Annotated in this window: 41 protein-coding genes; 15 read left to right on the forward strand and 26 right to left on the reverse strand. The window is 69.4% G+C overall.

What is annotated here, in order from left to right; translation table 11 throughout:
- A partial coding sequence (locus RMP06_RS18980; RefSeq protein ID WP_310463360.1) for a peptidoglycan-binding domain-containing protein occupies window positions 1–469 on the forward strand: 469 nt, incomplete at its 5' end.
- Here RMP06_RS18980 and RMP06_RS18985 read toward each other — a convergent pair.
- Window positions 429–599 (reverse strand): hypothetical protein, encoded by a 171-nt coding sequence (locus tag RMP06_RS18985; RefSeq protein ID WP_310463398.1) that lies wholly within the window; start codon window positions 597–599, stop codon window positions 429–431. The two genes, RMP06_RS18980 and RMP06_RS18985, sit on opposite strands and share 41 nt — an antisense overlap.
- Before the next feature lie 41 nt (window positions 600–640).
- Here RMP06_RS18985 and RMP06_RS18990 point away from each other — a divergent pair, with 41 nt between their 5' ends.
- Together RMP06_RS18990 and RMP06_RS18995 are read left to right on the forward strand one after the other, a co-directional pair.
- Entirely contained in the window at window positions 641–1009 is a 369-nt protein-coding gene (locus tag RMP06_RS18990; protein WP_310463361.1) for a hypothetical protein, read from the forward strand.
- Window positions 1006–1854, forward strand: coding sequence for a PA4780 family RIO1-like protein kinase (locus tag RMP06_RS18995; protein ID WP_310463362.1), 849 nt, complete (start codon window positions 1006–1008; stop codon window positions 1852–1854). The genes RMP06_RS18990 and RMP06_RS18995 overlap by 4 nt, the downstream gene beginning before the upstream one ends.
- Here RMP06_RS18995 and RMP06_RS19000 read toward each other — a convergent pair whose 3' ends face one another.
- The 3 genes from RMP06_RS19000 to RMP06_RS19010 are packed head-to-tail and all read right to left on the reverse strand — an operon-like array spanning window position 1855 to window position 5182.
- Window positions 1855–3132 carry a DEAD/DEAH box helicase gene (locus RMP06_RS19000; RefSeq protein WP_310463363.1) on the reverse strand — a complete coding sequence of 426 codons (1278 nt, stop codon included), beginning with the start codon at window positions 3130–3132 and terminating at the stop codon, window positions 1855–1857. It abuts the gene before it with no gap.
- Between the two features lie 30 nt (window positions 3133–3162).
- Window positions 3163–4119 carry a BMP family ABC transporter substrate-binding protein gene (locus tag RMP06_RS19005; RefSeq protein ID WP_310463364.1) on the reverse strand — a complete coding sequence of 319 codons (957 nt, stop codon included), beginning with the start codon at window positions 4117–4119 and terminating at the stop codon, window positions 3163–3165.
- A gap of 16 nt (window positions 4120–4135) precedes the next feature.
- Window positions 4136–5182: an adenosine deaminase gene (locus RMP06_RS19010; RefSeq protein ID WP_409050208.1), complete on the reverse strand. Its 1047-nt coding sequence runs from the start codon at window positions 5180–5182 to the stop codon at window positions 4136–4138.
- Between the two features lie 134 nt (window positions 5183–5316).
- Between RMP06_RS19010 and RMP06_RS19015 the strand changes: the two genes are divergently transcribed.
- From RMP06_RS19015 to RMP06_RS19030, 4 genes are all read left to right on the forward strand, one after another.
- Window positions 5317–6378: an efflux RND transporter periplasmic adaptor subunit gene (locus tag RMP06_RS19015; protein ID WP_310463366.1), complete on the forward strand. Its 1062-nt coding sequence runs from the start codon at window positions 5317–5319 to the stop codon at window positions 6376–6378.
- Between the two features lie 53 nt (window positions 6379–6431).
- The gene (locus tag RMP06_RS19020) at window positions 6432–9668 is read left to right on the forward strand and encodes an efflux RND transporter permease subunit (protein ID WP_310463395.1); all 3237 of its coding nucleotides are present in this window, start codon (window positions 6432–6434) and stop codon (window positions 9666–9668) included.
- Window positions 9665–9889, forward strand: coding sequence for a YgaP family membrane protein (locus tag RMP06_RS19025; RefSeq protein ID WP_310463367.1), 225 nt, complete (start codon window positions 9665–9667; stop codon window positions 9887–9889). Before RMP06_RS19020 ends, RMP06_RS19025 begins: the two co-directional genes overlap by 4 nt.
- Before the next feature lie 61 nt (window positions 9890–9950).
- Window positions 9951–10241: a metal-sensing transcriptional repressor gene (locus tag RMP06_RS19030; protein ID WP_310463368.1), complete on the forward strand. Its 291-nt coding sequence runs from the start codon at window positions 9951–9953 to the stop codon at window positions 10239–10241.
- Window positions 10242–10257: 16 nt separating this feature from the next.
- Here RMP06_RS19030 and RMP06_RS19035 read toward each other — a convergent pair whose 3' ends face one another.
- The 3 genes from RMP06_RS19035 to RMP06_RS19045 all read right to left on the reverse strand — a co-directional run bounded on the left by RMP06_RS19035 (window position 10258) and on the right by RMP06_RS19045 (window position 12965).
- The gene (locus tag RMP06_RS19035; protein WP_310463369.1) at window positions 10258–10623 is read right to left on the reverse strand and encodes an ArsR/SmtB family transcription factor; all 366 of its coding nucleotides are present in this window, start codon (window positions 10621–10623) and stop codon (window positions 10258–10260) included.
- 77 nt (window positions 10624–10700) lie between these two features.
- Window positions 10701–12482 carry a CotH kinase family protein gene (locus RMP06_RS19040; RefSeq protein ID WP_310463370.1) on the reverse strand — a complete coding sequence of 594 codons (1782 nt, stop codon included), beginning with the start codon at window positions 12480–12482 and terminating at the stop codon, window positions 10701–10703.
- 81 nt (window positions 12483–12563) lie between these two features.
- A complete protein-coding gene (locus tag RMP06_RS19045; RefSeq protein WP_310463371.1) occupies window positions 12564–12965 on the reverse strand; it encodes a TlpA disulfide reductase family protein in 402 nt (133 codons plus the stop codon).
- 239 nt (window positions 12966–13204) lie between these two features.
- Here RMP06_RS19045 and RMP06_RS19050 point away from each other — a divergent pair, with 239 nt between their 5' ends.
- The 4 genes from RMP06_RS19050 to RMP06_RS19065 all read left to right on the forward strand — a co-directional run bounded on the left by RMP06_RS19050 (window position 13205) and on the right by RMP06_RS19065 (window position 17610).
- Window positions 13205–13540, forward strand: coding sequence for a c-type cytochrome (locus RMP06_RS19050; RefSeq protein ID WP_310463372.1), 336 nt, complete (start codon window positions 13205–13207; stop codon window positions 13538–13540).
- 18 nt (window positions 13541–13558) lie between these two features.
- A complete protein-coding gene (locus RMP06_RS19055) occupies window positions 13559–14839 on the forward strand; it encodes an NAD(P)/FAD-dependent oxidoreductase (RefSeq protein WP_310463373.1) in 1281 nt (426 codons plus the stop codon).
- Window positions 14840–14846: 7 nt separating this feature from the next.
- Entirely contained in the window at window positions 14847–15968 is a 1122-nt protein-coding gene (locus RMP06_RS19060; RefSeq protein ID WP_310463374.1) for a YeeE/YedE family protein, read from the forward strand.
- A gap of 88 nt (window positions 15969–16056) precedes the next feature.
- The gene (locus RMP06_RS19065; RefSeq protein WP_310463375.1) at window positions 16057–17610 is read left to right on the forward strand and encodes a methyl-accepting chemotaxis protein; all 1554 of its coding nucleotides are present in this window, start codon (window positions 16057–16059) and stop codon (window positions 17608–17610) included.
- Between the two features lie 27 nt (window positions 17611–17637).
- Here RMP06_RS19065 and soxB read toward each other — a convergent pair whose 3' ends face one another.
- From soxB to RMP06_RS19160, 19 genes are all read right to left on the reverse strand, one after another.
- Entirely contained in the window at window positions 17638–19371 is a 1734-nt protein-coding gene (gene soxB / locus RMP06_RS19070) for a thiosulfohydrolase SoxB (protein WP_310463376.1), read from the reverse strand.
- A gap of 76 nt (window positions 19372–19447) precedes the next feature.
- Entirely contained in the window at window positions 19448–20101 is a 654-nt protein-coding gene (gene soxX, locus RMP06_RS19075; protein WP_310463377.1) for a sulfur oxidation c-type cytochrome SoxX, read from the reverse strand.
- A 16-nt stretch (window positions 20102–20117) separates the two neighbouring features.
- Window positions 20118–20915, reverse strand: coding sequence for a sulfur oxidation c-type cytochrome SoxA (soxA, locus tag RMP06_RS19080; protein WP_310463378.1), 798 nt, complete (start codon window positions 20913–20915; stop codon window positions 20118–20120).
- Between the two features lie 101 nt (window positions 20916–21016).
- Window positions 21017–21328, reverse strand: a complete 312-nt coding sequence (gene soxZ / locus RMP06_RS19085; RefSeq protein ID WP_310463379.1) for a thiosulfate oxidation carrier complex protein SoxZ — start codon at window positions 21326–21328, stop codon at window positions 21017–21019.
- A 36-nt stretch (window positions 21329–21364) separates the two neighbouring features.
- The gene (soxY, locus tag RMP06_RS19090; RefSeq protein ID WP_310463380.1) at window positions 21365–21823 is read right to left on the reverse strand and encodes a thiosulfate oxidation carrier protein SoxY; all 459 of its coding nucleotides are present in this window, start codon (window positions 21821–21823) and stop codon (window positions 21365–21367) included.
- A gap of 20 nt (window positions 21824–21843) precedes the next feature.
- Complete coding sequence (locus tag RMP06_RS19095; protein ID WP_409050207.1) at window positions 21844–22938, reverse strand: c-type cytochrome; 1095 nt, start codon at window positions 22936–22938, stop codon at window positions 21844–21846.
- Window positions 22922–24313: a sulfite dehydrogenase gene (soxC, locus tag RMP06_RS19100; RefSeq protein WP_310463381.1), complete on the reverse strand. Its 1392-nt coding sequence runs from the start codon at window positions 24311–24313 to the stop codon at window positions 22922–22924. Before soxC ends, RMP06_RS19095 begins: the two co-directional genes overlap by 17 nt.
- Window positions 24314–24327: 14 nt before the next feature.
- Window positions 24328–24639: an ArsR/SmtB family transcription factor gene (locus RMP06_RS19105; RefSeq protein WP_310463382.1), complete on the reverse strand. Its 312-nt coding sequence runs from the start codon at window positions 24637–24639 to the stop codon at window positions 24328–24330.
- Window positions 24640–24813: 174 nt separating this feature from the next.
- A complete protein-coding gene (locus RMP06_RS19110) occupies window positions 24814–25848 on the reverse strand; it encodes an MBL fold metallo-hydrolase (protein ID WP_310463383.1) in 1035 nt (344 codons plus the stop codon).
- A gap of 58 nt (window positions 25849–25906) precedes the next feature.
- Complete coding sequence (locus tag RMP06_RS19115; protein WP_310463384.1) at window positions 25907–27688, reverse strand: putative bifunctional diguanylate cyclase/phosphodiesterase; 1782 nt, start codon at window positions 27686–27688, stop codon at window positions 25907–25909.
- A 10-nt stretch (window positions 27689–27698) separates the two neighbouring features.
- Window positions 27699–30230: a hybrid sensor histidine kinase/response regulator gene (locus tag RMP06_RS19120; RefSeq protein ID WP_310463385.1), complete on the reverse strand. Its 2532-nt coding sequence runs from the start codon at window positions 30228–30230 to the stop codon at window positions 27699–27701.
- The gene (locus tag RMP06_RS19125; RefSeq protein ID WP_310463386.1) at window positions 30227–39127 is read right to left on the reverse strand and encodes a cadherin domain-containing protein; all 8901 of its coding nucleotides are present in this window, start codon (window positions 39125–39127) and stop codon (window positions 30227–30229) included. Before RMP06_RS19125 ends, RMP06_RS19120 begins: the two co-directional genes overlap by 4 nt.
- Window positions 39128–39147: 20 nt before the next feature.
- The gene (locus tag RMP06_RS19130; protein ID WP_310463387.1) at window positions 39148–40104 is read right to left on the reverse strand and encodes an efflux RND transporter periplasmic adaptor subunit; all 957 of its coding nucleotides are present in this window, start codon (window positions 40102–40104) and stop codon (window positions 39148–39150) included.
- Window positions 40065–42032 (reverse strand): preprotein translocase subunit SecA, encoded by a 1968-nt coding sequence (locus tag RMP06_RS19135; protein ID WP_310463388.1) that lies wholly within the window; start codon window positions 42030–42032, stop codon window positions 40065–40067. Before RMP06_RS19135 ends, RMP06_RS19130 begins: the two co-directional genes overlap by 40 nt.
- Window positions 42029–44194 (reverse strand): hypothetical protein, encoded by a 2166-nt coding sequence (locus RMP06_RS19140; RefSeq protein WP_310463389.1) that lies wholly within the window; start codon window positions 44192–44194, stop codon window positions 42029–42031. Before RMP06_RS19140 ends, RMP06_RS19135 begins: the two co-directional genes overlap by 4 nt.
- Window positions 44194–45615 (reverse strand): GAF domain-containing protein, encoded by a 1422-nt coding sequence (locus RMP06_RS19145; protein ID WP_310463390.1) that lies wholly within the window; start codon window positions 45613–45615, stop codon window positions 44194–44196. Before RMP06_RS19145 ends, RMP06_RS19140 begins: the two co-directional genes overlap by 1 nt.
- Window positions 45616–45734: 119 nt before the next feature.
- Window positions 45735–46913 (reverse strand): alpha-hydroxy acid oxidase, encoded by a 1179-nt coding sequence (locus tag RMP06_RS19150; RefSeq protein ID WP_310463391.1) that lies wholly within the window; start codon window positions 46911–46913, stop codon window positions 45735–45737.
- Window positions 46914–47014: 101 nt separating this feature from the next.
- The gene (locus RMP06_RS19155; RefSeq protein WP_310463392.1) at window positions 47015–48166 is read right to left on the reverse strand and encodes an alpha-hydroxy acid oxidase; all 1152 of its coding nucleotides are present in this window, start codon (window positions 48164–48166) and stop codon (window positions 47015–47017) included.
- A gap of 73 nt (window positions 48167–48239) precedes the next feature.
- Window positions 48240–49169 carry a LysR substrate-binding domain-containing protein gene (locus RMP06_RS19160; RefSeq protein ID WP_310463393.1) on the reverse strand — a complete coding sequence of 310 codons (930 nt, stop codon included), beginning with the start codon at window positions 49167–49169 and terminating at the stop codon, window positions 48240–48242.
- A gap of 161 nt (window positions 49170–49330) precedes the next feature.
- Here RMP06_RS19160 and rpsL point away from each other — a divergent pair, with 161 nt between their 5' ends.
- From rpsL to RMP06_RS19180, 4 genes are all read left to right on the forward strand, one after another.
- Entirely contained in the window at window positions 49331–49717 is a 387-nt protein-coding gene (gene rpsL, locus RMP06_RS19165) for a 30S ribosomal protein S12 (RefSeq protein ID WP_179633901.1), read from the forward strand.
- Between the two features lie 172 nt (window positions 49718–49889).
- A complete protein-coding gene (rpsG, locus tag RMP06_RS19170) occupies window positions 49890–50360 on the forward strand; it encodes a 30S ribosomal protein S7 (protein ID WP_310463397.1) in 471 nt (156 codons plus the stop codon).
- Window positions 50361–50464: 104 nt separating this feature from the next.
- Window positions 50465–52567 carry an elongation factor G gene (gene fusA, locus RMP06_RS19175; RefSeq protein WP_310463394.1) on the forward strand — a complete coding sequence of 701 codons (2103 nt, stop codon included), beginning with the start codon at window positions 50465–50467 and terminating at the stop codon, window positions 52565–52567.
- A 174-nt stretch (window positions 52568–52741) separates the two neighbouring features.
- Window positions 52742–52948: GTP-binding protein (locus RMP06_RS19180; RefSeq protein WP_310462085.1), on the forward strand; the 207-nt coding region annotated here is incomplete at its 3' end.

The following is a 52948-nucleotide window of genomic DNA, read 5'->3' on the forward strand; positions in this document are numbered from 1 at the left end:
CGGACTGCGGCTGGCCGACGGCAGCGCGCTGCCGGCAGGGTCAGAAGCCGCGGGCCTGATGACCCCGGCCGGCGCCACCGGACCGGCCTTCCTCGTGGCCCGCAACTTCGACGCGCTCTACAGCTACAACGCCGCCGAGAGCTACGGCCTGGCGATCGCGCATCTGGCGGACCGGCTGCGCGGCGGTGGGCCGTTCGTGACCCCGTGGCCGACGGACGACGCCGGCCTGTCGCGCGCCGAGCGCCGCGAGGTGCAGACGCTGCTGTCGGCCCTCGGCCACGACATCGGCGAGGTGGACGGCATGCTCGGCGACCGCAGCAAGGCCGCAGTGCGCGCCGAGCAGAGCCGTCTCGGGCAGGAGGTCAATGGGCGGGCCGGTCAACGCCTGCTGAAGGCGCTGCGGGCCACCGCCACCCTCCCGCCCGTGGTCAAGCCTTCTTCTTCGAGCGGTCCGGCACCACGGTCGTGACCGTCGGACGCACCGGGTCCAGGGACATCGGCTTGGACGGCGATGTGTCCTTTTTCGGTTTCTTGACTTCCTTGCTGCTGCGCTGGCCTTTGGGCATGGTGATCTCCGATGGATACAGGGTGGGGTTCATGAACCGACGACATGCCGGTCACAGGGATATCCTACGCTGCCATGTCCTCCGAAGCACTCACCACCGCGCTCCATGAAGCCCGCCTCCTCGGCGCCGACCGTCCGTGGACCCAGCCCACGCCCGCCACGCAGGCCGAAGCCGAGCGCCTGCTCGCGCTGCTGGCCGCCGAACCCACGTGGCCACCCGCCGAGATCGAGGTCCAGCCCGACGGCGCCATCCAGTTCGGCTGGGAGGCCGGCGCGCGCGGCTGGGTCACGCTGTCGGTGGACGGCCATGCCCTGCTGACCCACAGCGCCGTGATCGACGGCGACGAGTACACGCTGGCCGAACCGTGGGACACCACCACGGGCGCCCTCACCGACTGGGCGGCCGAGGTGTTGCGGCGCTTGTGGCGCAAAATCAACCCATGAAAACACCCAAAAGACTGCAAACGCTGGTCGAGGAAGGACTCATCGACACGGTCGTGCGCCAGTTGATGAGCGGCAAGGAAGCCACCGTCTACGTCGTGCGCAGCGGCGAGGACACGCGCTGCGCCAAGGTCTACAAGGAAGCGACCAACCGCAGCTTCCGCCAGGCCGTGGACTACACCGAGAACCGCAAGGTCAAGAACACCCGCCAGGCCCGCGCCATGGCCAAGGGCACCCGCTTCGGCCGCGAAGCGACGGAAGCCGCATGGCAGAGCGCCGAGGTCGATGCGCTCTACCGCCTCGCCGCCGCCGGCGTGCGCGTACCGCAGCCGCACCTGTTCCTGGACGGCGTGCTGCTGATGGAACTGGTCACCGACGAACACGGTGACGCCGCCCCGCGCCTCAACGATGTCGAGTTCACGCCCGCGGACGCCCGCCGCCACCACGCCACGCTGATCGCCGAGGTGGTGCGCATGCTCTGCGGCGCGGGCGTGGTCCACGGCGATCTGTCGGAGTTCAACATCCTGCTCGGCGCGGACGGGCCAGTGATCATCGACCTGCCGCAGGCGGTGGACGCCGCGGGCAACAACCACGCCAAGCGCATGCTGCTGCGCGATGTGGAGAACCTGCGCAACTTCTTCGGGCAATTCGCCCCGGAATTGCTCCGCAGCGACTACGGGCACGAGCTGTGGGCCTTGTACGAACGCGGCCTGCTGCACACCGAGACGCCGCTGACGGGGCGCTTTGTCCACAAGCATGGCCCGGTGGACCTGGGCAGCGTCGTGCGCGAGATCGACGATGCACGGGACGAGGACGCTGCCCGGCGCCTGCGGCAGCAGACCGGCTGATCAGTCTGCGGACCCGTCCTCGTCGGACGGATTGGCGCGGGCCGCAACGGCGCGCAGCTTGTCCTTCTTGCTCATGCGGTGGCCCTTGATGCCACCGGCCGCCTGGTCAGGCGTGGCCGTCTCGACCTGCTCGTAGCCGGGAATCTGCTCGCGCGGAATGCGCCGCCCCTGGCGTTTCTCGATCAGCCGGAAATGCGCTTCGGTCGCCGCCGTGATGAAGCTCACCGCCGTGCCCGGCTCGCCCGCGCGACCGGTGCGGCCGACGCGGTGGGTGTAGTCGTCGGCCGAGCGCGGCAGGTCGAAATTGACCACCGCCGGCAGGCGCGGGATGTCGATGCCGCGTGCGGCCAGATCGGTCACCACCAGCACCTGCACCTGGCCGGCGCGGAAGGCGTTCAGCACCTCGGCGCGGGTGCCCTGGCTGAGTTCGCCGTGCAGCGGCGCGGCGTGCAGCCCCTCGCGGCCGAGCTTGTGCGCGAGCAGCTCGGTCGCGTAGCGGGTCGCCACGAACACCAGCACGCGGTCCCAGCCGCCTTCCTTGATCAGGTAACGCAGCACGCCCGTGCGCCGGCCCGCGTCCAGCGCAATCGCGCGCTCGATGATGTCGGGGTGGACCTCGTCGCCACCGCCCTCGGCCACCGCCGCGCTGATGTCGATGCGCGTCGGCGCGTGCAACAGCCCGTCGGCCAGCGCCTGCACCGCCTCGGGGAAGGTCGCCGAGAAGAACAGGTTCTGCCGCTTCGCCGGCAGCAGCGCCAGCACGCGGTTCAGCTCGTCCGAGAAGCCCAGATCAAGCAGCCGGTCGGCCTCGTCCAGCACCAGCAGGCGGATCGCGTCCAGCCGCAGCGCGTTGTGGTCCACCAGGTCGAGCAGCCGGCCGGGGGTGGCGACGACGATCTCCGTGCCGCCGCGCAGGCCCATCATCTGCGGGTTGATCGACACGCCACCGAACAGCACCGACACCCGCGGCGGGTCCGGCAGCATCCGGGCCAGATCGCGCAGCACCTCGCCCACCTGGATCGCCAGCTCGCGCGTCGGCACCAGCACCAGCCCGCGCGGCGAACGCGGCCACTCGCGGCGCACGGCCATGTCCGCCTGCAGCAGCGGCAGCACGAACGCCAGCGTCTTGCCCGACCCGGTCTGCGCAGCGCCCTGCACATCGGCGCCCGACAAGGCCACAGGGATGGCCTGCGCCTGGATGGGCGTCGGCGCGGTGAGGCCGAGTTCGCGGACAGCGCGCTGCAGCGCCGGGTTCAGGCCAAGGGAAGCGAATGACATGGAGATCCAGACAGTAAGAGGCGCATTGTCTCAGTGCGCAGGCCCACGCCCTGCAGCCATCGCCCGCTCGACCTCGTTGACCTGGCGCTGCACGTCACGCGGCACCTCGTCCGAGTACGGCGCGAGGCGCACCACCCGTTCACGCACCCCGCCGAGGAAGGGCCTGGGCTTCCACGTCCCGGCGATCACCGCCCGCGCCACCGCCGTGTAGCGGTCGCCCCAGTGGAGCGTGCTGCTGGTGAGCTGGGCCGTGGGCGCGAAGGGGCGCAGGTCGCTCTGGTCGCCGAGCAGGCGCACGCCCTGGCCCGCGTGGGCCTCGGCCACTTCGGCGACGGCGGACGTGCCGCGGTACTGCGTGAGGAGGTCGGCGCCTTCGCGGACCAGCCGCTCGGCGGCCTCGCGCTCCTTGGCCGGGTTGAACGGGGTGTTGAGCCAGACCGCCTGGACCTGGGCCTTCGGGTTCGCGGCGTGCAGGCCGCGGGTGAAGGCGTCGAGGGCTTGCACCGCCTCCGGGCTCCGGACACCCGCGACATGGCCCACCCGCCCGGTGCGGCTCATCTTGCCGGCCACGAGTCCGGCGAGGTAGCGGCCCTGGTCAGCGCGGACACGGTAAGGACTGACATTGGGGCGCAGCGCATCGCGGCTGTCGCCCATCGACTCGAAGGCGACCTGCGGAAACTCCGGTGCCACCCGCAACACGGCGGCCCGGTGTGCCTCGCTGGTGGCGAAGATGAGCCGGTGGCCCTGCGCTGCCAGCTCGCGCAGCACCCGCTCTGCCTCGGCGTCGTCGGCGACGTTCTCGACGAAGCGGGTCAGCACCGCGCTGCCCAGGTTCTTTTCCAGTCCGAGCCGGCCCATGTGGTGCTGGTAGGTCGAGCCGGCGGTGCCGATGGGCGTGGCGTAGACGAAGGCAACGTTCAGCGGGGGTTTGGCGGGCGCAGCGGCAGCGGCCGTGCCCAGCCACAGCGCGGCCCAGAAGGCAGCCATGGCCTGCAGCAGAAGGTCACGCACCGTTGAACACCGCATCCAGCTGCCGCACCCACGCCCGCTTCTGCCCCTCGCCGACAAAGCTCGCCTCGAAGCTGTTGCGCGCCAGCTGGTAGGCATGGCGTGCGTTCAGCTGCGGCAATGCAGCGAACAGTTCGACGAAGTTCTGGTTCAGATAGCCGCCGAAGTAGGCCGGATCGTCGGAGTTGACCATCGCGCACAGCCCGGCGTCGAGCAGCGCCGGCAGGTTGTGGTCCGCCATCGTCGGGAACACGCAGAGCTTGACGTTCGACAGCGGGCACACCGTCAGCGGGATGCGTTCGTCGGCCAACCGCTCCACCAGCGCAGCGTCTTCCAGGCAGCGCACGCCGTGGTCGATGCGCTCGCTGCCCAGCAGGTCCAGCGCCTCGTGGATGTAGGCCGGCGGCCCTTCCTCGCCGGCATGGGCGACGATGTGCAGCCCGAGTGCGCGGCAGCGGGCGAACACCCGCGCGAACTTGCTGGGTGGATGGCCGACCTCGCTGCTGTCCAGCCCCACGCCGATGAAGTGGTGGCGCCAGGGCAGTGCCTCCTCCAGCATCGCGAATGCCTCCTCCTCGCTCAGGTGGCGCAGGAAACACAGGATCAGCTTCGCGCTCACGCCCAGCCCCGTGTGCGCCCGGTGGACCGCGTGGTTCAGGCCCTTGATGACCGTCTCGAACGGCACGCCACGCGCGGTGTGGGTCTGCGGGTCAAAGAAGATTTCGGTGTGGACAACATTGTCGGCGGCGGCTTTTTCGAGGTAAGCCCATGCCATGTCAAAGAAGTCTTCTTCCTTGAGCAGCACGCTGGCCCCGGCGTAGTAGATGTCGAGAAAGCTCTGCAGGTCGGTGAAGGCATAGGCCGCGCGCAGGGCCTCGATGCCCGGATACGGCAGCGTGACGCCGTTGCGCTGCGCGAGCTTGAAGATCAGCTCCGGCTCCAGCGAGCCTTCGATGTGGATGTGCAGCTCGGCCTTGGGCATGCGGCGCAGGAGTGCAGGCAGCCGGGCCGGGTCGATCGCGTCGAGGTGGGCAGTGGTCATGCCGGTCAGGAGGGCAGCAGTCATGGGCGTCGGGCTCCGGGGGATGTGCAGACGGGAATTGTCCTGCAGCGGGCCACCAACTTGATACCCCACCCCCTATTGATATACCATGCAGGGTATCAAGGAGTCTGACCATGCGTTCCCCTGTGACCTCCCGCGTTCCTGCGCTGATGCTGCTGTTGCCGACGATGCTGATCGCCGGGGCAGCGACTGCGGCCGGAGTCACCGTGCCCACCGCCGCAGTGCAGACGCACCAGATCGGCCGCAGCCTGGACATGGATGGCGCGATCCAGCCTGCACGACAGGCCACGGTGTCGGCGCAGACGGCGGGCACTGTGCTCGCGCTCACCGTGAAGGCGGGCGATCGCGTGAAGGCGGGGCAGTTGCTCGCCCGGCTGGACGCCCGGGTGGCCGCTGCAGGGGTTGCCGAGAGCGATGCGGGTCTGGCCCAGGCCAACGCCAACCTGCACAACGCCCGCACCCAGCTCGACCGCACCCGCGAGCTGCGCGGCCAGGGCTACATCAGCCAGTCGGCGCTGGACAACACCGAGAACCAGTTCAAGGCCGCCGAAGCCGCGGTCGCCCAGGCCCGTGCCGGTCGCAGCCAGGCGACGCTGGCGCAAGGCTTCGCCAGCGTGAACGCGCCCTTCGACGGCACTGTGCTCGCCACCCACCTCGACACCGGCGACCTCGCCGCGCCGGGCCGGCCCATCGTCACCGTGTACGCGCCCGGCGCGCTGCGGGCGGTCGTGCAGGTGCCGGCTTCGCAGGCGGCCGTCGCCCGCGCGGCGCAGCACATCGAAGTGCAGCTGCCCGACCAGCGCTGGGTCACCCCGGTGAAGAAGACCGACCTGCCCACCACCGACCCCGTGTCGCAGACCGTGGAATGGCGGCTCGACCTGAGCGGCGCCGACAGCGCGTTGTTGATGCCGGGCCAGATGGTGCGGGTGCGTTTCGCGGAGGCCGCCGCCGGAGCGAACTCCAAGGCCGCGACGCTGAGCGTGCCCGATGCGGCCGTGCTGCGCCGCGGCGAGCTGACCGCGGTCTACGTGGTGCAGGAGCGGCAGTTCGTGCTGCGCGCCGTCCGCGCCGGCTCGGCACAGGGCGGCTCGACCGAAGTGCTGGCGGGGCTGAAGGCCGGTGACCGCATCGCCACCGACGCGGTCAAGGCCGGTCTCGCGGGAGCCCAGCCGTGAACGCCGACCGCACCGACCGCACCGACACGCCGGCGCTCGGCTTCGCGGGCCGCATGGCCGCGCAATTCCAGAACAACGCGATCACGCCGCTGCTGGCGATCGTCGCGCTGCTGCTGGGGCTGTTCGCCGTGCTGGTCACGCCCCGCGAGGAGGAGCCGCAGATCAACGTGACCATGGCCAACGTGCTGATCCCCTTCCCCGGGGCGAGCAGCGCGGACGTGCAGAACATGGTCGCCCGCCCCGCCGAGCAGGCGCTGAGCCAGATCGCCGGCATCGAGCACACCTATTCGGTGGCGCGACCCGGTGTGGCCGTGCTGACCGTGCAGTTCCAGGTCGGCGTGCCGCGCACCGAAGCGCTGGTGCGGCTCTACGACGTGCTCAACGCCAACCAGGACTGGCTGCCGCGTGACCTGGGCACCCTCCCCCCCATCGTCAAGCCCAAGGGCATCGACGACGTGCCCGTGCTCGGCGTGACGCTGTGGAGCCGGGACGAAAGCTCGGCACTGGAGATCGAGCGCGTGGCCCGCTCGCTGGAGACCGAACTCAAGCGCGTGCCCGGCACCCGCGAGGTGCAGACCATCGGCGGCCCCGGTCAGGCGGTGCAGGTGGTGCTCGACCCGAGCCGGCTGCGCGAGCGCGGCGTCGACGTGCTGCGCCTGAAGCAGACGATCAGCGCGGCCAATCTGGCGATGCCGGCCGGCACCGTGGTCAGCCGCGACACCGCCATGCCCAACGGAGCGGCGCAGATGCTGACCATCGAGACCGGCGAATTCCTGCGCTCGGCCGAGGACGTGGGCGAGCTGGTGGTCGGCGTGAGCAATGGCCGGCCGGTCTACCTGCGCGAAGTCGCGAAGATCGAGACCGGCGCCGCACAGCCGCAGCACCACGTCTGGTTCACGCCCGGCGTGGCTGCGTCCGGTGCGGGTGGCGCATATCCGGCCGTGACGATGACCGTCACCAAGAAGCCCGGTCAGAACGCGGTCGATGTGGCCCAGGCCGCCCGCGCCCGCCTTGACGAGCTGCGCAACACCGTGGTGCCGGCCGGCATCGAGATGACCATCACCCGCGACTACGGCGAAACCGCCGCCGAGAAGGCCAACAAGCTGATCCAGAAGCTGGCGTTCGCGACCGGATCGGTGATCCTGCTGGTCGGCTTCGCGCTCGGGCGGCGCGAGGCGGTGATCGTGGGCGCTGCGGTGATCCTGACGCTGACGGCCACGCTGTTCGCCAGCTGGGCCTGGGGCTTCACGCTGAACCGGGTGTCGCTGTTCGCGCTGATCTTCTCGATCGGCATCCTGGTGGACGACGCGATCGTGGTGGTGGAGAACATCCACCGCCACCAGCAGCTCCACCCCGGCAAGCCGCTGCTGGCGATCATTCCCGCCGCGGTCGATGAAGTCGGCAGCCCGACCATCCTGGCGACCTTCACGGTGATCGCGGCGCTGCTGCCGATGGCCTTCGTGTCGGGGCTGATGGGGCCGTACATGAGCCCGATCCCGATCAATTCGAGCCTCGGGATGGCACTCTCGCTGGCGATCGCGTTCTCGGTGACGCCGTGGCTCGCGGCCAAGCTGATGAAGCCGATGGACGCCAAACACGTGGGAACACACGCCCACGCCGAGCCGACCGACCTCGCCGCGAAGCTGCCGACGCTGTTCCGCCGCATCCTGTCGCCGTTCCTGGAGAGTGCGGCCAAGCGCTGGCTGCTGCTGGCGGGCGTCCTGGGTGCGCTGTTCCTGAGCGTCGGGCTGGCGGTGGTGCAGCTCGTGGTGCTGAAGATGCTGCCGTTCGACAACAAGTCGGAGTACCAGGTAGTGGTCGAGATGCCGGCCGGCTCCGCGCTGGAGGACACCGCCGCGACGCTGCACGACCTCGGCGCCTGGCTGGCGAAGCAGCCCGAGGTGCTGAACCTGCAAGGCTACGCCGGCACGGCCAGCCCGATCACCTTCAACGGCCTGGTGCGCCAGTACTACCTGCGCGCCGACGCCGAACAGGGCGACCTGCAGGTCAACCTCGTGGACAAGCACCACCGCAGCGACAAGAGCCATGTCATCGCGCAGCGCCACCGCCCGGCGCTGGAGAAGATCGCCGCGGCGCACGGCGCGCGGGTGAAGGTGGTCGAGGTGCCGCCCGGCCCGCCGGTGATGAGCCCGCTGGTCGCCGAGGTCTACGGCCCGGACGAGGCCGGCCGCCAGCAACTCGCCGCGCGCATCGCCAAGGCCTTCGCCGCGACACCCGACATCGTCGGCACCGACACCTTGCTCCGGGAAGACGCGCCGCGCACCTTCCTGCGCGTGCAGCGCCAGCGCGCCGAGTCGCTCGGCATCCCGGTCGCCGCGGTCGCGCAGACCGTGCAGGGGGCGCTGTCGGGCCTGGACGCCGCTTACCTGCATGACGGCCAGAGCAAGTACCCGATCCCCGTGCGGCTGCAACTGCCACGCGAGTCGCAGGTCGGGCTGGACGCGCTGCTCGCGCTGCCGATGCGCGCCGCGAACGGGCAACTGGTGCCGCTGAGCGAGCTGGTACGGGTGGAGAAGGCCGTCATCGACCAGCCGCTGTTCACCAAGGATCTGCAGGGCGTGAGCTATGTCTTCGGGGACATGGCGGGCCAGCTGGACTCGCCGCTGTACGGCCTGTTCGCGATCCGCCCGAAGCTGCAGGACGCCGCACTGCCCGGCACCGGCGAACTCGGCGAATACTGGATCCACCAGCCGAGCGACCCCTACCGCCAGTACGCCGTCAAATGGGACGGCGAGTGGCAGATCACCTACGACACCTTCCGCGACATGGGTGCGGCCTACGGCGTCGGGCTGGTCCTGATCTACCTGCTGGTGGTGGCGCAGTTCCGCAGCTACGTGACGCCGCTGATCATCATGGCGCCGATCCCGCTGACGGTGATCGGCGTGATGCCCGGGCACGCGCTGCTGGGCGCGCAGTTCACGGCGACCTCGATGATCGGGATGATCGCGCTGGCCGGGATCATCGTGCGCAACTCGATCCTGCTGGTGGACTTCATCGAGCTGCAGGTCGCGCAAGGCATGGCGTTCAAGGACGCGGTGATGCACTCCGCCGCGGTGCGCGCGCAGCCCATCGTGCTGACGGGACTGGCGGCCACGATCGGCGCCTTCTTCATCCTCGACGACCCGATCTTCAACGGGCTGGCGATCGCCCTGATCTTCGGGATCCTGGTCTCGACGCTGCTGACGCTGGTCGTGATCCCGGTCCTCTACTACGCCGTCTACCAGCGGCGCCACCCCACCCCGTCCCTCACCCAAGGAGTCCGACCATGACCGTCGACCGTCTCATCCGCATCTTCGCGGGCACCTTCATCCTGGTCTCGCTCGCCCTGGGCGTCGAGGGCAGCCCGCTGTTCGCCAGCCGCTGGGCGCTGGCCTTCACGGCCTTCGTCGGCGCCAACCTGCTGCAGTTCGGTTTCACCGACGTCTGCCCGCTGGGCTGGATGCTGAAGAAACTCGGCGTGCCCGAAGGCTCGTCCACCTGCCCACGCTGAACACGGAGCGGGGACAATGGGTCATCCGATGACCGACACGACCTCCCGAGAGGTTCGCACCATGGCCCAGCTCCAAGACGAAACCAGCCGCACCGACCTGCTCAACCGACTCAAGCGCGCGGAGGGCCAACTGCGCGGCATCCAGCGCATGGTCGAGGCGGGCGAGCCTTGCCTCGACATCGCCAGCCAGATGTCAGCGGTGCGCAAGGCACTCGACAGCGCCTGCGTGCGGATGACGGTGTGCTTCATGCAACAGGAACTCAAGGAGCGCCTGCAACTGCAGCCCGAGGCGGTGGCACAGCTCGACGCGATGCTGGGCGACATGCAGACGCTGCTGGGCAAGGTCCGCTGAGCGCCCTCCTCCGCCGTCAGCGCACGCCGCCGGGCAGCAGCCGATCGGCCGGTTCGACCTCGGCGTCCGGGTCCAGCTCGATCGCCACCTGCGTGCAGACCGCGCGGCACAGGGTGGCCACGCGCTCGCTCTGCAGGCGGTAGTAGATCTGGGTGGAGTCGCGCCGCTTGCCCAGCACGCCGGCGCGGTAGAGCGTCGAGAGGTGCTGCGACATGTTCGGCTGGGTGGTGTCGATCTCGGCGAGCAGCTGCGACACGTTCTTCTCGCCATTGCACAGCGCGCCGATGATCTTCAGCCGAATCGGCGTGGAGAGCAGCGAGAACAGCTCGGCCACCGATTCGTAGACGTTGTCAGCGTTGCCGGCTTCCGCATCGCGGTCCATGTTGAAAGCTCACAGTCAGGTTCAAGTGAGTTCCATTCTATTCGTACACATGGATAAACGCATACATCCGGGCCGGATCAGAACACCGCCACCGCCGCCCCAGCCACCCGTACGCCGAGCACCCCGAACCACGTCTTCCCGCCCACGCTCACCCGGTCGAATGCCTGCTGCGTGGTCCCCTTGGCATCGCGGGCCGTCACGCGCAGGTAGTAGCTGCCATCCGCGAGTTTCGGCACCAGCAGTTCGGTCGCGGTCAACCCTGATTGCGACACCACCACCGAGCCGCTGGCGAAGTCCGGCGCTGTGGCCAGCTCGACGCGGTAGGTGACGGCATCGCCTTGCAGGTCAATCGAGGTGTCCCATTCGAGGCGGTGGCTGGTGCCAGCCAGGGTCACCGCCTGGAAAAAGGGCATCGGCGCCTCCATCCCGGCCAGAAAACGCTCGCGGTTGATCCTTGGCGAGGCCGCGATCCGGGCCATCTCGGCGCGCCACTCGGCGGCACGGTCGGCCGTGACCCCGGGCAGCCAGGTGAGGTCGGGCGCGGCGGTGACGTAGGGCGCGACCAGCGGCTGGTAGACCGCCAGCCGCGCCTGCAGGGCCGCTTCACCGAGGTGACGGGTGTACAGCTCCTCCACCGCCTGCTTCAGATCCGCCAGCCGCTTCGGGTCGGACAGGAAACGCCGGTGCAGCGGCACCTCCCACCAGTTGGCCAGCGTTGCCTGCCAAGGCGCGTAGAGGCTGGCGTCGAGCGCAACGTCGGACTGGTCCTCGTAGCCGAAAGCGCCGTCATAGTCCCACGGCAGGAAAAAGAACTTGTCACTCCCCTTCGGCTGGTAGAGCGCGAAGTTCTGCGACAGGGTGTCGCGGTTGCCCATCAGCACGGCGGTGGCGAGCCAGGTGAGGTAGTTGCTGCGGTCGAAGTACTGGTCGAAGAAGGCGGCGAAGTCGGTCGCCGGGTCGTTCAGTGCGGCGACCATCGCGCGCAGGCGGGTGTGGTCACCGCTGTCCACTTCCAGCGACAGCACACGCTCGAACGCCACCTTGTCCGCCGGCGCCCCGGCCGCCGTCAGCGCCAGCCGTGCATCGGGCTGGAAGCGGAAGTCCTCGGCCTTGTAGAGGTTGCCGTCGGTGGGCAGCCCGCGGTTGGCGAGGTATTCCTTGCCCATCTTCTCGACGTGCGTGAAGAGGCCGAAATCGGCGCTGGCGTAGGGCACACCGGCCTTGTCCTGGTTGGTCAGGCTGAGCCGCACGAACTGGGTGCGCAGCGACGGCACATGCGGAATGTCGCGGAACAGGTCCATCGCCAGCTTGTTGCGCACGCGGGTCAGATCCCACGGGTGCTTGTTGAACTGCAGCGTCTGCTCGCCGCGCCACAGCGCCGCGGTCTTGAGCAGCTTGACGCGGTAGGACTTCTGTTCGGCCAGCCGCGACGAACTGCCGCGCAGGCGGACCGTGGCGTTCAGCGGCTTGGCGTCGTCGGGGTAGCCGTCGAGGACGATGTGGGCGTCGATCTCGGGCTCCAGCGCGTCGTTCGGGTCGATGTCGGCGTTGACGTTGGCGAAGGTGGCGGTGGCCGTGTCCCGGGTGATGACACTGCCCTGCAGCACGGTGTCGCTCAGCACGGCGTAGGTGCGCGGGTCATCGGCCACGGCGCTCGCCTCCTGCGTGGCGAACACCGAGGCAGAGGTGGCCGGCGGCGTGACGACGGGCGTGCTCCCGCCGCTGGCAGGAGCCGCTTCACCGCCGCCGCCACAGGCCGCCAGTCCAGCCACAGCCACACCCAGCAGCACCGGCCAGCACCAAGCCTTCGCGTGACCTGCGACCCGATCCACCACGTGCATTGTCTTGGCGCTGACCATGTGCAATTCCTCCAGAATTGCGCATCATCGGCCGAGTCGGTACCGGTCTGGCCAGACCTTGTGGTGGTGTTAATCAGGGGTTCAGATCGCCGCCCATTTCGCCAGCCCGAGCACATCGTCCTCGGCCATCTCGCCGGGGATCACCTCACGCAGCACGCCCTGGCGGTCGATCACGCAGGTCATCGGGTAACTGCGCCGTGCAGTGAGCACCGGGCGCAGCACGGCCGAGTCCATCGTCGTGGGGAAGGTGTAGCCATGGCGCGCCAGATAGGCCTCGACCGGCGCCGCTTCGCGGTCCAGCGCCGCGGCGATCACCGTCAGCGGCAGGGCGCCACTGCGGCGCACGAGCTGGTCGAGCCGCTGGTTGTGGCGTTGGCAGAAGGCGCAGTCGGTGGCGAAGAAGACCACGATGACGGCCCGACCCTGTACCTGTGCGGCCGCCACGGTGCGGCCATCGAGCAGCCGCACGATTGGCCAGGACACGGGCTGACCGATGGGTGTCGGCATCGGTGCTGCCGCGGCCACCCGAGGCCTGAGCACCCAGGACGAGGCCAGCACCGCGGCACAGGCCTGGCGCCGGCTCCAGGTCCAAGGTGAATTCCGTCTGCTGTGAGCCATCACCCGCATCTCCACACCGGAACATCCGGGAAAACACTACATTCGTATGCAGTGATATTCAAGACACTATACCGCTGAGTTCAAAGCCCCGAGGAGAGTGTCCCATGTCCTGCCCGTCCACCGCCATCCGCTGGCTGACCGGTGTGCTGCTGTGCAGCACCGGCCTGCTGTCTGCCACTGCGAGCCAGGCCAAAGACCCAGAGCGCCTGCGGCTGCGCTCGCTGGCCGCCACCTGTGCCCAGTGCCACGGCACTGATGGCCGTGCCGTCGAAGGCGAGGCCCTGGTCCGTCTGGCCGGTCTGCCCCAGGACTACATCCTGTCGCAGCTCATGGCCTTCCGCTCGGGCGAGCGCAAGGCGACGATCATGCACCAGATCACCAAGGGCTACTCCCAGGAGCAGCTCGAAGCGCTGGCGAAGTATTTCGCCGCCCAGAAATAAGCCGAAGGAGACTCCACCATGCAACGCAGACATCTCCTCCAGGGCCTGATCGCTGGCGGCTCGCTCGGCCTGGCCGGCTGTGCTTCGCTGCTCGACCGACCCTCCGCCTCCAAGGCCAAGGTGCTCGTGGTCGGCGGCGGCTACGGCGGTGCCACCGTGTCGAAGTACATCCGGCTGCTGTCGGACTACAGCATCGACGTGATGATGGTCGAGCCGAACCGGCAGTTCGTGTCGTGCCCGGTGTCGAACCTGGTGATCGGTGGTCAGCGCAGGATGGCCGACATCACCAACCCGTACAACGGCCTGAGCGACAAGCACGGCGTGCGCATCGTCCACGACATGGTCACCTCGGTGGACGCGGTGAAGAAGACCGCGACGCTGGCCAGCGGCACCGTCGTGCAGTACGACAAGCTCGTGATGTCGCCCGGCATCGACTTCATGTGGGAGCAGACCGAGGGCCTGAAGGCCGCGCACGAGTCGGGTCAGATCCTGCACGCCTGGAAGGCCGGCGCCGAGACGATGGCGCTGCGCCAGCAGCTCGAAGCGATGCGCGACGGCGGCACCTACGCCATCACCATCCCCGAAGCGCCCTACCGCTGCCCGCCCGGACCCTACGAGCGCGCCAGCGTCATCGCCGCGTACTTCAAGAAGGCCAAGCCGAAGTCCAAGGTGCTGATCCTCGACGGCAACCCGGACGTGACCTCCAAGGGGCCGCTGTTCAAGAAGGCGTGGGCGGAGCTGTACGGCGGCATGGTCGAGTACCGCCCGCAGCACAAGGTGACGGGCGTCGACGCGAAGTCACGCACCGCCAAGTTCGAGGTGCAGGACGACGTGAAGGCGGACGTGCTGAACGTGCTGCCGGTGATGCGGGCCGGGGCGCTGGCGGTGAACACCGGGCTGGCCAACGCCAACGGCCGCTGGTGCCACGTCAACTTCCTGAACTTCGAATCGACGGCGGCCAAGGACATCCACGTCATCGGCGACGCGATCCAGATCGCCCAGGGCATGCCCAAGTCTGGCCACATGGCCAACTCGCACGCCAAGGTCGCCGCCGCGGCCATCGTGGCAGAGCTGCAGGGCCTGGAAGTCAACCCGCACCCGATGCTGACCAATGTCTGCATGAGCTTCGTCGACGACCAGCACGTGATCCACGTCGCCAGCGTCCACGAGTACCAGGCGCCGAAGAAGAGCTTCTTCACCATCGGCGGCTCGGGCGGGGTGTCGGACGTGCGCTCGGACCTGGAGGGGCGCTACGCCGACGCCTGGGCGAAGAACATCTGGGCCGACATGCTCACCTGAGACGGCGGTGCTGGAATCGCTCATGGCCCGGCTGGGCGAGATGTGGACCGTGATGCTGGCCGGCGCGGTGATCGGTCTGCTGTTCGGCTTCTTCGCCCACCGTGCGCGCTTCTGCCTGCGCTCGGCGGTGATCGAGTTTTCCCGCGGCACGCAGGAGGGCAAGCTCACCGTCTGGCTGTTCACCTTTTCCACCGCGGTGCTGCTGACGCAGGCGTTCATCCAGTTCGGCGTGCTGGACGTCAGCGGCGCACGGCAACTGGCGGCGCGTGGCAGCCTGTCGGGCGCGGTGGTCGGTGGCGCGCTGTTCGGCACGGGGATGATCCTGGCGCGGGGCTGCTCCAGCCGGCTGCTGGTGCTGGCGGCGCAAGGCAATCTGCGGGCGCTGCTGTCGGGCCTCGTCTTCGCGGTGACCGCGCAGGCGGCGCTGTCCGGGCTGCTGTCGCCGCTGCGCACGACCATCGCCGGCTGGTGGACGGTCGAGGGCGGCGCGGCACGCGACCTGCTGGCGCTGACCGGTGCCGGCCACCTGGGTGGACTGCTGTTCGGTGCGGTATGGCTGGTGGCAGCGCTGGTCTGGGCGCGGCGGCAGCGGGTGCGCTTCTGGGGCTGGTTCGGGGCGATTGGCGTGGGGGTGATGGTGGCGTGCGCCTGGCTGCTGACCTGGGCCATGTCGCGCCAGGCCTTCGACCTGATCGTGCCGGTGCAGAGCCTGTCGTTCACAGGGCCGGCGGCCGACACGCTGATGCTGGTGCTCTCCCCGCCGGGTCAGCCGCTGAAGTTCGACCTCGGACTGGTACCGGGTGTGGCAGTGGGGTCCTTCCTGTCGGCGTTGCTGGGGCGCGAGCTGAAGCTCGAAGGTTTCCAGGGCGGCCAGGCCATGCGCCGCTACATCGTCGGCGCGGTGCTGATGGGCTTTGGCGGCATGCTCGCGGGCGGCTGCGCGGTGGGCGCCGGCGTGTCGGGTGCGGCGGTGTTCACCTTGACCTCGTGGGTCACGCTGTCGGCCATGTGGGGCGCGGCGATGCTGACCGACCGCCTGCTCGACCAGCCCAAGGAAGCCGCGCAGCCCGTGCCGGCCATGTCCCCGCACGGTGACCCGGAGCTGAGCGCCAGCTACGCCCGTCCGTGACAAGGAAGGGCCCGAATCCCTGCCGTCATTGCCGGAACGGGCTGGCACGATCCGCGCGACCATGGGGGAACCCTGCAGGAGTTTCCCCATGAAAATGCGTACCCAGATCATCAGCCTCGGCTTGGCCGGCACCGCCTTGGCCGCCCTGGTGGGCGGTATGGGCTTCCTGACCAATGCCAAGCTGGGCAGCGCCATCGACGCCACGGTGGCGGCGGGTCTGGCGCTCCATGCCAGCCAGCAGGCCGACATGATGCACGACGCGGTGCGCGGGGACGCCCAGCTCGCGCTGGTCGGCGCCCTGCGCAGCGACCCTGCCACCATCGTGCAGGCCGACAAGGGTCTTGGGGACCACGCCCAGGTCTTCCATGACGCGATGGCCCAGCTGGGCACCCTCGTCATCGACCCGGCCAGCCAGGAGGCGCTGAAACAGACGCTGCCGCTGGTGGACAAGTACCTCGAAACCGCACGCCAGACCATCCTTTCGTCCAAGTCCGATCCGCAGGCTGCCCTTGCAGCGTCCGTCAGGCTGCAGGCGACCTTTCTTGAACTCGAAGTGAAGATGGCCGCCTTGTCGGACGGCATCGAGCAGACCGGCCACCACCTCAAGACCGAGGCCGCCACCAGTGTCGAACGCGCGCGCTGGGGCATCACGGCGGCCTTGATCACCGCAGCCCTGGGCATGATGCTGTCAGCCCTGTGGCTGGCAGCCCGCATGACGCGCCCGATCACGCTGGCGGTCGACGCGGCCCACGAACTCGCACTGGGCAACCTCACGGCGCCGATCCATCCGGAGGGCAGCGACGAATCCATCCAGCTGCTGCAGGCCATGCAGCAGATCCAGTCCAATCTGGGCCGCATCGTGCACGGCGTGCAGTGCAGCGCCGAACAGGTCGCCAGCGCCAGCGTGCAGATCGCGCAGAGCAACAACGACCTGAGCCGCCGCACCGAAGAACAGGCCAGCGCGCTGGAGCAGACCTCGGCCACGATGGAGCAGCTCGGCACGACCGTGCGCCACAACGCCGCCAATGCACAGGAAGCCAATCAGCTCGCGCAGGGTGCCTGCAGCATCGCCAGCCAGGGTGGCGCGGTCATGACGCAGGTTTCCGAGCGGATGCAGGGCATCAATGCCAGCTCGAACCGCATCACCGACATCATCTCGGTGATCGACGGCATCGCCTTCCAGACCAACATCCTGGCACTCAACGCCGCGGTCGAGGCCGCACGGGCCGGCGAGCAGGGCCGGGGTTTCGCGGTGGTGGCCAGCGAGGTACGCAACCTCGCGCACCGCAGCGCAACGGCCGCCAAGGAGATCAAGGTGCTGGTCACCGGCAGTGTCGAGCAGGTCCAGCAAGGCACAACCCTGGTCGAGGAAGCCAGCCGCACGATGGAGCAGATCGTCACCGCCATCCAGCAGGTGAACCAGATCATGGCCAAGATCAGCACCGCCAGCACCGAGCAGAGCCTGGGCGTCAGCCAGGTCGGCCAGGCCGTGACCCAGATGGATTCGGTCACCCAGCAGAACGCCGCGATGATCGAGGAAAGTGCCGCCGCTGCCGACCTGCTGAAGGAGCAGGCGCAGCAGCTGGTGAGCGCGATGGCGGTCTTCCGACTGGGCAGCGGCACCGGTCTCGTCCGGGCCTGACGCGGACACCGCCGACCGACCAGGGCCTCAACCCGCGATTCCCGGATTGCCGGCCACACCGACCAGCCTGGGTGCATTGACCGTGCGTGCCTTCACCCGTCCGCCCTGCCCCTTCAGCCAGGTCTCGACGACATCCCACACCGGCTGGTGCCCCGCCTTGGACGCCTCCTCCGCCACAGGCGCCCAGCCAGCGACGTTGTAGGTCTTGCCTGCCTCGATCGGCTTGCCCTGCAGGCGCAGGTCGCTGATGCGGCTGCCAGCCTTCTCCCCCGGTGTCATCGTGTACTGCAGCCCGCCCACGCGCACCATGTCCCCGCCCTGCTGGTAGTAGGGATCGGGGTTGAAGAGGTTGTCCGCCACGTCTTCGAGCACGGTCTTGAGCGTCTCGCCGCTCATCGGGTTGACGGTCGCGTAGGGATAGGTGATGGCGAGCTGGTCCATCATCAGCTCCCGCGTGATGACGTCGCCTGGCAGCAGCGTCGTGCCCCAGCGGAAGCCCGGCGAGAACGCGATCTCCGCACCCTGCACCTCCATCAGCGCGTCGCAGATCAACTGGTCCCACGAGCCGTTGAAGTTGCCGCGCCGGTAGAGCAGCCCGTCGGTGACCGCGAGCTTCTCCGCCAGCTTCGCCTCGTAGGGGGCGCGGACCTTGGTGATCAGCGCGTCCATCGCCGGGTCGGCCTTCAACTGGTTGGCGAAGATCGGCAGCAGCCGGTAGCGGAAGTCCACCACCTGGCCGCCCTGCACGTCGAAGTCCATCACGCCGAGGAACTTGGTGTTCGAGCCAGCATTCGTCACCAGCGTCTTGCCGCCCGCGTTGCTCACAGGGATCGCCACCGGCACGCCGTCGTGCGTGTGGCCGCCGAAGACCGCGTCGATGCCGCGCACGCGGCTGGCCATCTTCAGGTCCACGTCCATGCCGTTGTGGCTCAGCACGACGACGACCTGCGCGCCCTTGCCGCGGGCCTCATCGACCATCTTCTGCAGGTTGTCGTCCTGGATCCCGAAGGCCCAGTCAGCGACCAGGTAGCGCGGGTTGGCGATCGGCGTGTACGGGAACGCCTGGCCGATGATGGCGCAGGGCACGCCGTTGATTTCCCGGAGTACGTAGGGCTTGAACACCGGGTCACCGAAGTCGTTGGTCTTGACGTTCTGCGCCACGAAATCGACCTTGCCGGCGAAGTCACCCTCGACGATTTCCTTCACGCGCTCCATGCCGTAGGTGAACTCCCAGTGGCCGGTCATCACGTCCACGCCGAGCAGCTTGGCGGCGTCCACCATGTCCTGCGCGTTGGTCCACAGCGAGGTGGCCGAGCCCTGCCAGGTGTCGCCACCGTCGAGCAGCAGCGCGCCGGGGCGGCTGGCCTTCAACTGCTTCACCAGCGTGGCCAGGTGCGCGAAACCGCCGACCTTGCCGTAGCGGCGCGCGGCTTTCTCGAAGTCGAGGAAGGTGAACCCGTGCGCCAGCGCGGTGCCGGGTCGCACGCCGATGTGCTTGAGCAGGTGCTCGCCGACGAGGTGCGGCAGGTTGCCCTGCATCGAGCCGAGCCCCAGGTTCACGCTCGGCTCGCGGAAATGGATCGGCTTCAACTGCGCGTGGCAGTCGGTCATGTGCAGGAAGCTGACGTTGCCGAAGGCGGGCACGTCGTACAGCCCCTTCTGCGCCGTCGCCGCGTCGGCCTCGGCGTAGCGGCCCAGGCCCATGCCGGCCACCGAAGCCGCGCCGAGCACCTGCATGAAATCGCGTTTGGAGAGGCTCATAAATCAGCAATCAGTGATATTTACAGTGGATGCCCGCCAGCGCGGGCATGACGGGGTGGGGCGAAGCGGGCTAGGTTTACTGGTTGACCGGGGACTTCGGGTCGAGCAGCAGCGCCATCACATGGCGGATCTGCGCTTCGTCGAGGATGCCCATGTGGCCGAAGCGCGGCATCTGCGAACAGGCGTTGTAGGCCCGTGCATTCCAGAGCTTGTTCCAGGTGTAGTCGATGATCGGCTTGGACGCTTGGCTGGCCGGGTCGGCGACGCCGCGCAGCTTGCCGTACTGGTACAGGCTCGGGCCGATGGTGCCGAAGGAGATTTCCTGCTTGCTGATCTGGTGGCAGTTGTAGCAGTTGCCACCATTGGCCGTCTTCGCGTCGTCAGTCCAGGTCAGGCCACGACCGCTCTGGGCGATCTTCTCGCCTTCCTTCCAGTCGCCCAGGTACTTGCCGTCGCTGGGCGCCTTGACGGACTGGAGATTGGCCGCCTCGACCGCCTTGACCACCTCGGCCGGCGGCTCCTTGCCCAGCGCCTTGGAGCACGCCTCGTTGGCGGCATCCTGGTCCAGCCGGGCCACCTTGACGATGCCTTCGTCGCGGAACGCGCTGCGGATGACCTGCAGCGCCTCGCGGTCGAGTTCCGCCGGTGACGGGCCGCTGGCACACCCCACCCCGACCGCTGCCACGGCCAGCGCCACTGCCGTGAATGCCACTGTCTTGAACGTCTTCATGTGCTGTGTTCTCCGCTCAACGCTTGATGGCGGGCGCCACCGACTCTGCCCCCTTGGCGTTGACCCCCATGTAGGTGGACAACGCGACGGTCAGGTCCGAGCCGAAGCCCGGGTACGGGAAACGCTGCTGGCGGAAGCAGTCGTTCAGGCGCAACTGCATGCTCCACATCTGCCCGTTGCTGACCCGGTAGGCGGGCCATGCGGCAAAACCGACGCCGTCGCCCGGGTTCTTCGTGAGCTGCGGCAGGTCCTGCAGGCGGATGCGCTTGCCCTCCTCGCCGTGGCAGGTCGCGCAACTGAAATCGTGCGCCCCACCCCGGTAGAAAAACGCCCGCTCGCCGATGGCGTACATGCGCTTTTCCTGCGCGTGGTCCTGCGGCAGGGCAAAGCGCATGCCCTTGGACTCGGCGGCGATCCACGTCGCCAGCGCGGTGACGTTGTTCTGCTCGCCCTTGCCGAACGGCGTGCGGGCGATCTCGGCACCGTCGAAACCCTGCAGCGTTTCCATGCAGCTCACCAGCCGCGACTCCAGATCCTGCACCCGTCCGGTGTCCTTGAAGTAGCGCGGCAGCGTGACGAACGCGCCCTTGACCACGCCCGGCCCCTGGCCCAGGTCGCATTGCTCCAGGCTCGCGATCTTGGGGCCGCGTTTCTGCTTCCAGAGCGCTTCCCCCTTGGCCTCGAACAACTCGGCCGGGTTGCCATCGGCCAGCATCGCGCGGTATTCGGCGATGCCGTCAGCCGCAGATTTCTGCTGTGCCAGCAGTGGCAGGGCACAGGCCAGCAGGGCGCTGGCGGTGATGATCTTTTTCATGGTCTCCTCGGTCTCCTGGACAGGGTCCGCCAAACGACAACGGCCCCCGGATGATGCCGGAGGCCGGTGCAGGCACTCAGAGGGCGAACACGCGGACGTGCTCAGCTCACCGTCGCTTCGTCGGTGCGCTTGTCGCCCTTGTTGTCCACCCAGGACACCGCGACCTTGTCACCAGCCTTGGCGCCCTTGAGGTTGAACTGCAGGAAGGGATTCTTCGACACCGAAGCCCCCCATTGCGCGGTCAGCACCGTCTTGCCGTTGAGCGCGGCGCTGACTTCCTGGATGTACCAGGCGGGGATCACCTTGCCGGCGGCGTCCTTGCGCTGGCCGGTTTCCATTTCGTGGCTCATCAGCACCCGCACGGTGGCCTTGTCGCCAGCGGCTTGTGCGCGGATGCGCATCGGATCTGCCATGTTCTGCTCCTTCTTTGCGTGTTGGGGGAGGTCCGGTCAGCCGCCGCAGCCGCCGAGGGTGACCTTGACTTCCTTCTGCGCGAACAGCACCTTGCCGTCTTGCATGACGGCCACGGCCATCACGTTGGACGACTGGCCCATCTTCACGCGGGTGTTGAAGCTCGCCTCGACCGCGTCGCTCACGTCGAAGGCCGCGCACAGCATCGACGGGTTCTTCTCCACCAGGATCAGCATCTTCTTGACGCCGGCCAGCGCGGTGGCACAGCCCAGCGGCACGACGGCGCCGTTTTCGGCGATGTCCGGGCCCTGGATGGTCACGTCCTTGCTCTCGGTCGGGGTGGAGATGCCCAGCGCTTTGGTCAGGTCGGCCATGGTCTTGGCATCGAAGGCGGCGGCAGCGTACTCGGCCTGTGCGGCGGTCGGCAGCAGGCCCAGTCCGGCCAGCATGGCGGCCACGCCAGCACTGCGGCTGAGTAGTTCGCGACGGGTTTGCATCGTGGTTCTCCTAAGTGAAGTCATTGCTTGGCGCCATCGACCAGCCACCGGCCAATCATACGGGCCTCGGTATCGGTCAGCGTCTGGGGCGGCATCGGGATTTGTCCCCACACCCCACTGCCGCCGGACTGGATCTTGCCGGCCAGGTGGGCCACGCCATCGGCCTTGTCGGCGTACTTCCGGGCGATCTCACGGAACGCGGGGCCGACCAGCTTGGTGTCCATGCCGTGACAGGCCGTGCAACTGTACTTGGACAGCAGCGCCGCGGTGGCGGCAGTGGCATCCGGTGCTTTGGCCATGGCGGGTGCAGCCACTGCCGCGGCGCCTCCACCCGCCGGCCTGGTCGTGTCCGCACCGCGCTGGGCGCCGACCAGGCGGTTCTGCTCGGCCAGGTTGCCGTGGGCGTTGCGGGCGAACTCGGGCAGGAAGGACGCGACCTTCGGCTCGGGCACGCAGTTCGCCATGCAGGCGGTGGCCTGCACATCTGGCTTGCCCGCCGTCTTCATGGCCTTGCCGGGCCACATCCCGTGGTCGAGCGTCATGCCATTGCGGTTCGGCAAGCGGGCCTGAACCTCGGCGATGTTCTTGTCGGACATCACGTAGTTGTCCGGCACCACACCACCCATGTTCAGCAAATAGGCCGTGACCGCGTACACCTCGTCGGTCTTGAGCGACTTCGGCTGCGTCCACGGCATCGCGCGGTTGATGTAGTCCCACAGCGTCGAGACACTGGACACCTTCATCAGCGTCGTGCGGCCGGGGTAGGACGTGTCGGTCAGCTTGGCGACGCGGCCGGTCTTGATGTCCTCGGCCGTGGTGCCGCCGACCAGCGGGCTGAACACCTCGTTGGATTCGCCGAACACGCCGTGGCATTGGGCGCACTTGCCTTCCCACACGTCCTGGCCCTGCGCGACCGAGCCGGCGCCCTTGGGCTGGCCATTGATGTCGGGGCGCACGTCGATGTCCCAGGCGGCTATTTCCTTCGCGGTGGCCGGGCGGCCGATGCCGGGCATGGACGACTGGGCCAGCGCGGCGCCGGGCAGCAGCACCAGCGCAGCAGCGGCGATCAGATGTGACCGGATCGACCGACGTGAACGCTCAAGAGAGCTGGACATTCTTCACCTCCCCGCTTTCCTGCACCAGCCAGGTCTGGACGGCGTTGTTGTGGTAGATCGACCGCGTGCCGCGCACGGCGCGCAGTTGCTTGTAGGTCGGCTGCACGTAGCCGGTGTCGTCGGTGGCGCGGCTCTGGATCAGCGCGGGCTTGCCGTCCCAGACCCAGTCGAGGTTGAAGCGCGTCAGCGACTTGTTCTGCACCGGGCCTTCGAGCCGGGCGGTGCGCCAGTTGCGGCCCCCGTCCACCGAGACATCGACCTTCTTGATGCGGCCCTTGCCCGACCACGCCAGACCGGTGATGTTGTAGAAACCCTTGTCGAGCAGCACCTGACCGCCCGAGGGCGTCGTCACCACGCTCTTGCACTCCTGCACGTTGGTGTACTGCCGGTGCAGGCCGCTGGGCATCAGGTCCATGTAGTGAACCGCTTCGTCCTTGGCGCCGTAGGGCTGGTCACCGACCTCGATGCGCCGCAGGTACTTGACCCAGCTCACGCCCTGGATGCCCGGCACGACCAGCCGCAGCGGGTAGCCGTTCTCCGGGCGCAGCATCTCGCCGTTCTGCCCGTAGGCGACGAAGACCTCGCCCGACTCGACCAGTTCCATCGGGATCGTGCGCGTCATCGACGAACCGTCGGCGCCCTCGCCCAGCACGTAGCGCGCCTTCCTGTAGTCCACGCCGCACAGGTCGAACAGGATCTTCAGCGGCACGCCGGTGAACTCGCTGCACGAGACCATGCCGTGCGTGTACTGCACCGTCGGCACGGCGACGTTGCCCCACTCGACCGCCGTGTTCGCGCCGCACTCGATGAAGTGGAAGCGCGACACCGAGGGCAGCCGCATGACCTCGTCCACCGTGAAAACCTTGGGCGTCTGCATCAGCGACGGGTCGGAGCCGTTGAGCATCAGGCGGTGCTGGCTCGGGTCGATGTCCCACCAACCCTGGTGGTGGCGCTCGAAGTGCAGGCCGCTGGGCGTGACGGTGCCGAAGAGCGACTGCAGCGGTGCGAACGACACCGACGCCTGCGTGGTCTGCGTCAGGCCGGGGCTCTGGCGGCGCTGGACGTTGCGCTCGAACTGCGACGGCACGCCGTAGCCGTTGTTCGCCGCCACGCCCTGCCCCAGGCCCGTGCTGTGCGCCGGCAGGTTCAGGATGTTCGGATCGCCCCCCTCGGCGGGCACCGGTTTGGCCTGCGCCAGCACCAGTGGCGCAGCACCAGCGGCGGCGGCACCGGCGAACGCACGGCGGATGAAGTCGCGCCGGCCGGCCTTGGCCTCCTGGAACACGGTCCTCACCCCGGCGGGGTCGAGGAAGTTCTCCGGTGCCTTGATCAGGCGGCCTGATCGCTGGGATGGTTGGGATGGATCGCTCGACACGCAAAAGCTCCTCTTCAAATCTTCGACCCGTCGCGCACGGCCTCGCAGAGCACCTGCACGCGGTCATTGGCTATCCGGTACCAGACCTGCGCCCCCACCCGCCGCCGCGCCAGGATCCCGCAGCGGTACAGCGTGGCCAGGTGCTGCGACAGGTTGGGCTGGCTCGCGCCGACCCGCTCGGTCAACTGGCCGACGTTCTGTTCGCCGTCCAGCAGCTCGCAGACGATGCGCAGCCGGATGGGCGCCGAGAGCAGCCCGAACAGCTCGGCCGCCAGCTCGAAGACGCGGTCGCTGTCAGAAGTACCGGAATCGCCGGAAGTACCCACAAGAATCCGTTCTGCAGTCTGTTTGACTATTTAGATATAAGCACAAACGGATGTTATGGATTTTGCAGGTCCGTGACCTTGGTAAAAACACGGGGGTGGGTGTCCAGATGCGGCCTGCGGCCCGCATTCCGCATGATCTGGATCAATGCACGAACGCCAGCACCGGCCCCGGCGTCAGAACGCCTCTTTTTCCGCTTCCAGGTAAGCCAGGCTGACGTATTTGCCGATGTTGCTGTCGAAGCCGGCCATCGTCTTCGCCCGGGCCGCCACCCGCGGGTCGCGCAGCACCATCGCCTTGGCCGTCGCCTCGTCGCGCCCGTCCTTGACCGCCTGCACGCACGGCTCCCAGATGCCGGCCAGGAAGCGGCCATAGGTGTCGAGCAGGTCACGCCCCGGCTCGCCGTGGCACGGCACCCAGAGCTGATCGCCCAGCGTCGCCTTCAGTGCGGCGTAGTACCGGAAGGTGCCGGGGTAGGAGCCGTCGTCGATGTTGGCGATGCGGTTGGCCATGGCGATGTCGCCGACGTGGGTCAGGCCGTCCTCGACCACCTGCACGCACAGGTCGGAGGTCGTGTGCGCCGCGCCGTGGTGGTGCATCACCAGCGTCACGTCGCCGAAGCTGAAACGCTGGCCCGCATGGACCGGGCGGTTGGGCGCCACCACCTCGGTGCCCAGCGTGGCCTGGTTGGTCCAGCGCTCCATCAGCGTGCGCCAGGTGCTGCCCTCGGTGCCGCGGATCTGCGCGATGGTGGGCGGCAGCGCATGGATCGGCAGGTCCGGGCCGAACGTGCGGGCGAAAGCGTGGTTGCCGAGCCAGTGGTCGCCGTGGAAATGGCTGTTGAAGACGGCGACCACGGGCTTCGGGGTCACCGCGCGGATCATGCGGATCACCATCTCGCCGATCTGCAGCGAGGCGCCCGAGTCGAGCACGACCACACCGGCCGCGGTGACGACAAAGACGATGCTGGCCATCAGGCCGCGGTTCTCGGGGGTCGGAAAGCCGTCCCGCGCGTAGACCAGCCAGACGTGCGGACTGAGCTGGCGCGGGCCCACGTCCGCGACCGGCGGGCCGAGCACGAAGTCGCCAAGCTGCGCCGCCAGCAGGCGCATCTCGGGCACCGCCGCCAGTCCGATGCCCAGCGTGCCGCCGAGGCCCAGACCCAGCTGGCGCAGCGCGGTACGGCGGGTCGGCGCAGCGGGGATCGTCATGTCGTGTCTCCTGCGGATCCGAAGTCGGATCCAAATATCATCATTTGATGATATTAACTCAGGCGCGTACCGGAGTCCCGTTCACTTCGCGGACCTTGGCGATGAACGCCTCGGCGGGCAGCGCGGGGCTGCACAGGAAGCCCTGGTAGCAGTCGCAGTGCAGCGTCTGCATGGCGGCGCGCTGGTCTTCGGTTTCCACGCCCTCCGCCACCACCCGCATGCCCAGGCTGTGGCCGAGCACGACCAGCGCCCGCACGATGGCGGTGTCGGTGCGGTCGCCGGGTGTGCCCTTGACGAAGGAGCGGTCGATCTTCAGCTCCTGCACCGGGAACTGCTTGAGGTAGCTCATCGACGAGTAGCCGGTGCCGAAGTCGTCGATCGACAGCTCGACCCCGAGGTCGCGCAACGCATGCAGCTTGGCGGCGGTGGCCTCGACGCGGTCCATCAGCATGCTCTCGGTGAGTTCGAGAATGAGCTGCTTGGCCGGCACACGGTGGCGCTGCAGCGCGTCGCGCGTGGTCTGCAGCAGCGAGCCGGACACGACACTGTGCCGCGCCACGTTCACCGCCACCCGCACCGCCAGCCGGTGCTCGGCCCGCCACTGCGCGAGCTGCGCGCAGGCGCGCTGGATCACCCATTCGCCGATCTCGACGATCAGCCCGCACTCCTCCGCGATCGGGATGAAGCGCCCTGGCGGCACCAGCCCCAGCTCCGGATGCTGCCAGCGCAGCAGCGCCTCGGCGCCGACGATGTGGCCGGTGCGCAGATCGACCTTGGGCTGGTAGTGCAGCACCAGCTCGTCGCGCTCGATGGCGCCCCGCAGCTGGGTCTCCAGCAGCAGCCGCTCGACCGAGACGGTGTTGATCTTCTCGCTGTAGAACTCGACCCCGTTGCGCCCGCTGGCCTTGACGTGCTGCATCGCCACCCCGGCGTTGCGCAGCAGCGAGGCGTCGTCGGCGCCGTCGTCGGGGAAGATGGAGATGCCGATGCTGGGCGTGAGGTACACATCCTGCCCATCGACATGGAAGGAGCGCGACAACGCATCCAGCACCTGGCGCGACACCCGGCTGGCCGACTCGGGCGAGGGGATATCCGGCATCAGCAGCGCGAACTCATCCCCGCCCAGACGCGCCAGGAACGGCGCATCACCCATCCGCTGGCCGAGCAGGCTGTGGGTGGCGCGGGTCGTCTGGCGCAGCCGCTCGGCCACCGCCACCAGCAGCAGATCCCCCGTGCCGTGGCCCAGGGTGTCGTTGATCTGGCGGAAACGGTCGAGGTTCAGATGCAGCAGCGCCAGCGTGCAGCGGCTGTAGCGGGCGCGCACCAGCCCCGCCTTGAGCTGTTCGACGAAGACACGCCGGTTCGGCAGGCCGGTGAGCGGATCGTCGTTGGCCAGGCGGTCCTGGTAGACCTTGAAGGCCAGGCTGTTGCGCACGCGGATCTTCAGCTCGCTGGCGTCCACGGGCTTGGACAGGAACTCGGTCGCGCCCAGCTCCAGCGCACGCAGCTTGCTGGCCGGGTCGCTGGCCGCCGTCAGCACGATGACCGGCGTGTAGCGCAGCCGCTCGTCCTGGCGGATCAGCTGCAGCAGGTCGAAGCCGTTCAGCTCCGGCATCATCAGGTCGAGCAGGATCAGGCCGGGTCGGTGGGTGCGGGCGGTCTCCAGCGCCAGCCGGGGGTCGTGGACCGCGACGAAGCGGGTGTAGCCGGCGTCCTCCAGGTAGGCCTGGGCGACGTCGGTCATCATGGGCTCGTCATCGACCATCATCACGGTCACATCCGACAGGGTCGGGCCGGACGAGGCGGAAGGAGCAAGGGCAGGCTGATGCGGTGCAGACATGCGTCGGCTCTCAGGCTAGGGTAGCGGCCACGGTGGCCTCGCCATCGGGCACCAGGATCCGGCCGGCGAGTGCCTGGATCTGGTGCAGACTGCGCTCCAGACCGGCACGCTCGCCGGCACGGGCCAGGCGTTCGAATTCACGGGCTGGCTCGAAGAAGACATCGAAGCCGACCGTGCCGCCTGCGCCCTTGAGCCAGTGCGCCAGATCGGCCAGATCGTCGATGCGTCCGTCGTCGAGCGCCAACCGCATCGCCGCCAGCTTGCCCGGCAGCGTGCGGCCGAAGGTGCGCACCACCCGCGCCAGGCGCGGGTGGTTGGCCAGGCGGGAGACGATCGGCTCGCCAGCGGGCGCCGGAGTCACCTCCACCCACTCGGACGCAGGCGCCGCGGCGCCCACTGGCAAGGTCACCGCCACGGGCTGGCCATCCAGCCGCACGGCCAGCTCGGCCAGCAGCACGTCGATGTCCACCGGCTTGGTCAGGTAGCCGGAGAAACCGGCGGATTCGATCTCGCGCTCGAAGCCCTTCATCGCGTTGGCGGTCAGCGCCAGCACCGGCAGCATGCAGCCGCGCTCGCGCAGGGTGCGGGTGGCCGTGTAGCCGTCCATCACGGGCATGTTCACGTCCATCAGCACGAGGTCCGGCGCCTCGCGCGCCACCACGTCCAGCGCCATGGCGCCGTCGTGGGCCTCCAGCACGGTCAGGCCGACCGACTCCAGCACCAGCCGCACCAGCTCGCGGTTCTCGGCACCGTCGTCCACCACCAGCACGCGGCCGGACTCGAAGTGCCAGTGGACCTCACCTTCGGCGGCGGGCACCCGCTGGGTCGCCGCCAGCGCGGCCGGTGCCAGCCAGGCAACGCCGTCGAGCGCACCGGTGTCCAGCGTGACGTGGAAGGTGCTGCCCTGCCCCGGTGTGCTGCTGACGGTCACATCGCCGCCCAATGCACGGGCAAAGCGCCGGCTGATGGCCAGGCCCAGCCCGGTGCCACCGAACTGGCGCGTGGTGGATGCCTCGGCCTGCACGAAGGGCTCGAAGATCGCGTCGAGCTTGTCGGCCGGGATACCGATGCCGGTGTCGGCGATGTCGATGCCCAGGTGCGGCGCCCCATCGGCGGCCCCCTGCACCAGGTGCAGCGTGACCGTGACGCTGCCTTGCAGCGTGAACTTCAGTGCGTTGCCGATCAGGTTGGTGACGATCTGGCGCAGGCGGGCCGGATCGGTCAGCACCTCGGCGGGCAAGTCTTCGGGGAAGGCCACGACGAGCTGCACGCCCTTCTCCTCGGCCCGCAGCCGCATGATGTCGGCCACCTCGTGGACCACCTGGTGCGCGGCGCAAGGCACCCGCTCCACCTCCATCCGCCCGGCCTCCACCTTGGACAGGTCCAGGATGTCGTTGATCAGCGCCAGCAGGTGCCGGCCGCTGCCGAGGATGGTGTCGAGGTGGCGGCGCGTGTCCTGCGGGTTGTTCTGCCAGCCGCGGCGCAGCAGCTCGGCGAAGCCCAGGATGGCGTTCATCGGCGTGCGGATCTCGTGGCTCATGTTGGCCAGGAAGTCGCTCTTGGCGCGGTTGGCCGCCTCGGCTTCGTCGCGGGCCAGGCGGAGCTGGACTTCCTTTTCCTCCAGCGTCGTCACGTCGTCCAGGCTGATCAGCGTGCCGGCCGCCGGGCCGCTGCCACTCGTGACGGGCGAGACGTTGACCATGAAGGTGCGGGCGCGGCCCCCGGCGTCGGTCAGGTGCATGAGCACGTTGCGCCGCGACTGGCCATCGGTGAGCACCTCGTGCCACGGCGTGTCCGCGTGGGCAGGCAGGCTTGGCTTCAGCCAGGCCAGATCCGCCACCGGAATCTGGAACAGGTCATCCGGCTCCTTGCCGACCACTTCGCTGAAGGTGCGGTTGGCCAGCATGATGCGGCCGGCCCGATCGACAATCACCAGCCCCTCGGCCAGCGTGTCGTAGGCCGCGCGCACACGGCCCGGGATGACCTTGGACGGGTCCAGGTGGCGCAGCATCCGGCGCAGATAGAAATAGAACAGCACGAAACAGCACAGCGCCGTCACGCCCACCAGGAACTCGGTCGAACCACGCCAGGCGCGCCAGTCCGCCAACCCCGGCAGCGGATCGAACTGCAGCTCGGCCATGCCCCACGCCGCAGCGCCTTGCACCAGCTGCAGGCGCAAATGGGTGTCGGTGGAGTGGGCGGCATCGGTGGCGGCGTCGGCGGTCGGGTCGGCCACGGGGGTGCCGGCCTGCAGATGCAGCACGCCGTCGGCACGGCGCAGGGTGACCGCACGCAGCCCCGGGTTGCGCTGCACAACGAAGTCGAGCACCTGCTGGAGCCGGCCGCGGTCCTCCTCGCCGAGCATCGCCATGCTGCTGACGGCGACGGTCTCGGCCAGCGTGACACGGGCGGACCGCACTGCACCATCGCGGTCCGGCACCAGCCCGGCGAACTGGGCCATCAGCAGCACACTGACCACCAGCGAACTCAGCCCCAGCGCGAGATGGAAGCGTGAGGACAGGTGTTTCAGGCGGAACTTCATGCGTGCGTCTCCGGCAATTCAGGGGCGTTGGGCAGTCCGCCTGTCGGTCGGACCAGCAGGCGGCGGGCCTTGCTGAAGAGCTTCTCGATCGGATCGTCGCCTCCGTAGTCGTCGTCCTCGGCGCCGTCCGAGCCGGCCAGACCGCCCTGGGCGCGGCGCATCTCGGCCAGCACCGGCAGCGGGTCCATGCCCGCCCAGGCCGGCACCACCGACATCAGGCTGGTCATCAGCACGCCACCCCGCACCAGCCAGATCACGTAACCAACCGACAAGCCGGTGGACACCAGCGCCGTCGAGGCCAGCGACACCATCCCGGCCTGCTGGGCCTCGGCCACCTGCTGGCGCAACTGGTCCAGCTGCTCCGCCAGCGAGGTGCCGGAACGTGCGCCCCACAGATCGAGTTCCGTCACCAGTCGCCGGGGCGCCTCGGCGCTTTCGGAGGGCAGGTCCAGCGCCCGCTCGACCTGCTCCGCTGGCTCTGCCGGTCCGACCCGCTCGGCCGCCGTGCGCGACACCGCCGCAGCGACGTCACCTGCACGCCCACCGCTGGCCGTGGTGCCCCCGGCGCTGTGCGCAGCGTCCTGGCTCTGGCCCAGTCCCAGCCCGGCGTCACCCGCGGACTCGGCCGCTGCCGGCGCCTGCGTCAGCGCCGGGTCGCTGCGGCGAGGACTGGCGGCCACGGTGGCTGGGTTGTTGGCGGTGCTGTCACCCGCGGAGGTCGCGGCCGACGCCTCTCCCGCAGCCAGTGCCGTCAGGGTCAGCGCCGTCGGGGTCGTGGTGGCGCCGTACCGCTCCAGCGCCGGCGAGCCGACCCGCACTTCCGACAGGCCATCACTCAAGCGCAGCGCATAGAGCGCCGCGGTGCTGCCCGCAGGCGCCACCCAGACCACCTGCGCCGCGTCCAGCTCCGCCTGCGTGAACATCCGCACCGCCGTCCCTGGCGCCGTCGCCCGCTCGAACTGGCCGCCTTCCACCGTGTCCACGCGGTAGGTCAGCGCCGTCGTCGGGGTGTCCGGGTCGCTGGCCTGCAGCACCAGCGTGACCGCGCCGTCGGTGACCAGCAGCACGTTGCGGGTCACCACCGGCGCCTCGTTGACATCCGTGACGGTGATCTGCAGCGCCTGCTGCGCCGTCAGCGCACCGTCGCTGACCTCGACGGTCACGTCGTAGCGGTTGTCGCGGTTGGCGTCGGTGGGCTGCTCGCGGTCTGGCGCCTGGCGGAAGGACAGCGCGCCGGTTGCGGCGTCGATCTGGAACAGCGCCGCATCGGCGCCGCCCACGACGGCGTAGCGCAGCGGCGCCAGGGTGTCGATGTCCGCCCCGGCCACCGTGGTCACCCCGCCCGTGTTCTCGGCCACGTCGAGGGCCAGCACCGCCTCGCCGCCGCCGCTGACGATGCGCGGCGCATCGTTGAGGGCCCGCACCGGCAGCGACACGGCCAGCGCCGCAGCCGCCTGTCCGTCGCTCACCTGGCCGGCCAGCGTCACCGCGCCACTCCAGTCGGCCGCCGGATCGAAGCGCCAGCGCCCACCGCCCAGGTCGGTCAGCGTGCCTTCGCCGCCGGTGAGGTGCAGCTCGGACACGGTCAGCGCGTCGCCCTCGGCGTCGCTGGCACCCGCCAGCAGCTCCGCCACCGTGATCAGGCGCGTGCTGTCTTCGTCCACCGTGTCCAGATGCACCGCGGCCACGACCGGCACATCGTTCACCGGCGTGAACACCACCGTCGCAGCCTGCGCGGCCAGCGCCGTGTGGTCGTCGGCCAGCACCAGCCGGACCACGGGCGCCGCCTCGCCACCATCGGCGACAAAGCGGACCGCACCTGCATCGGCGTCGGCCTGCGTGAAGCGCGTGACCGCCACACCCGGCGCGGCGACCAGCTCGAAGCGCCCGCCTGTCCAGTCCTGCACCGTGTAGACCAGCCCGGAGGCGGGCGTGTCCACATCGGCGGCGACCAGCACCGGCCGAGCGGTGCCGCCTTCGCTGATGGTCAGCGTGCTGGTGCCCGGCAGCGGCGCCTCGTCGACGTTGTCCACCACCACCGCGAGCGACTGCGACACGCTGTGCAGCCCGTCGCTGGCACTGACGGTCACGTCATAGCTGCCGTCGGCACCGGCATCGCGCGGCGTTTCGCGGTCCGGCGCTGCGCGCCAGCGCAACACGCCGGTCGTGGTGTCCACCGTGAACAGCGCGGCATCCGCGCCACCGGTCACCGCGTAGGCCAGCGTGTCGGCGGGCAGGTCCGCGTCGCGGGCCTGGACCTGGGTGACGTCCAGCGTGTTCTCCGCGACATGGCGCACGGCGGTGGTGCCGCCGCCGTCGCTGGTGATGACCGGCGCCGTGTCGTTGAGCGGCTGCACGGCAATGCGCAGCGCCTGCACATCGGTGCGCAGGCCGTCGCTGGCCTGCACGGTGGCCTCGTAGACGTTGTCGGCGCCCTGGTCGAGCGGCGCTTCGGCATCGGGTGCGGCGGCAAAACGCAGCAGGCCGCTGACCGGGTCCAGCGTGAACATGGCCGCATCGGCGCCACCCGCGATCGTGTAGCGCAGCGTCTCGGCCGGCAGGTCGGCGTCGCTGGCGAGCACCTGCGTCACCGCCGACTGGCCTTCCGCCACCGCGAGCGTGGCGGTCGCGCCACCGCCATCGGAGGTGATGACCGGGGCCGCGTCGTTGACCGCCGTGATGGCGATGGTGAACGAGGCCGTCACCGTGCTGCCGTCGGACGAGGTGGCGCGCAGCACGAGGCTGCGTGTGGCAAAGCCCTCTTCCTGCACCGAACGCGCCAGCGTCACGGCGCCCGTGGTGGCGTCCACGGCAAAGCGCCCGCCGGCCGTGTCGTCGAGCGTGTAGGTGACGGTGTTGGCGGTGGCATCGCCGTCCACGGCCCGCCCCTGCACGCCCACCGCGGTACCGGCCACGGCGGTTTCCAGCACGGCGTCGGCGCGTGCATCGGCATCCGCGACCACGGCCAGATCGAACTCGTCCACGTCCGCCACGGCCACGGTGTACGCCTGCGTCCACGCGCTGCCGTCGGCCGAGGTGGCGCGCACGACCAGGGTGTGGCTCAGCGCCGTCTCGGCGTCCAGCGCCGCGGCCACGGTGATGGCGCCCGTGCTGGCGTCGACGGCGAAGCGGCCGCCGGCGCTGTCCGTCAGCGCGTAGGTGACGGTGTTGTTCGTCGCGTCGGCGTCCACGGCCTGCACGCGCAAGCCCGCCGAGGTGCCGACCACGGCGTGTTCCGACACGGCATCAGGTGCGCTGTCGGCGTCGCTGACGGCAACGAGGTCGAACTCGTCCACGTCCGTCACCGCCACCGAGAAGGCCTGCGTCCACCGACTGCCGTCGCTGGACGTGGCCTGCACGACGAGGGTGTGGCCCGGCGCAGTTTCCGTGTCCAGCGCGGCGGCGACGGTGATGACGCCGGTGCTGGCGTCGATGGCGAAGCGGCCGCCGGCACTGTCCGTCAGCGCGTAGGTGACGGTGTTGTTCGTCGCGTCGGCATCGACCGCCCGCGCCCGTACGCCCACGGTGGTGCCGATCGCGGCGTTCTCCAGCACCGCATCCGGCGTGGTGTCGGTGTCATCGACGGCCACGAGATCGAACTCGTCCACGTCCGTCACCGCCACCGTGAAGGCCTGCGCCCACGCGCTGCCGTCGCTGGACGTGGCGCGCACGACCACGGTGTGGCTCTGCGCGGTCTCGGCGTCCAGCGGCCCGGCCACGGTGACCACGCCGGAGCGGGCGTCGATGGCGAAGCGGCCACCGGCGCTGTCCGTCAGCGCGTAGGTGACGGTGTTGTTGGTCACGTCGGCATCGACGGCCTGCGCACGCAGGCCGACCGCGGTGCCGATGGCCGCGTGTTCCGACACCGCGTCGGCGGTGGCATCGGCATCGTTCACGGCGACGAGATCGAACTCGTCCACATCCGTCACCGCGACGGTGAAGCTCTGCGTCCACAGGCTGCGGTCGCTCGACGTGGCGCGCACGACGAGGGTGTGGCTCTGTGCGGTTTCGGCGTCGAGCGCCGCCGCCACGGTGATGACCCCGGTGGTGGCATGGATGGCGAAGCGGCCGCCCGCGCTGTCCAGCAGCGCATAGGTGACGGTGTTGTTCGTCACGTCGGCATCGACCGCGCGCGCCGTGATGCCGACCCGCGTGCCGATCGCCACGTTTTCGGCGAGCACCTCGGGCGCGGCGTCCGTGTCGGTGATGGCGCTCAGATCGAACTCGTCCACGTCCGTCACCGCCACGGTGAACGTCAGGAACTGCGCGCTGCCGTCGCTGGACAGTGCCCGCACGGTGACGCTGTGGACCTGCGCGGTCTCGGCATCCAGCCCGCGGGCCAGGGTGACGACGCCGGTGGTGGCGCCGATGGCGAAGCGCCCGCCGGCGTCGTCGGTGAGCGAATAGCTGACGTCGCTGTTGGTCGCATCGGAGTCCTGCGCCCATGCGGTCACGCCGACGACGGTGCCGATCGGATCGTCCTCGCGGACACGGTCCGGCCCGGCGTCGGCGTCGGTGATGGCCGTGAGGCCGTATTCGTTGACATCCTGGACGGCGAGGGTCAGCGCCAGCGTGGTCGCGCTGCCGTCGTCTGACACCGCCCGCACCACGACGGTGTGAGCCAGCGCGACCTCCGCATCCAGCAGGCCCGCCACGGTGAGCACCCCCGTGCCCGCGTCGATGGCGAAGCGCCCGCCCGCCGAATCGTCGAGCGAGTAGGTCACCGTGTTGTTCGTCGCGTCGGCGTCGGTGGCGAACATCCGCACACCCACGGCCGTGCCAGTGACCGCGTTTTCCGGCACGGCGTCCGCCGCAGGATCGGTGTCGGCAAGGACGCTGATGGCCGCCTCATTCACGTCCGTGACGGTGATGGTCAGCGTCTGCGTGTCGGTGTACACGCCATCACTGACCTGGACGACCACCTCATGCACGTTGTCGGCGCCGGCATCACGCGGTGTTTCCGCATCCGGCGGTGCCACGAAGCGCAGCACACCGCTGGCGGCGTCGATCGTGAAGAGCGCCTGGTCAGCGCCGCCGACCAGCGTGTAGGTCAGCGGGCCAGGCAGCACATCGGCATCGGTGGCGACCACGGTGGTGAGTGCCGTGGTGTTTTCCGGCACGGTCAGCGCCGCAGCAGCGCCGCCGCCATTGGAGCCGATGACCGGGGCAAACAGGTTCGTCCCGAGGATGGCCACGGAAAAGGTGCGGGTCGCGACGCTGCCGTCGGCAGAGGTGGCCTGCACCACGAGGCTCTGGGTGGTGTCGATGTCCGCGGCGACACTGCGGGCGAGCGTGACGAGGCCGGAACTGGCGTCGATGGCAAAGCGCCCGGCCGCGTCGTCGGCCAGGGTGTAGGTGATCTGGTTCAGGCTGACGTCGAGATCACTCGCCGATGCCGTGATGCCCACGGCCGTGCCGAGACCATCGGTGGCCTGGACCAGATTGGCCACCGCATCGGCGTCGATCGGCGTGGAGACATCGAACTCGTCGACGTCCTGCACGGCGACGGTGAAGCTCTGGCTGGACACGCTGCCGTCGGTGGAGCGGGCCTGCACGACGACGGTGTGGCTTTGCGTGGTCTCGGCATCGAGCGCCGCCGCCACGGTGACCACACCCGTGGCCGTGTCGATCGCGAAGCGCCCGCCCGCATCGTCGGTCAGCGCGTAGGTCACGGTGCTGTTCGTCGCATCGGCGTCGATCGCCCGTGCCTGGAACCCCACCGCCGCGCCGATGGTGGCGTCTTCGCGGACGGTGTCGGCAGCGCCATCGAGATCCGCGATCGCGCCAATGGTCGACTCGTTCACATCCTGCACGGCGACGGTGAAGCTGTGGCTGGACACGCTGCCGTCGGTGGAGCGGGCCTGCACGACGACGGTGTGGCTTTGCGCGGTCTCGGCGTCGAGCGCCGCGGCCACGGTGACCACGCCCGTGGCCGCGTCGATCGCGAAGCGCCCGCCCGCATCGTCGGTCAGCGCATAGGTCACGGTGCTGTTCGTCGCATCGGCATCGATCGCCCGTGCCTGCAACCCCACCGCCGTGCCGATGGTGGCGTCTTCGCGCACGGTCTCGGCAGCGCCATCGAGGTCAGCGATCGCCCCGATGCTGGACTCGTTCACGTCCTGCACGGCGATGGTGAAGCTCTGGCTGGAGACGCTGCCATCGGTGGAGCGGGCCTGCACGACGACGGTGTGGCTCAGCGCCGTCTCGGCGTCGAGGGCACGGGCGACGGTCACCACGCCGGAGCTGGTGCCGATGGTGAAGCGCCCGCCGGCATCGTCGGCCAGGTTGTAGGTGACGGTGTGGTTGCCGAGGTCCGCGTCGGTCGCCGAGACCGTGAGCCCGACCGCGCTGCCGACGGTGGCGCTTTCCAGCACGGTGTCGGCCGTGGCATCCGTATCGACGGGAGTCGATACATCGAACTCGTCCACGTCGCGCACCGAGAGGACGTAGGTCTGCGTCTGGCTGCTGCCGTCGCTGGAGGTGGCACGCACGGTGAGGCTGTGGGTCGTGGCGGTTTCGGCGTCCAGCAGTGCAGCCACGGTGACCACGCCCGAGGTGCTGTCGATGGCGAAGCGCCCGCCGGCCGAGTCGTCCAGGCCATAGACGACGGTGTTGTTGCTGCCGTCAGCGTCCGTGGCGAGGGCGGTCAAGCCAACGCGGGTGCCGATGACCGCGTCTTCATCGACCGCTTCGGCTGCGCCATCGGTGTCGGTGACCGGACTGAGGGCGAACTCGTTCGCATCGGCGATGGTCACCGCCAGCGCCTGCGTGCTGCCCAGCAAGCCGTCGCTGGCCTGCACGGTCACGTCATAGACGTTGTCGGCATCGGCGTCGGTCGGGGTCTCGAAGTTCTGTGCGGCCACGAAACGCAACACGCCGCTCTGGCTGTCGATGGAGAACTTCGCCTGGTCGGCGCCGCCGACGATCGCGTAGGACACCGTCTGGATCGGCCAGTCGAGATCGCTGGCTCCAACCGTGGTGACGGCAGTGGTGTTCTCGGCCACCGAGACCACCGCGCTGCTCGTGCCGCCGTTGGTCGAGATCAGCGGGGCCGCATTGGCCGGCGCGAACGTGCGCGCCACCACGCCTTGGCTGTCGCCTGCGCTCTGCCCGCTCCAGACGACGACAAACCGGCTCGTGTCATGCACGGCCACCGATGCCGAGGCCTGGCTGCCCGTGGCGGTCTGGTTGACCAGGAGAGTCGTCCCCTGCACCGTGCCCGCCGCACTGAGCCTGCGGGCGTAGACACCGACACCATCGCCATCACCCGACCGCTGATAGACAACGACCGCGCTGCCATCCGCTGCCAGGCTGATCGAAGGGGTGGTGGAGTCTCCACTGGCGGTGCCATCACCCGTGTCGGCGTTGAACCAGAAACTCCGCGCAGTGCCATCCACAGTGAAGGCCCGGCCCCAGATGCCTGGCAGGGTGGTCTGCTCCCGATAGGCCAGCGCGAAGTTGCCCGAAGCATCCATCGCGACAGTCGCACCGATGCTGTTCGACAACCCGTTGTCCGCTTGACTCACGCTGCCCGCGGCCACGCCAGCGGCGTCGTAGCGCTGGAAGTAGATGTGGTTGCTGCGGCCCCACGCCACGACGAAGCGGCCTGTCGCGTCCATCGCCACGGTGGCATTGGCTTCGCCACCCGTGGCGCTCACTGCACGGTCGGTTGCGTCCAGCGCCGTCCCGTCCGCGGCGAACCGGCGGAAATACACCGACCCCGTGCTCGGGCCGGCCCCCTCCCACGCCACGACCACTGCGCCGCTGGTGGCGTTCATCCCGATCACGGCATTGGACTGCGAGCCCGTGGCCGTCGCATTGGCGCGGATCTCGCCGGTCAGCGCCGTGCCATCGGCGGCAAAGCGGCGGAAGTAGACGCTGGAGGGCGTGCCATCCTGGTTGCTGCTCGACCAGACCACGGCGAAGTTGCCGGCACTGTCACCCACGATGCGGGCGTTCTGCTGGTCATTGGCCGTCGTCGTGTTGACCTGGATCTCACCGGTCAGCGCCGTGCCATCGAAGGCAAAACGGCGCACATAGACGCCCTTGCCCTGGCCGTCCTGGCCGGCGCTGGTCCACACGGCAACGAAGTTGCCATCGGCATCCATCGCCACGGCTTGCTGGCTGCCGCGGGTTTCGGCGTCGGTGGTCTGCGTGCTGGTGGTGGTGGTGTTGACCTGGATCTCGTTGCCCAACAGACCGGACCAGGCAGCCTGCGCGGTCAGGTCCAGCGCCACCTCCGCCTCGATGCGGCCGGTGTGCTGCTCCAGCAGCCAGTTGCCGCCGAGGGCCGCGCTGCCGGTGGGGTCGTCGCTGGCCGCCACGTCCGCGCCGGTGAGTGCGGCCAGTCCTTCGAGGAGAAACAGCCCGCTGGCACCATCGGCCACGTCACAGCCGTAGAGCATCAGGTCGGCCTGCTCCCCGAGTGCGCTGCCCCAGCCGGCGATCTCGCCTGCGCGCATCAGCAGGCTGTCGGCATCGAGTGACGCCGTGCCAAGCTGCACGGCGCCCGCGCGGCCGTGGCTGAACAGGTGGACGGCGTCGAAACGCGCGCCGTCGGCCTGCCGTTCGGCCAGCGTCTGGCTGATGAGGGCCAGGCCGTCGTCCTCGGCGGTGAAGGTGACGATCTCGATCAGGCGCCCCTGCGCCCGCTGGGCCAGCAGGCCGCTGACCAGCGTGCTGGCGTCCGGCACCCCCAGGTCCACGAAGGCGATCTCGGCGCCGGTGGCCGATGGCACCGCAGCGGTGGACAGGGTCTGCAGCCGCAGCTCCTGCGCCAGTCCGGCATCGGCGCCCACGTTGCCCACGACCGCGGCCAGATCGGCCGAATAGAGGATGCGCGGCTCCAGCGTCTCCATCAGGACACGGGAACGGGGACGGGCGGCAGACAGGTGCATGAACGAAACGGCCTGCGTGTTCAGAGACTGCCGCGCGCCGACAGCGACGTGGCCGACAGGCCAGGTTCATCGACCTTGCAGCGCGCGCCGGCCGGCAAGCGGTTGCCCGGATTGGGCAGCGACAGGCGCACGCGGAAGGTGTTGCTCGCCGCGTCGATGATCTTGTCCACATGGGTGACGCGGGCCGCCATCGATCCGGCGCCCGGCAGTTCCGGCACCACGGAAAGCGTGTGGTTGACGGCCACGCTGCCCCAGCGGCTGGCCGGCATGACGATCTCCACCCGCAGCGGATCGAGCATGGCCAGCCGCAGCAGCGGCTTGTCCTCGACGCGCTCGCCGGCGTTGACGAAGCGCTCGACCACCACGCCGCGGAAGGGGCTGCGCACGGTGCGCTGGCCGAGCTGGGCCTGCACGACCCGCAGCTCCTGCTGGCTGACCTCCTGCTGGCCGCGGGCCTGCTGCAGCTTCTGGTCGGCGACGTCGCGCTCGGCGCGGGCCTGCTCGACCGCCTGCGACGACACAAAGCCCTCGGTGACCAGCTCGACCGCACGGGCATGGCGCTGGTGCGCGAGCACGAGGTTGGCCTTGGCGGCGTGGACATCGGCCTCGATGGCGCTGCGGGCCTGGGCCGCGTGCAGCCCCGCCTGCTCGACGTCCGAGCGCAGCACGACCAGCGCCTGCCCCGCCTGGACGATCGTGCCGTTGTCCACCGGGATCTCCGCCACCACGCCAACCACCGGCGAGCCGACATCGGCCACCCGCTCCGGGCTGATGAGGCAGCCGAGCGTCGGCTTGGCCGCGCGCGGGGCGGCCGGCGCGGGCGCCGAAGCCGCGGGGGACACCGGCAGCGTGACCGATGCCGGGGGTGCCGCGACGGCCAGACCCAGCGGCCCCGTCAGTGCCACCACGGCGAGCGTGCGGGCCATCGCCCGCACGCTCAGGCGTGCAGGTGCGTGAAATCGAGTTGTGTCTGCCATGTCCTGTCCTGCTCCAGCAAGCGGCGTCGCTGCCGCATCCCCTGGTCTTCGTGCGCGCCTTGCAGCCGCTGGCTCCACGCCCGCACGACCACGCCGGGCACCGCCAGCGACCCTTGCCCATCCTGTTGTCGGCGCCGCAGCAGACCGACTGAAGCCCCGCCGCTTTGCCAGATCGAGACATCCAGCGCATGCCAGACCTCGGCGCTACCGGGATCGCCCTGGCGCGCGGCACGGCCGATGAGCTGGCGGTCCAGCCGCGCCGAGGCGTTGTCCTGGCAGCAGATCACATGCAAGCCCCCACGCGCCGCCACACCGGCCCCCAGTTCGATGTCGGTGCCACGCCCGGCCATGCGGGTCGCCACGGTGACGGTGCCCGCCTGCCCGGCCATCGCGACGAAGGCGGCCTCGTCGGCGTCGTGCCGTGCGTCGAGCACCTGGTGGTCCACGCCGGCCAAGGTCAGCAGGTCGGACAGCACCTGCGCCTCGGCGACGGTGTCCACGCCGATCAGCACCGGACGCTCCTGCGCCAGCAGCGCCTGCACCCGCGCGGGCACCGCCTCGGCGCGCGCGCGGCCCGTCGCGAACACCCGCGGCGGGTGCAGCACCCGCTGCGACCGGCACCGCAGCGGCACCGCGACGATGCGCCGGCCATAGACCGTGCGCAGTTCGGCCCGGCACTCGGCCAGCGTGCCGCTGATGCCCGACAAGCGCAGGTAGCCGAGGAAAAACCGCTGGTAGCTGGTCTGCGCGCTGGTGCGGGTGGGGGGCGTCACGGGACAGCCCTCCTTCAGCTCGACCAGCGTCTGCAGTCCGCGCGCCCAGACACGCCCCGGCGCGGCGCGGCCGGTCACGGCGTCGAGCAGCTCGACACGGGCCTCGCGCACCAGGTAATGCCGGTCGCGCACCAGTGCGTGCAGCGCCACCAGCGCGGCGCCGACCAGATCCTGCCGGTGGCGGCGGTTCAGCCAGGCGCCCCCCAGGCCGTCGGCCACCGACTCCAGCCGCTCGGCACCCGCGTCGGTCCAGTGGACCGCCAGGCGCTCGGCATCGAGGTGGACATCCTCGCCGGGTGTCAGGCGGCGGGCGAGCATCAGCGCCTGGAAACAGGCGGCGCGGTGGGACGGGTCGTCCTGCGTTTCAGCGAGCACCAGCGGCATCGTGGCCTCGTCGACCATCAGGCTGTCGGCCTCGTCGACGATGGCCATGCACAGCCCGCGCAGCAGCAGCGGTGGCACGGCGTCGCCGGCCAGCCGCGCGGCGCAGCGTTGCAGCGCGCTGCCCTGCGCCACCAGATGGGCGCGGTCGCGCAGGTGGTCGAAGGCGATTTCGCGCGCGGTCGCGTAGGTCAGGTCACAGGCGTAGGCGGCGCGGCGGTCGTCCGGCGCAGTGCCGCCGAGCACGACGCCGGTGCGCAGGCCGAGCGCGCCGTAGAGGTGGCCGAGCTGCGCGGCATCGCGGGCGGCCAGGTAGTCGTTGGCGGTCATCACATGGACCGGCACGCCCGCCAGCGCCGCCACCGCCGCCGCCAGTGCCGCGGCCAGCGTCTTGCCCTCGCCGGTGGCCATCTCGGCCAGGTGGTCGTCGAGCAAGGCCTCGGCGCAGACGAGCTGCGTGTCGTAGGGATTGCGGCCGAGCACCCGCTGCGCCACCGCCGCCACGCAGCCCAGCGCGCGGACACGGTGGGCGCCGCCAAACCCGTCGCGCGCCAGCCGGCCGCGCAGGCGGCGCAGGTGGGCGCGGAATTCCAGCTCGCTCAGCGCCGCCCAGCGCGCCTGCTGCGCCCGGATGGCGGCGAGGCGGGGTGTCGGATCCGGCACGGACGCCGCGGCCCGAGGCCACCAGCCGGACCAGGGCAAGCGCGGCACCTCGCTGCGGATCGGGTAGTCGCCCAGCAGCGGCCCCGGTCGGGGCAGGAGGGTGCGGGTCATGAGGCGGGGTCCAGGTGGTGCAGCAACTGCTGCTGCAGGGCCCGCGCGGCCTGCCAGGCCAGCGGCGCGCGGCCCTGCTCGAAACGCACCCAGGCGCGGGCGCCGATGCGCTCGCCGGTGGCGCGCTCCAGCCGCACATCGGCCTGCAGCACGGGCTGCGCCGGCTTCAGGCCCTGCGGGTCGGCCGGGTCGGTCGGGATGCCGCCGCCGTGGCGCTCGCCCAGCGCGGCGCTTGGCAGCGGCGCGCCTCCGCCGGACGGTGTGCCGACCAGCGCGCCACGCAAGGGCGGCGCGTCCGACCCCAGCAACCAGACATCGACCGGCCCGCGGTGCGCGGTGACGAGGGCCGCATCGGCCTGTGCCACCACCACCCGGACGAGGCCCGGCTCGCCGGTCTCGACATGCCCCAGCAGCGCCCCCCGCGCCAGCCAGCGGCCCGGCAGGTCGCTGGTTCCGGCGAGATGCACCCGGCCGCCGACACGGGCGCGCACGGTGAGTCCGGCGAGCTGCGCCTCGGTCTGTGCCAGCTCGGCTTCGGCCGCCTGCAGCGCGTGGTCCACCGCGACGAGTTGCGCCTTGTCCAGCCGCAGCGCCTGGAAACGCTCGGCCTGCAGTGCCTCGATGTGGCCGGAAAGCCGCTCGCGCTCCGCCCGCAGCGTGGGCGACTGCAGGCGCAGCAGCGGCTGGCCGGGCGGCACGGCCTGGCCATCGGCGACGAGCACGTCCTCGACGAAGCCGGCCGTCTGCGTGCGCACCAGCGCATCTTCCGGCGGCCACAGCACACCCTGCGCCAACGCCGCATCCGGCATCGGCACGGCCACCAGCGGCCCGCCCACCAGCAGCGCCACCGCCGCCATCGACCACGCCGCACGGCGCCGCTCGGCCGGCGCCAGCGACCAGCCCGCCAGCCAGCGCCCGAGCGCCCGCAGCGGCTGCCCCACCAGCGTCCAGCCAAACCCCAGCGCCGCCAGCACCCCCAGCACCGGCGACACCGACTCCAGCCACAGCACCACACCCAGCGCGACGCTCCAGCGCATCCCCAGCGCAGCCGGCGCGTACGCCCACAGCCACGGTGCCTCCCCAGGCAACGGCACCACCGCCGACTCACCCGGCATCCGCAGCACACGGGTGCGCAGTGCGTGCAGCCAGTGCGCGGCGCTGCGCGGCGCGAGGTTCGGCAGATCGGCGAGGTCACACAGCAGGTGGTAGCCGTCGAAGCGCATCAGCGGATTGGCGTTCACCAGCAGCGACGACAGCCCGCCGATCGCCACCACCACCAGCGCCAGATCGCGCAAGGCCCCGGGCTGCACCAGCAGCGCCACCCCCAGCCCCAGCGCCACCAGCGTCAGCTCGACCACGATGCCCGCCGCGGCCACCACCGCGCGCTGCCAGCGGCTGGGCAGCGCCACGGCGGCGCCCGCATCCACATACGGCACTGGCGTCCCCATCAACAGCGTCACGCCCCATTGCGGCACCTGCGCACCCCAGTGCCGGATCGCCAGCCCGTGCGCCACCTCGTGCAGCACCTTCATCACGGGATAGGCGAACCAGGCCCAGGCAAGCCAGCGCGGCGTACCCAGGCCAACCTGCAGCTGCGCGGTCAGCTCGGCCGCGTGTGGCCACGCAGTCAGCAGCGCCGCCGCCATGCCCAGCAGCCACAGCAGCAAGGCCGCGGGCGTGAACAGCCAGCGGGCCTGTCTGGCCAGCCGGTCGAGCCAGGCATCCGGACACCCCAGCGGAAACCGCCAGGCGAGCAGCGACTGGCGCGGCGGGTCCGCCTGGACGCGGTCGTCCATCGGCCCGTGCGCCGCAGCGCCGAAGTCGGGCTGGCGGTCGAAGCTCATCAGACCGGTCTGGTGCAGCCGCGCCAGCAAACCCAGCAGCTCGTCCTGCGTCGGCGCGTCGTCGCGCAGCTCGGTCAGCGTCATCTCCCACAGGCGGTGCAGCGTGTGGCGGCCATCGCAGCGGCCGATGGTGACCCAGGCGGCGGCGTTCAGGCGCACGCTGCGGCTGCCGTCCGGGCGGGTCAGCACCTGCCAGACGGCGCCGCGCGCGGCCATGCGCTGCACGGTGGCCTGCCCGTCCAGCAGCGGCCGCAAGCCGGCCACGCGGAACCACCGGGCGCTGAGCAGCGGCGCCTCCATCGAATGCGTCCGGTCCATCAGCCCCACCAAGCCCACAGCGCCAGCCGGGCCGATTCGACCAGCCGGCGTGTCCAGCGCCAGCCGTTCGCGGCACGGCCGGCGTCGATGCGGGCGTGGCCCTGCAGGCCGGGGCGCAGGTCGGCCGGACGCTCCAGTAGCACCGCCTCGACCTCGAACACATTGCACCCCTCCACCGCCCGGGCCACCGGGCTGATGCGCGTCACCCGCAGCGGCAGCGCCTGCCAGGGCAGCGCAGTCAGCGCCACCGTGCCGGTCTGGCCGAGGGTGATCTGCGCGATGTCGCGTTCGTCCACCTCGACGATGACGCGGAAGCGGTCGCTCGGCGCCAGCGTCATCAGCGCATCGCCCTGGCGCACCGGAGCGCCGAGCTGCTGGCTGAGATCGCCCTGGACGACCAGGCCGTCGAACGGCGCGACCAGCCGGCCGCGCTGCAAGCGCGCCTCGACGAGGTCCAGTTGCGCCTGCGCCTCGTCGGCGCGGCTCTGGTTCTGCACGAGCTGGGCGCGGTCGGCGCGGGCATTGGCGGTGGCCCAGGCATCCTGGTGCTGAGCGAGCTGGCTCTGCCAGCGCTGGCGTTCGAGCTGCAGGTCCTGGTCCGCCAGCTCCACCAGCACCTGTCCGGCGCGCACGCTGTCGCCGGGCCGGGCGTGCACCTGCTGCACGAAACCGTCCGCCGGGACCGAGAGCACCCGCTGCACGGCGCCTTCGAGCCGCGCCTGTCCACCCAGATGCACATCGGTCGGCCACGCTAGCGCCGCGACCGCCAGTGCGGCAACCGCGGCCAGCAGCACACGCCGCCATGGCGCCGCGCGGGCAGTCGCGGCGCCGTGCAGGCGCTGGTGCCACGGCCGCTCACGGTCCCGGAGCAGCGCCAGCACCGGCGCGATGAAACAGGCGAGCTGTTCCAGCGTCGCCAATTCGTGCGCGTCCACCGGCACGCCACCCTGCCGCTCGCAGCACAGCGCGCCCAGCACGGTTTCGTGCCGCACCAGCGGGACACCCGCCACCGAGTCGCCACGCGATGGCGCCAGCGCCCGGTGCGCCCGCGTGATGCGCGGCACACCGGTGTGGCCACGCGGCTCGGGCCAGAAGACACCGCCCTGCTGGTCGATCGTCTCGCCCAGTGCCGCCAGCAGCAGGGCCTGCGTCGGGGTAGCGGCCTGCGGATCCGAGCCATCGGAGACGGCGACCAGCTGCAGCGTGCCCTCGCGCACCAGCGCCATCGACACGCGGTCGAAGCCGAGGCGCTGCGCCAGTTCGCGCACGGCGACGCGGCCCGCCTCGTCGAAGGTCGCACAGTGCAGCAGCGCCGCCTGCAGCGCCAGCGCCGTGCGTCCCGCAGCGGGCAGCGCCGGCACCGCCTCGGCGGCGGAGGGCGCAGGACAGGCAGTGACAACAGGACGGCTCAGGGCAGACATGGCGGGCGGACTCGCGGCAGGATGTCCGCAAGTCTGGCCTTGAAACCGCCCATGTCAGCGGTGGAGAAAACCGGGTTTCGCTGCGCTGTTGGCAGCGCGGGTCCGCGCCTCGCCGGCCCTCAGGCCGGGCAAGTCTCGGAGACCAGCACGCTGCGGTCGAGCGTGGTGACACGCACATGGCCGCACATCGCCATCGACAGCTCCAGGTCTTCCGACAGGATCTCCAGGCAGCGTGTCACGCCAGCGGGCCCCTGTGCGGCGAGGCCGAACAGGTAGGCGCGGCCGATCAGCGTGGCCTGCGCGCCGAGCGCCAGCGCCTTGAGCACATCCTGGCCCGTGCGGATGCCGCTGTCCATCCAGACCTCGGTGGACGCACCCGGCACGGCGCGCACCGCCTCGACCATGCGCGGCAGGGCCTCGATCGTGGTGGGTGTGCCGTCCAGCTGCCGGCCGCCGTGGTTGGAAACAACGATCGCCGCCACGCCCATCTGCGCCGCACGGCGGGCATCGGCAGGGTCCATCAGCCCCTTCAGAATCAGCGGCCCGCCCCACTGCCGGCGCACCCACTCGATGTCATCCCAGGTCAGGCTGGAGTCGACTTCGAGGTGTTTCCAGTCCGATACCCTGGCGATGTCGTCGGCCCCAGGCGCGTGGCCGACGATGTTGCCGAAGACGCGCCGCTTCGTCTTCAGCATGTCCATGCACCAGCGCGGATGGCGCACGAAGTCCATCAGCACCCGCGGCCGGTACCACTGCGGCGCCGTGCTCAGGCCGTTGCGCACGTCCTTGTAGCGGCGGCCGAGCACCGGCGCGTCCAGGGTGAGGATCAGCGCCGAGCAGCGCGCCTCCCTGGCCCGCTCGATCAGGCTGGCGGAAAAGCCGCGGTCGCGCAACAGGTAGAGCTGGAACCAGAAGGGTTTCGTGGTGGCCGCGGCCACGTCCTCGATCGAGCAGATGCTCATCGTGGACAGCGCGAAGGGCACACCAAAGGCTTCAGCGGCGCGCGCGGCGTGGATCTCGCCATCCGGGTGCAGCATCCCCGCCAGTCCCGCCGGCCCGAGCGCCACGGGCAGCGCCACCGGCTGACCCAGCATCGTCGAGCGCACATGGCGACCGTCGAGGTTGACGGCCACGCGCTGGCACAGCCGAATGTCCCGCAGGCGCTCGGTGTTCGCCCGGTAGGTGCCTTCGGTCCACGAACCCGCGTCCACGTAGTCATAGAACATGCGCGGGATGCGGCGCTGCGCCTGGCAGCGCAGGTCTTCGATGGAGGTGGCAAAGGACACGGACGGACTCACACGGGCAAACGGGGCGGGACAGGCTCGATTGCAGTCGATGCTACCGAGGCGTTCAGCCTGTGTTCAGACGTCCGTGGGGCGCAGCCACCAGAAACCAATAGTTACCGCGGAATCGTACCGGGGACGAGGATGCTGCGGTCCACCTGCGTGAGCTGGGTGTGGCCGGTGAACGCCATCGTCACGTCGAGTTCCTTGTGCAGGATCTGCAGCGCCTTGGTGACGCCGGCCTCGCCCATCGCGCCCAGCCCGTACACCATGGCGCGGCCGATCATCGTGCCGCGGGCGCCGAGTGCCCACGCCTTGAGCACGTCCTGACCGCTGCGGATGCCGCCATCCATCCAGACCTCGATCTCGCTACCCACGGCCTCGATGATGGCCGGCAGCGCGTCGATGCTGGCCTGCGCGCCGTCGAGCTGCCGGCCACCGTGGTTGCTGACGACGAGGGCATCGGCGCCGCTGGTCACCGCGAGCCGCGCATCCTCGACATCCTGGATCCCCTTGAGGATGAGCTTGCCGCCCCAGCGTTCCTTGACCCAGGCCACGTCGGCCCACGACAGCCGCGGGTCGAACTGCTCGTTGGTCCATGCCGACAGCGAGCGCATGTCGCTGACGCCCTTCACATGGCCGACGAGGTTGCGGAAGGTGTGGCGCTTCGTGCCGGCCATCCCCAGGCACCAGCGCGGCTTGGTCATCAGGTTGACGATGTTCTTCAGCGTCGGGCGCGGCGGCGCGGTCAGGCCGTTCTTGAGGTCCTTGTGGCGCTGGCCGATGACCTGCAGATCCAGCGTCAGCACCAGCGCGCTGCAGCGAGCGGCGCGGGCACGCTCGATCATGCGGGCCATCGACTCGCGGTCGCGCATCATGTAAAGCTGGAACCAGAATGGCGCGGTGGTGTGCTGCGCGATGTCCTCGATCGAGCAGATGCTCATCGTGGACAGCGTGAACGGGATGCCGAACTTCTCCGCGGCGCGGGCCGCGTGGATCTCGCCATCGGCGTGCTGCATCCCGGTCAGACCGACCGGCGCGATCGCCACCGGCATCTTCGCGTCGATGCCGATCATCTTCACCGCGGTGCTGCGGTTCTCCAGGTTGACCGCCACGCGCTGGCGCAGCTTGATGCGCTGGAAGGCCTGCTCGTTGTCGCGGTAGGTCCCTTCGGTCCACGAGCCGGAGTCGGCGTAGTCGTAGAACATGCGGGGCACACGCCGCTCGGCGAGCTGGCGCAGGTCTTCGATGCAGGTGATGACGGTCATGGTGGCGGGTCTCCTCGTTCCTCTGGGTGGCAGGATCGTAGGACAGCCCCGCGCCCACCGGGCGGAACAATCGTCAGGTCGAGCGGGAAAGAAGTTCCTGCGCGGCCTCGTCCGCCAGCTCGGCTGCCATGGTGGCGAGCCAGTCGATGAAACCGAAGGCCGGCTCGTGCGCGCTGTGGGCCACGGCGTAATAGAGATGCGCCGGCCGGGCCGTGATGCGGAACAGCGGCACCAGCGCGCCGCTGCGCAGCCAATACCGTGCCAGCGACGGCCGCGCCAAGGCAATGCCTTGCCCGCACACGGCGGCTTCCAGCGTCAAGCCCAGGTCCACCAGACGCGGGCCTTGTGTCGGTTCGTGCCAGTCCAGGCCGGCGGCGCGGAACCACGGCATCCACGGCTCCAGCGGCGTGCGCAACAGCGGCGCCTGCGCCAGATCCGCCGGCACGGCGAGCGCAGGCAGACGCGCCAGCAGCCCCGGCGAGGCCATCGGCACCAGCACATCGTCCATCAGCGGATCGACCCCGGCGGCGGCGGCGTCCCCGTTGCGGATCTCGACATCGGCGTCGGCCTGCCCGCCATCAATGTAGGGAATCGACAGCACGATCTCCAGTTCGACCTCGGGGTGCGCGTCGGTGTAGTCGGTCAGCGCCGGCACCAGGATCTGCCGGGCGAACGTCGGCGGCGAACTCACACGCAGGCGCTGAACACGTTGTACCTGGCGGCGGTGCAAGGGCACGGCGGCCAGCAGACCGAGGGCCACGCGCACCTGCTCCAGGTACTCGCGACCGGCGGCGGTCAGGGCCAGGGTGCGCAGGCTGCGGTTGAACAACGGGGTGCCGAGCAGGTCTTCGAGCGTGGCCACCCGCTTGGAGATGGCGCTGGCGGTCACAGCCAGTTCATCGGCCGCGCGCTCGCAGGAGCCGAGCCGGGCAACGGCCTCGAACGCACGCAGGCCCTCGATCGAGGGGAAACGGACATCGGAAGGGTCGGACGCAGCAGGCATGCACCTGACTCTAGCGGACGCATTGCCCCTGCAGACGGAACGCGCGTACAATCGAAGGCTTTTCGGAAATTTCCGAGCGCATGGCAATGGCAAATCGCCGCGCCGTGTGGTCATCGGAACGACCGGAAAACATCGTAACTTCAAACGGGAACAAGTTACCCATGCCAACCATCAACCAGCTCGTGCGCCACGGCCGTGAGGTCGAAGTCACGAAGTCCAAGTCGCCTGCGATGCAGAATTGCCCGCAGCGCCGCGGTGTCTGCACCCGCGTCTACACCACGACCCCGAAGAAGCCGAACTCGGCACTCCGGAAAGTCGCCAAGGTGCGCCTGACCAACGGTTTCGAGGTCATCTCGTACATCGGCGGTGAAGGCCACAACCTCCAGGAACACTCGGTCGTGCTCGTGCGCGGCGGTCGTGTGAAGGATCTGCCGGGTGTGCGTTACCACATCGTGCGCGGCTCCCTCGACCTGCAGGGCGTCAAGGACCGCAAGCAATCGCGTTCCAAGTACGGCGCGAAGCGTCCGAAGAACACCAAGGCCAAATAAGCCTGTCCGTGATTTGACGTACCGTCTCGGTCGTCACCTCGTCACCGTTCAGCCCTGTGTTCAACCCCAGGCTGTCGGGAGTAAGTGGATGTCCAGGCTGTGAGCGACATCCAAGGCCGCCAACACGCTCGCTGAGCACCGGTTGCCAACTGAAGCCTCGAAAGGAATTGAAATGCCACGTCGCCGCGAAGTACCCAAGCGCGAAATCCTGCCCGATCCGAAGTTCGGGTCCATCGATCTGTCCAAGTTCATGAACGTCGTCATGGAATCGGGCAAGAAGGCTGTTGCAGAACGCATCATCTACGGTGCCCTGGAGCAGGTCGAGAAGAAGGCCGGCAAGGAGCCGCTCGAAGTCTTCATGACCGCGCTGAACAATGTCAAGCCGATGGTCGAAGTCAAGTCCCGCCGCGTCGGCGGTGCGAACTACCAAGTTCCCGTGGAAGTTCGCCCTGTCCGCCGGATGGCCTTGGCCATGCGTTGGCTGAAAGAGTCTGCCCGCAAGCGCAGCGAAAAGTCGATGGCCCAGCGTCTGGCCAACGAACTGCTCGAAGCCAGCGAAGGCCGTGGCGGCGCGATGAAGAAGCGCGACGAAGTGCACCGCATGGCGGAAGCCAACAAGGCGTTCTCGCACTTCCGTTTCTGATTCAGAGACTGAGACTGATCCGGTCCATCCGACCTTGAACCCCCTGACTGCCCTCTTCGGTCCGATCGACCGTCTGGGGCAGTCTTTGCATTTGGAGTGACACCATGGCTCGCCAGACCCCCATCGAGCGATACCGCAACATCGGTATCTCGGCCCACATCGACGCCGGCAAAACCACCACCACCGAGCGGATCCTGTTCTACACGGGCGTGAACCACAAGATCGGTGAAGTCCATGATGGCGCGGCCACGATGGACTGGATGGAGCAGGAACAAGAGCGCGGCATCACGATCACGTCGGCTGCGACGACCTGCTTCTGGAAGGGCATGGACCGCTCGCTGCCGGAACACCGCATCAACATCATCGACACCCCAGGACACGTGGACTTCACCATCGAAGTCGAACGTTCGATGCGCGTGCTCGACGGTGCCTGCATGGTGTACTGCGCCGTCGGTGGCGTGCAGCCGCAGTCGGAAACCGTCTGGCGCCAGGCCAACAAGTACAAGGTGCCGCGTCTGGCGTTCGTGAACAAGATGGACCGCACGGGCGCCAACTTCTTCAAGGTCGTCGAGCAGATGAAGACGCGCCTGAAGGCCAATCCGGTGCCGGTCGTGATCCCCATTGGCGCCGAAGAAGGCTTCAAGGGCGTGGTCGATCTGCTCAAGATGAAGGCCATCCTGTGGGATGAAGCCTCGCAGGGCATGAAGTTCGACTACGCCGAGATCCCGGCCGAGCTGGTGTCGGTCGCCAACGAATGGCGCGAGAAGATGGTCGAAGCCGCCGCCGAGGCGACCGAAGACCTGATGAACAAGTACCTCGAAACCGGTGAACTGACCGAAGACGAGATCAAGCTGGCCATCCGCACGCGCACCATCGCCTGCGAGATCCAGCCGATGCTGTGCGGCAGCGCGTTCAAGAACAAGGGCGTGCAGCGCATGCTCGACGCGCTCATCGATTTCATGCCCTCGCCCGTGGACATCCCGCCGGTCCAAGGCCTGGACGAAGACGACGAGCCGACCAGCCGCCGCGCCGATGACAGCGAGAAGTTCGCTGCGCTGGCGTTCAAGCTGATGACCGACCCGTTCGTCGGCCAGTTGACCTTCGTGCGCGTGTACTCGGGCGTGCTGCAATCCGGTGCCTCCGTCTTCAACCCCATCAAGGGCAAGAAGGAACGCATCGGCCGCATCCTGCAGATGCACGCCAACCAGCGCGAAGAAATCAAGGAAATTCTGGCCGGTGACATCGCCGCCTGCGTGGGCCTGAAGTTCGTGACCACGGGCGAGACCCTGTGCGATCCGGACGCCATCATCACGCTGGAAAAGATGGTCTTCCCGGAGCCCGTGATCTCGCAGGCCGTGGAGCCGAAGACCAAGGTCGACCAGGAAAAGATGGGCATCGCGCTGGGCCGTCTGGCCGCAGAAGATCCCTCGTTCCGCGTCCGCACCGACGAAGAATCGGGCCAGACCATCATCTCCGGCATGGGCGAGCTGCACCTGGAAATCATCGTCGACCGCATGAAGCGCGAATTCGGCGTGGAAGCCAACGTCGGCAAGCCGCAGGTCGCCTACCGCGAAACGATCCGCGACAAGGTCACCGAAATCGAAGGCAAGTTCGTGCGCCAGTCCGGCGGCAAGGGCCAGTACGGCCACGTCGTGCTGACCATCGAGCCGCAGGAGCCGGGCAAGGGCTTCGAGTTCGTGGACGCGATCAAGGGCGGCGTGGTGCCGCGCGAATTCATCCCCGCGGTGGAAAAGGGCCTGGTCGACACGCTGCCGAACGGCGTGCTGGCCGGTTTCCCGATCGTGGACGTGAAGGTCACGCTGACCTTCGGTTCGTACCACGACGTGGACTCGAACGAAAACGCGTTCAAGATGGCCGCGTCGATCGGTTTCAAGGACGGCTGCCGCAAGGCCAAGCCGGTGATCCTGGAGCCGATGATGGCCGTCGAAGTCGAGACCCCGGAAGACTACGCCGGCACGGTGATGGGCGACCTGTCCAGCCGCCGCGGCATGGTCCAGGGCATGGACGACATCCCTGGCGGTGGCAAGGTCATCAAGGCCGAAGTGCCGCTGTCGGAAATGTTCGGCTACTCGACCTCGCTGCGCTCCGCCACGCAGGGCCGTGCGACGTACACGATGGAGTTCAAGCACTACAGCGAAGCTCCTCGCAACGTCGCCGAGCAGATCATCACTGCACGGTCGAAGTAACGCAGCAAACCGCAGTAAACTACTGCCCGCTGCCACCCGGCCTTCCGGGTGGCAGCACTCCTTTTGTTGTCTTCGGCGAGTCTGCCGTTCACTGCCGGTGGTGAACGGACTTCCAGACTTCCGCGAGACATTAAACCGTCCACCGGCAATGTTCTTTGATCTGGAGATCAGAAAATGGCCAAGGAAAAGTTTGTCCGCAGCAAGCCGCACGTGAACGTGGGCACCATCGGTCACGTGGACCACGGCAAGACGACGCTGACGGCGGCGATCACGACCGTGCTGTCGAAGAAGTTTGGCGGCACCGCCAAGGCGTATGACCAGATTGACGCGGCACCGGAAGAGAAGGCCCGCGGCATCACGATCAACACCGCGCACGTCGAG

The organism is Sphaerotilus sp. (genome assembly GCF_031429695.1).
In the GTDB taxonomy this organism is placed as follows: Bacteria; Pseudomonadota; Gammaproteobacteria; order Burkholderiales; family Burkholderiaceae_C; genus Sphaerotilus.

Coding starts and splice junctions, on each gene's coding strand:
- RMP06_RS18985 (WP_310463398.1), bottom strand. CDS start 599: ATGAACCCCACCCTGTATCCATCGGAGATCACCATGCCCAAAGGCCAG.
- RMP06_RS18990 (WP_310463361.1), top strand. CDS start 641: ATGTCCTCCGAAGCACTCACCACCGCGCTCCATGAAGCCCGCCTCCTC.
- RMP06_RS18995 (WP_310463362.1), top strand. CDS start 1,006: ATGAAAACACCCAAAAGACTGCAAACGCTGGTCGAGGAAGGACTCATC.
- RMP06_RS19000 (WP_310463363.1), bottom strand. CDS start 3,132: ATGTCATTCGCTTCCCTTGGCCTGAACCCGGCGCTGCAGCGCGCTGTC.
- RMP06_RS19005 (WP_310463364.1), bottom strand. CDS start 4,119: ATGGCTGCCTTCTGGGCCGCGCTGTGGCTGGGCACGGCCGCTGCCGCT.
- RMP06_RS19010 (WP_409050208.1), bottom strand. CDS start 5,182: ATGACCACTGCCCACCTCGACGCGATCGACCCGGCCCGGCTGCCTGCA.
- RMP06_RS19015 (WP_310463366.1), top strand. CDS start 5,317: ATGCGTTCCCCTGTGACCTCCCGCGTTCCTGCGCTGATGCTGCTGTTG.
- RMP06_RS19020 (WP_310463395.1), top strand. CDS start 6,432: ATGGCCGCGCAATTCCAGAACAACGCGATCACGCCGCTGCTGGCGATC.
- RMP06_RS19025 (WP_310463367.1), top strand. CDS start 9,665: ATGACCGTCGACCGTCTCATCCGCATCTTCGCGGGCACCTTCATCCTG.
- RMP06_RS19030 (WP_310463368.1), top strand. CDS start 9,951: ATGGCCCAGCTCCAAGACGAAACCAGCCGCACCGACCTGCTCAACCGA.
- RMP06_RS19035 (WP_310463369.1), bottom strand. CDS start 10,623: ATGGACCGCGATGCGGAAGCCGGCAACGCTGACAACGTCTACGAATCG.
- RMP06_RS19040 (WP_310463370.1), bottom strand. CDS start 12,482: ATGGTCAGCGCCAAGACAATGCACGTGGTGGATCGGGTCGCAGGTCAC.
- RMP06_RS19050 (WP_310463372.1), top strand. CDS start 13,205: ATGTCCTGCCCGTCCACCGCCATCCGCTGGCTGACCGGTGTGCTGCTG.
- RMP06_RS19055 (WP_310463373.1), top strand. CDS start 13,559: ATGCAACGCAGACATCTCCTCCAGGGCCTGATCGCTGGCGGCTCGCTC.
- RMP06_RS19065 (WP_310463375.1), top strand. CDS start 16,057: ATGAAAATGCGTACCCAGATCATCAGCCTCGGCTTGGCCGGCACCGCC.
- soxB (WP_310463376.1), bottom strand. CDS start 19,371: ATGAGCCTCTCCAAACGCGATTTCATGCAGGTGCTCGGCGCGGCTTCG.
- soxX (WP_310463377.1), bottom strand. CDS start 20,101: ATGAAGACGTTCAAGACAGTGGCATTCACGGCAGTGGCGCTGGCCGTG.
- soxA (WP_310463378.1), bottom strand. CDS start 20,915: ATGAAAAAGATCATCACCGCCAGCGCCCTGCTGGCCTGTGCCCTGCCA.
- soxZ (WP_310463379.1), bottom strand. CDS start 21,328: ATGGCAGATCCGATGCGCATCCGCGCACAAGCCGCTGGCGACAAGGCC.
- soxY (WP_310463380.1), bottom strand. CDS start 21,823: ATGCAAACCCGTCGCGAACTACTCAGCCGCAGTGCTGGCGTGGCCGCC.
- RMP06_RS19095 (WP_409050207.1), bottom strand. CDS start 22,938: ATGTCCAGCTCTCTTGAGCGTTCACGTCGGTCGATCCGGTCACATCTG.
- RMP06_RS19110 (WP_310463383.1), bottom strand. CDS start 25,848: ATGACGATCCCCGCTGCGCCGACCCGCCGTACCGCGCTGCGCCAGCTG.
- RMP06_RS19115 (WP_310463384.1), bottom strand. CDS start 27,688: ATGTCTGCACCGCATCAGCCTGCCCTTGCTCCTTCCGCCTCGTCCGGC.
- RMP06_RS19120 (WP_310463385.1), bottom strand. CDS start 30,230: ATGAAGTTCCGCCTGAAACACCTGTCCTCACGCTTCCATCTCGCGCTG.
- RMP06_RS19125 (WP_310463386.1), bottom strand. CDS start 39,127: ATGCACCTGTCTGCCGCCCGTCCCCGTTCCCGTGTCCTGATGGAGACG.
- RMP06_RS19130 (WP_310463387.1), bottom strand. CDS start 40,104: ATGGCAGACACAACTCGATTTCACGCACCTGCACGCCTGAGCGTGCGG.
- RMP06_RS19135 (WP_310463388.1), bottom strand. CDS start 42,032: ATGACCCGCACCCTCCTGCCCCGACCGGGGCCGCTGCTGGGCGACTAC.
- RMP06_RS19140 (WP_310463389.1), bottom strand. CDS start 44,194: ATGGACCGGACGCATTCGATGGAGGCGCCGCTGCTCAGCGCCCGGTGG.
- RMP06_RS19145 (WP_310463390.1), bottom strand. CDS start 45,615: ATGTCTGCCCTGAGCCGTCCTGTTGTCACTGCCTGTCCTGCGCCCTCC.
- RMP06_RS19155 (WP_310463392.1), bottom strand. CDS start 48,166: ATGACCGTCATCACCTGCATCGAAGACCTGCGCCAGCTCGCCGAGCGG.
- RMP06_RS19160 (WP_310463393.1), bottom strand. CDS start 49,169: ATGCCTGCTGCGTCCGACCCTTCCGATGTCCGTTTCCCCTCGATCGAG.
- rpsL (WP_179633901.1), top strand. CDS start 49,331: ATGCCAACCATCAACCAGCTCGTGCGCCACGGCCGTGAGGTCGAAGTC.
- rpsG (WP_310463397.1), top strand. CDS start 49,890: ATGCCACGTCGCCGCGAAGTACCCAAGCGCGAAATCCTGCCCGATCCG.
- fusA (WP_310463394.1), top strand. CDS start 50,465: ATGGCTCGCCAGACCCCCATCGAGCGATACCGCAACATCGGTATCTCG.